Origin of the sequence: Vibrio sp. FF145 (genome assembly GCF_041439075.1) — a bacterium.
Taxonomy (GTDB): domain Bacteria; phylum Pseudomonadota; class Gammaproteobacteria; order Enterobacterales; family Vibrionaceae; genus Vibrio; species Vibrio tasmaniensis_A.
The window spans coordinates 1-57,671 of sequence record NZ_JBGONH010000023.1; the positions used below are offsets into that span (position 1 = coordinate 1).

At 44.6% G+C, this 57,671-nt stretch carries 55 protein-coding genes (1 of these 55 running past the window's edge); 34 read left to right on the forward strand and 21 right to left on the reverse strand.

Features of this window, described 5'->3' with window-relative positions; genetic code table 11:
• Positions 1–99 precede the first annotated feature (99 nt).
• Complete coding sequence (locus ACED42_RS10420; RefSeq protein ID WP_371695422.1) at positions 100–1,815, reverse strand: proline--tRNA ligase; 1,716 nt, start codon at positions 1,813–1,815, stop codon at positions 100–102.
• 101 nt (positions 1,816–1,916) lie between these two features.
• On the reverse strand, positions 1,917–2,612 hold the full coding sequence (tsaA, locus tag ACED42_RS10425) for a tRNA (N6-threonylcarbamoyladenosine(37)-N6)-methyltransferase TrmO (protein ID WP_371702490.1): 696 nt from the start codon (positions 2,610–2,612) through the stop codon (positions 1,917–1,919).
• Between the two features lie 124 nt (positions 2,613–2,736).
• Between tsaA and ACED42_RS10430 the strand changes: the two genes are divergently transcribed.
• From ACED42_RS10430 to ACED42_RS10440, 3 genes are all read left to right on the forward strand, one after another.
• Complete coding sequence (locus tag ACED42_RS10430) at positions 2,737–2,997, forward strand: type B 50S ribosomal protein L31 (protein WP_017103667.1); 261 nt, start codon at positions 2,737–2,739, stop codon at positions 2,995–2,997.
• 1 nt (position 2,998) lies between these two features.
• Positions 2,999–3,124, forward strand: a complete 126-nt coding sequence (gene ykgO / locus ACED42_RS10435; protein ID WP_009847431.1) for a type B 50S ribosomal protein L36 — start codon at positions 2,999–3,001, stop codon at positions 3,122–3,124.
• A 387-nt stretch (positions 3,125–3,511) separates the two neighbouring features.
• Entirely contained in the window at positions 3,512–5,098 is a 1,587-nt protein-coding gene (locus ACED42_RS10440) for an AbgT family transporter (RefSeq protein WP_009847430.1), read from the forward strand.
• Between the two features lie 277 nt (positions 5,099–5,375).
• On the opposite strand, the gene ACED42_RS10445 is transcribed toward ACED42_RS10440, so the two are convergent.
• Both ACED42_RS10445 and ACED42_RS10450 read right to left on the reverse strand, forming a co-directional pair.
• Complete coding sequence (locus tag ACED42_RS10445; protein WP_009847429.1) at positions 5,376–5,819, reverse strand: YaiI/YqxD family protein; 444 nt, start codon at positions 5,817–5,819, stop codon at positions 5,376–5,378.
• Between the two features lie 38 nt (positions 5,820–5,857).
• Positions 5,858–6,145 (reverse strand): hypothetical protein, encoded by a 288-nt coding sequence (locus ACED42_RS10450; RefSeq protein ID WP_009847428.1) that lies wholly within the window; start codon positions 6,143–6,145, stop codon positions 5,858–5,860.
• 768 nt (positions 6,146–6,913) lie between these two features.
• On the opposite strand from ACED42_RS10450, the gene ACED42_RS10455 reads away from it, so the two are divergent.
• Positions 6,914–7,432 carry a GNAT family N-acetyltransferase gene (locus tag ACED42_RS10455; protein WP_009847427.1) on the forward strand — a complete coding sequence of 173 codons (519 nt, stop codon included), beginning with the start codon at positions 6,914–6,916 and terminating at the stop codon, positions 7,430–7,432.
• Here ACED42_RS10455 and ACED42_RS10460 read toward each other — a convergent pair.
• Entirely contained in the window at positions 7,398–7,706 is a 309-nt protein-coding gene (locus ACED42_RS10460; RefSeq protein ID WP_009847426.1) for a DUF3301 domain-containing protein, read from the reverse strand. The two genes, ACED42_RS10455 and ACED42_RS10460, sit on opposite strands and share 35 nt — an antisense overlap.
• An 84-nt stretch (positions 7,707–7,790) precedes the next feature.
• Entirely contained in the window at positions 7,791–8,831 is a 1,041-nt protein-coding gene (locus tag ACED42_RS10465) for a DUF3549 family protein (protein ID WP_017110391.1), read from the reverse strand.
• Positions 8,832–8,918: 87 nt separating this feature from the next.
• Between ACED42_RS10465 and ACED42_RS10470 the strand changes: the two genes are divergently transcribed.
• Together ACED42_RS10470 and truC are read left to right on the forward strand one after the other, a co-directional pair.
• Entirely contained in the window at positions 8,919–9,233 is a 315-nt protein-coding gene (locus ACED42_RS10470; protein WP_135444129.1) for a YqcC family protein, read from the forward strand.
• Positions 9,233–9,982: a tRNA pseudouridine(65) synthase TruC gene (truC, locus tag ACED42_RS10475; RefSeq protein ID WP_029225463.1), complete on the forward strand. Its 750-nt coding sequence runs from the start codon at positions 9,233–9,235 to the stop codon at positions 9,980–9,982. Before ACED42_RS10470 ends, truC begins: the two co-directional genes overlap by 1 nt.
• Before the next feature lie 189 nt (positions 9,983–10,171).
• On the opposite strand, the gene ACED42_RS10480 is transcribed toward truC, so the two are convergent.
• The 3 genes from ACED42_RS10480 to map all read right to left on the reverse strand — a co-directional run bounded on the left by ACED42_RS10480 (position 10,172) and on the right by map (position 14,413).
• Positions 10,172–10,555: a DUF3461 family protein gene (locus ACED42_RS10480; RefSeq protein ID WP_004734354.1), complete on the reverse strand. Its 384-nt coding sequence runs from the start codon at positions 10,553–10,555 to the stop codon at positions 10,172–10,174.
• Positions 10,556–10,773: 218 nt separating this feature from the next.
• Positions 10,774–13,395 carry a bifunctional uridylyltransferase/uridylyl-removing protein GlnD gene (glnD, locus tag ACED42_RS10485; protein ID WP_065679078.1) on the reverse strand — a complete coding sequence of 874 codons (2,622 nt, stop codon included), beginning with the start codon at positions 13,393–13,395 and terminating at the stop codon, positions 10,774–10,776.
• A 139-nt stretch (positions 13,396–13,534) separates the two neighbouring features.
• Positions 13,535–14,413, reverse strand: coding sequence for a type I methionyl aminopeptidase (gene map, locus ACED42_RS10490; RefSeq protein WP_012604605.1), 879 nt, complete (start codon positions 14,411–14,413; stop codon positions 13,535–13,537).
• Positions 14,414–14,870: 457 nt separating this feature from the next.
• On the opposite strand from map, the gene rpsB reads away from it, so the two are divergent.
• From rpsB to ACED42_RS10595, 21 genes are all read left to right on the forward strand, one after another.
• Positions 14,871–15,602, forward strand: a complete 732-nt coding sequence (gene rpsB / locus ACED42_RS10495; protein ID WP_009847420.1) for a 30S ribosomal protein S2 — start codon at positions 14,871–14,873, stop codon at positions 15,600–15,602.
• 137 nt (positions 15,603–15,739) lie between these two features.
• Positions 15,740–16,585: a translation elongation factor Ts gene (gene tsf / locus ACED42_RS10500; protein ID WP_009847419.1), complete on the forward strand. Its 846-nt coding sequence runs from the start codon at positions 15,740–15,742 to the stop codon at positions 16,583–16,585.
• A gap of 156 nt (positions 16,586–16,741) precedes the next feature.
• Positions 16,742–17,473 (forward strand): UMP kinase, encoded by a 732-nt coding sequence (pyrH, locus tag ACED42_RS10505; protein ID WP_009847418.1) that lies wholly within the window; start codon positions 16,742–16,744, stop codon positions 17,471–17,473.
• 98 nt (positions 17,474–17,571) lie between these two features.
• Positions 17,572–18,129 carry a ribosome recycling factor gene (gene frr, locus ACED42_RS10510; protein ID WP_009847417.1) on the forward strand — a complete coding sequence of 186 codons (558 nt, stop codon included), beginning with the start codon at positions 17,572–17,574 and terminating at the stop codon, positions 18,127–18,129.
• Between the two features lie 98 nt (positions 18,130–18,227).
• Positions 18,228–18,980, forward strand: a complete 753-nt coding sequence (locus tag ACED42_RS10515) for an isoprenyl transferase (RefSeq protein ID WP_065679077.1) — start codon at positions 18,228–18,230, stop codon at positions 18,978–18,980.
• Between the two features lie 16 nt (positions 18,981–18,996).
• Positions 18,997–19,839 (forward strand): phosphatidate cytidylyltransferase, encoded by an 843-nt coding sequence (locus ACED42_RS10520; RefSeq protein ID WP_086049912.1) that lies wholly within the window; start codon positions 18,997–18,999, stop codon positions 19,837–19,839.
• A 51-nt stretch (positions 19,840–19,890) separates the two neighbouring features.
• Positions 19,891–21,099, forward strand: coding sequence for a 1-deoxy-D-xylulose-5-phosphate reductoisomerase (ispC, locus tag ACED42_RS10525; protein WP_371702492.1), 1,209 nt, complete (start codon positions 19,891–19,893; stop codon positions 21,097–21,099).
• Positions 21,096–22,454 (forward strand): sigma E protease regulator RseP, encoded by a 1,359-nt coding sequence (gene rseP, locus ACED42_RS10530; protein WP_017103660.1) that lies wholly within the window; start codon positions 21,096–21,098, stop codon positions 22,452–22,454. Before ispC ends, rseP begins: the two co-directional genes overlap by 4 nt.
• A 48-nt stretch (positions 22,455–22,502) precedes the next feature.
• Positions 22,503–24,908: an outer membrane protein assembly factor BamA gene (bamA, locus tag ACED42_RS10535; RefSeq protein ID WP_012604598.1), complete on the forward strand. Its 2,406-nt coding sequence runs from the start codon at positions 22,503–22,505 to the stop codon at positions 24,906–24,908.
• A gap of 27 nt (positions 24,909–24,935) precedes the next feature.
• On the forward strand, positions 24,936–25,436 hold the full coding sequence (locus ACED42_RS10540) for an OmpH family outer membrane protein (RefSeq protein ID WP_009847410.1): 501 nt from the start codon (positions 24,936–24,938) through the stop codon (positions 25,434–25,436).
• Positions 25,437–25,441: 5 nt separating this feature from the next.
• A complete protein-coding gene (gene lpxD, locus ACED42_RS10545) occupies positions 25,442–26,473 on the forward strand; it encodes a UDP-3-O-(3-hydroxymyristoyl)glucosamine N-acyltransferase (RefSeq protein WP_371702494.1) in 1,032 nt (343 codons plus the stop codon).
• 93 nt (positions 26,474–26,566) lie between these two features.
• A complete protein-coding gene (fabZ, locus tag ACED42_RS10550) occupies positions 26,567–27,019 on the forward strand; it encodes a 3-hydroxyacyl-ACP dehydratase FabZ (protein WP_009847408.1) in 453 nt (150 codons plus the stop codon).
• Position 27,020: 1 nt separating this feature from the next.
• Entirely contained in the window at positions 27,021–27,809 is a 789-nt protein-coding gene (gene lpxA, locus ACED42_RS10555) for an acyl-ACP--UDP-N-acetylglucosamine O-acyltransferase (RefSeq protein WP_009847407.1), read from the forward strand.
• A 129-nt stretch (positions 27,810–27,938) separates the two neighbouring features.
• The gene (gene lpxB, locus ACED42_RS10560) at positions 27,939–29,135 is read left to right on the forward strand and encodes a lipid-A-disaccharide synthase (RefSeq protein ID WP_269335651.1); all 1,197 of its coding nucleotides are present in this window, start codon (positions 27,939–27,941) and stop codon (positions 29,133–29,135) included.
• A gap of 48 nt (positions 29,136–29,183) precedes the next feature.
• Entirely contained in the window at positions 29,184–29,804 is a 621-nt protein-coding gene (gene rnhB / locus ACED42_RS10565) for a ribonuclease HII (protein WP_012604594.1), read from the forward strand.
• Between the two features lie 143 nt (positions 29,805–29,947).
• Positions 29,948–33,427, forward strand: coding sequence for a DNA polymerase III subunit alpha (gene dnaE, locus ACED42_RS10570; RefSeq protein WP_017096818.1), 3,480 nt, complete (start codon positions 29,948–29,950; stop codon positions 33,425–33,427).
• 45 nt (positions 33,428–33,472) lie between these two features.
• Complete coding sequence (gene accA, locus ACED42_RS10575; protein WP_009847403.1) at positions 33,473–34,432, forward strand: acetyl-CoA carboxylase carboxyl transferase subunit alpha; 960 nt, start codon at positions 33,473–33,475, stop codon at positions 34,430–34,432.
• Positions 34,433–34,562: 130 nt separating this feature from the next.
• Positions 34,563–35,897, forward strand: a complete 1,335-nt coding sequence (gene tilS / locus ACED42_RS10580; RefSeq protein WP_371702496.1) for a tRNA lysidine(34) synthetase TilS — start codon at positions 34,563–34,565, stop codon at positions 35,895–35,897.
• A 58-nt stretch (positions 35,898–35,955) separates the two neighbouring features.
• A complete protein-coding gene (locus tag ACED42_RS10585) occupies positions 35,956–36,267 on the forward strand; it encodes a cytochrome c (protein ID WP_371702498.1) in 312 nt (103 codons plus the stop codon).
• Between the two features lie 130 nt (positions 36,268–36,397).
• A complete protein-coding gene (glnB, locus tag ACED42_RS10590) occupies positions 36,398–36,736 on the forward strand; it encodes a nitrogen regulatory protein P-II (protein ID WP_017063373.1) in 339 nt (112 codons plus the stop codon).
• A 60-nt stretch (positions 36,737–36,796) separates the two neighbouring features.
• Positions 36,797–37,639 (forward strand): endonuclease/exonuclease/phosphatase family protein, encoded by an 843-nt coding sequence (locus tag ACED42_RS10595; RefSeq protein WP_122046032.1) that lies wholly within the window; start codon positions 36,797–36,799, stop codon positions 37,637–37,639.
• Between the two features lie 130 nt (positions 37,640–37,769).
• Here the strand turns inward: ACED42_RS10595 and ACED42_RS10600 are convergent, their stop codons facing one another.
• From ACED42_RS10600 to gloB, 3 genes are all read right to left on the reverse strand, one after another.
• Positions 37,770–38,456: a YIP1 family protein gene (locus ACED42_RS10600; RefSeq protein WP_371702499.1), complete on the reverse strand. Its 687-nt coding sequence runs from the start codon at positions 38,454–38,456 to the stop codon at positions 37,770–37,772.
• The gene (locus tag ACED42_RS10605; protein WP_017100795.1) at positions 38,453–40,024 is read right to left on the reverse strand and encodes a LysM peptidoglycan-binding domain-containing protein; all 1,572 of its coding nucleotides are present in this window, start codon (positions 40,022–40,024) and stop codon (positions 38,453–38,455) included. The genes ACED42_RS10600 and ACED42_RS10605 overlap by 4 nt, the downstream gene beginning before the upstream one ends.
• A gap of 70 nt (positions 40,025–40,094) precedes the next feature.
• Complete coding sequence (gloB, locus tag ACED42_RS10610; RefSeq protein ID WP_371702501.1) at positions 40,095–40,853, reverse strand: hydroxyacylglutathione hydrolase; 759 nt, start codon at positions 40,851–40,853, stop codon at positions 40,095–40,097.
• Between the two features lie 53 nt (positions 40,854–40,906).
• Between gloB and ACED42_RS10615 the strand changes: the two genes are divergently transcribed.
• Positions 40,907–41,692, forward strand: a complete 786-nt coding sequence (locus ACED42_RS10615) for a class I SAM-dependent methyltransferase (protein ID WP_122046034.1) — start codon at positions 40,907–40,909, stop codon at positions 41,690–41,692.
• A 76-nt stretch (positions 41,693–41,768) separates the two neighbouring features.
• On the opposite strand, the gene rnhA is transcribed toward ACED42_RS10615, so the two are convergent.
• Positions 41,769–42,233: a ribonuclease HI gene (gene rnhA, locus ACED42_RS10620; protein ID WP_009847394.1), complete on the reverse strand. Its 465-nt coding sequence runs from the start codon at positions 42,231–42,233 to the stop codon at positions 41,769–41,771.
• Between the two features lie 56 nt (positions 42,234–42,289).
• On the opposite strand from rnhA, the gene dnaQ reads away from it, so the two are divergent.
• Together dnaQ and ACED42_RS10630 are read left to right on the forward strand one after the other, a co-directional pair.
• A complete protein-coding gene (gene dnaQ / locus ACED42_RS10625) occupies positions 42,290–43,057 on the forward strand; it encodes a DNA polymerase III subunit epsilon (RefSeq protein ID WP_017100798.1) in 768 nt (255 codons plus the stop codon).
• 9 nt (positions 43,058–43,066) lie between these two features.
• On the forward strand, positions 43,067–44,314 hold the full coding sequence (locus tag ACED42_RS10630; protein WP_371702503.1) for a TIGR03503 family protein: 1,248 nt from the start codon (positions 43,067–43,069) through the stop codon (positions 44,312–44,314).
• 190 nt (positions 44,315–44,504) lie between these two features.
• On the opposite strand, the gene fadE is transcribed toward ACED42_RS10630, so the two are convergent.
• Entirely contained in the window at positions 44,505–46,970 is a 2,466-nt protein-coding gene (fadE, locus tag ACED42_RS10635) for an acyl-CoA dehydrogenase FadE (RefSeq protein ID WP_371702504.1), read from the reverse strand.
• A 593-nt stretch (positions 46,971–47,563) separates the two neighbouring features.
• Between fadE and lpcA the strand changes: the two genes are divergently transcribed.
• Both lpcA and ACED42_RS10645 read left to right on the forward strand, forming a co-directional pair.
• Positions 47,564–48,139: a D-sedoheptulose 7-phosphate isomerase gene (gene lpcA / locus ACED42_RS10640; RefSeq protein WP_009847390.1), complete on the forward strand. Its 576-nt coding sequence runs from the start codon at positions 47,564–47,566 to the stop codon at positions 48,137–48,139.
• Between the two features lie 67 nt (positions 48,140–48,206).
• Entirely contained in the window at positions 48,207–49,052 is an 846-nt protein-coding gene (locus ACED42_RS10645) for a class II glutamine amidotransferase (RefSeq protein WP_065679064.1), read from the forward strand.
• A gap of 107 nt (positions 49,053–49,159) precedes the next feature.
• Here ACED42_RS10645 and purN read toward each other — a convergent pair whose 3' ends face one another.
• Complete coding sequence (purN, locus tag ACED42_RS10650; protein WP_371702506.1) at positions 49,160–49,846, reverse strand: phosphoribosylglycinamide formyltransferase; 687 nt, start codon at positions 49,844–49,846, stop codon at positions 49,160–49,162.
• 120 nt (positions 49,847–49,966) lie between these two features.
• Positions 49,967–51,007 (reverse strand): phosphoribosylformylglycinamidine cyclo-ligase, encoded by a 1,041-nt coding sequence (purM, locus tag ACED42_RS10655; protein ID WP_008222945.1) that lies wholly within the window; start codon positions 51,005–51,007, stop codon positions 49,967–49,969.
• A gap of 169 nt (positions 51,008–51,176) precedes the next feature.
• Between purM and upp the strand changes: the two genes are divergently transcribed.
• Positions 51,177–51,803, forward strand: a complete 627-nt coding sequence (gene upp / locus ACED42_RS10660; protein WP_009847387.1) for a uracil phosphoribosyltransferase — start codon at positions 51,177–51,179, stop codon at positions 51,801–51,803.
• 160 nt (positions 51,804–51,963) lie between these two features.
• On the opposite strand, the gene ACED42_RS10665 is transcribed toward upp, so the two are convergent.
• A complete protein-coding gene (locus ACED42_RS10665) occupies positions 51,964–53,202 on the reverse strand; it encodes a uracil-xanthine permease family protein (RefSeq protein ID WP_017100802.1) in 1,239 nt (412 codons plus the stop codon).
• A 277-nt stretch (positions 53,203–53,479) separates the two neighbouring features.
• On the opposite strand from ACED42_RS10665, the gene ACED42_RS10670 reads away from it, so the two are divergent.
• Complete coding sequence (locus tag ACED42_RS10670) at positions 53,480–54,739, forward strand: DUF2066 domain-containing protein (RefSeq protein ID WP_135444113.1); 1,260 nt, start codon at positions 53,480–53,482, stop codon at positions 54,737–54,739.
• Positions 54,740–54,854: 115 nt separating this feature from the next.
• Here ACED42_RS10670 and ACED42_RS10675 read toward each other — a convergent pair whose 3' ends face one another.
• The 4 genes from ACED42_RS10675 to ACED42_RS10690 form a co-directional block, all read right to left on the reverse strand.
• The gene (locus ACED42_RS10675; RefSeq protein WP_009847385.1) at positions 54,855–55,292 is read right to left on the reverse strand and encodes a DUF2069 domain-containing protein; all 438 of its coding nucleotides are present in this window, start codon (positions 55,290–55,292) and stop codon (positions 54,855–54,857) included.
• Entirely contained in the window at positions 55,289–55,882 is a 594-nt protein-coding gene (gene wrbA / locus ACED42_RS10680) for an NAD(P)H:quinone oxidoreductase (RefSeq protein WP_009847384.1), read from the reverse strand. The genes ACED42_RS10675 and wrbA overlap by 4 nt, the downstream gene beginning before the upstream one ends.
• 6 nt (positions 55,883–55,888) lie before the next feature.
• Entirely contained in the window at positions 55,889–56,239 is a 351-nt protein-coding gene (gene arsC / locus ACED42_RS10685) for an arsenate reductase (glutaredoxin) (RefSeq protein ID WP_012604578.1), read from the reverse strand.
• A 123-nt stretch (positions 56,240–56,362) separates the two neighbouring features.
• Positions 56,363–57,671, reverse strand: the 3' portion of a protein-coding gene (locus ACED42_RS10690) for a M48 family metalloprotease (protein ID WP_371702507.1). The gene runs 146 nt beyond the window's last position; 1,309 of the gene's 1,455 nt are visible here — the last part of the coding sequence; its start codon lies beyond the right edge, outside the window; the stop codon is at positions 56,363–56,365.

Consider the following 57,671-nt stretch of genomic DNA (forward strand, 5'->3'; position numbering starts at 1 on the left):
CCATCTGTAGGATCGTTCAACTGATCAGGAAAATGCTTAAATGATCAGTGTTAACCTAATGGTAGCCTTTCAATGTATATCTAGCGAGTAATCGGATTACTAAGCTAGTTGAGCTGTAAGGTGCTCGATAACCGTGTCCATAGCGATTGCTTCTTTATCACCAGTACGACGGTTTTTGTATTCGAAGTTACCTTCGTCCATGCTGCGATCACCGATAACGATAGTGTGAGGGATACCCACTAGCTCGATATCTTTAAACATAACACCTGGGCGCTCTTTACGGTCATCAAATAGCACTTCGATTCCCATAGCCGTTAATTCAGCGTATAGCTTCTCAGCTGCTTCTTTAACGCGCTCAGATTTGTGCATGTTCATTGGTACGATAGCAACCTGGAACGGTGCCAGTGCGTCTGGCCAAGTGATACCGAATTTATCGTGGTTTTGCTCGATAGCAGATGCAACAACACGTGAAACACCGATACCGTAACAACCCATTTCTAGGATTACGCTCTTACCATCAGGACCAAGCACGTTACAGTTCATTGCTTTAGAGTAAGTATTACCTAGTTGGAAGATGTGACCAACTTCTATACCGCGCTTAAGTTGGATGGTACCTTGACCACATGGGCTAAGGTCGCCTTCAACTACGTTACGTAGGTCTTCAACTTGAGCAAGCTCAACGTCACGACCCCAGTTAATACCGAAGTAGTGCTTACCGTCTACGTTTGCACCAGCACCGAAGTCGCTCATTACAGCAACAGAGCGGTCAACGATGAATGGTAGCTCTAGACCAACAGGGCCAAGTGAACCAGGACCTGCACCAACAAGTGCACGGATTTCTTCTTCAGAAGCCATCTCTAGTGGAGAAGCAATCTGTGGAAGGTTCTCTGCTTTCACTTCGTTAAGCTCGTGGTCGCCACGGATGATTAGCGCGATGATATCAGCGTCTACTTCATCAGAAGCTTTAACGAATAGAGTCTTAACTGTCTTCTCGATTGCTAGGCCGTGTTGCTCTACAAGTTCTGCGATTGTTTTTGCATTTGGCGTATCAACCAGTTCCATCTCTTGAGTTGGCGCTGCCGCTTCAGTCGTTGGAGCAAGTGCTTCTGCTTTCTCGATGTTCGCTGCGTAATCAGATTCTGAAGAGAATGCGATTAGGTCTTCGCCGCTTTCAGCAAGAACGTGGAACTCTTGAGATCCGCTGCCGCCGATTGCGCCAGAGTCTGCTAATACTGGACGGTACTCAAGGCCCATGCGGTCGAATGCTTTACAGTAAGCATCATGCATCGCTTGGTAAGACTTTTCTAAGCCTTCTTTATCGATATCAAAGCTGTACGCATCCATCATTGAGAATTCACGTGCACGCATTACGCCAAAACGAGGGCGGCGTTCATCACGGAATTTAGTCTGGATTTGGTACAGGTTTAGAGGTAGCTGTTTGTAAGAGCTGATCTCGTTACGTACTAGGCTCGTCACAACTTCTTCAGCTGTTGGGCTAAGAACAAACGGACGAGAATGACGGTCTGTGAAACGAAGTAGCTCAGGCCCCATCTTTTCAGAACGGCCAGTCTCTTCCCAAAGCTCAAACGGTTGAACTACGGGCATCAAGATTTCAACGGCACCTGCATTATCGATCTCTTGGCGAACGATATTTTCGACTTTACGCAGTACACGTAGACCAGTAGGTAGCCAAGTATATAAACCTGAAGCTAGCTTACGGATCATACCTGCACGTAGCATCAGCTGGTGGCTGATAACTTCTGCGTCGTTTGGAGTCTCTTTCAGAGTAGAAAGAAGGTAGTTACTGGTACGCATTCTATGGTATCCGTTTCATCATTGATAAAAGAAAACTTGCTGTCGTTCGTAACCACAGCAAATCTGATATAGCCGCATATAATATCAGCCTATTTGGGATCTCAAAAGCGTTCAATGTCAGTTACATTGATGAAAAGCGTTTCAACCACGAATTTCACGTTAAGATCGAACAAATTTACCGCATATTCCTTGTTGTCAGGCTTACCTTTCTTATAGGCAGGGCGAGGATCTTGGCCTAATACTTCTTTGATCACCTGAATGATATGGCGTGCTTGTGGGTGGTTTGCGAGCTTACTTTGGGCTTGTTGCGAGAAGTTAACGTCGAGCACTGCTGGTTCATCGGCGGCAAACCCTCCTCGTGCATCGGGAATTGAATCCGAGTAGGGGATATAAGGTTTGATGTCGATGATAGGCGTGCCGTCAACGAGATCAACACTGCCTAAGTCCAACCAAGTTTGTCCCTTTTCTTGAGATACCCCTTTGAGTTCAACTGCAGACATGCCTATTCCATTCGGTCTGAATGTGGCACGAGACGCGAATACACCAATACGTTCGTTCCCGCCAAGGCGAGGTGGCCTCACGGTTGGTTTCCATCCTGCTTCAAGGTTCTTATCGAACAAAAACAACAACCACACATGGCTAAATTGTTCAATATCACGAACAGACTCAAGGCAGTTCGCTGCTTCAACTAGCCTGACTCTTGAGGTAGAAGTGGGTACTAACCTAGGCTGTCTTGGCACAGCGAACTTCTCTTTATAAGGAGACTCAATAAAGCCAACAGGTTCAATGGTGTACATAGCAAGGTGTTCTCTGGTTTCAGTTAAGACGGAAAAATATCATAAAATCACTTGTTTTTCTTTTGATAATAATTATCATTTGATATGTTATAGCATATCAAATTGGCTATTTAAAGGAAATACAATGAAACCGAATATCCACCCTGATTACCGCCCCGTGGTTTTTCATGACACCAGTGTCGATGAGTACTTCTTAATCGGATCAACATTGAAAACAGATCGCACTATCGAATGGGAAGACGGAAATACTTATCCTTACTTCACGATTGAGGTGTCGTCAAAGTCGCATCCTTTCTATACGGGTAAACAGCGAGTACTACATAAAGAGGGACGCGTTGCGAACTTCACTCGTCGTTTTGGTCAATTAAGTAAGGGAGCGAAATAGAATGAAAGTTGTGAAATCACTGAAAAGTGCGAAAAGCCGTCACCCAGATTGCCAAATAGTAAAGCGTAGAGGCCGTCTCTATGTCATCTGTAAATCCAACCCGAGATTCAAAGCGGTTCAAAAATAGTCAGTCAATTTGATGTGACATGAGTGTAAAAACGAGGGGAAAGTCAAACTTCATTCATTTGTCTGTTTTTCTTTTCCTTCGAGAGGAACTTTGCAGGAGAGTATGTGCTCACTTAGCGTACGTTGTTTCTTATTTGTCACTTTATCAATAGCTTACACGAGCAAGTATAAATCGAATGAATGCATCCGTACCAATTATAAACCTAACTTTAATGTTTTAATTAGAGTTATTTGCTAATTTTTTGTTTTTATTAAGTTAAAAAGAATGGTTTGTTACACACTTTGTAACATTTACGATTTCTAAGTGACCCTTTTGTCGAGTAATCTGCGCGGGCAATTTAAACATCTTTGTCACAATTGCACAGGAATCACTACAAGGAGGGAACTGATGAGTTCATCAGCTTCAATAAAAAACAATTCGCCTAAAAAACCTATTTTTACTCGCTTTTTAGATGGCGTTGAATATTTGGGGAACCTATTACCCCACCCAATCACTCTTTTCGCAATCTTCTGCTTAGCAATCCTCGTTACTTCAGGTATTGCTGGTTACTTCGAAGTGTCTGTTATGGACCCTCGACCAGAAGGTGCTAAAGGTCGTGCTGCTGACGGCATGATCCACGTTGTAAGTCTGCTTAACGCAGAAGGTCTACAACTTATTGTGACTAACTTAGTTAAGAACTTTGTTGGTTTTGCTCCACTAGGTACTGTACTTGTTGCTATGCTTGGTGTAGCGATTGCTGAACACTCAGGTCTACTATCTGCTGCAATGCGTGGCATGGTAATGGGTGCTTCTAAGCGCATGGTTACAGTAACGGTTGTGTTTGCAGGTATTATCTCTAACACAGCATCAGAGCTTGGCTATGTGGTACTTATTCCACTAGCAGCAATGCTTTTCCATTCTTTAGGTCGTCACCCTCTTGCTGGTCTTGCTGCGGCATTCGCTGGTGTGTCAGGTGGTTACTCTGCAAACCTACTTATCGGTACGGTTGACCCACTGCTTTCTGGTATTACAGAAACAGCGGCACAGATGATTGACCCGTCTTACACGGTTGGTCCTGAGTCAAACTGGTACTTCATGTTTGTTTCTACTTTCTTCATCGCGATTACAGGTGCATTTGTAACTGAGAAGATTGTTGAACCTAAGTTGGGTAAATACAACGACGAAGAAGCTTCTGAAGATTTATCAAATGATTCGATGGGCAGACTGACGGATGTTGAGAAGAAAGGTCTAAAACTAGCAGGTATTGCTGTATTGGCTGTTTCTGCACTTCTAGCGTGGACTATCGTTCCAGCTGACGGTGTTCTACGTTCAGCGTCTGGTACGGTTTCGGGTTCTCCATTCCTGAAGAGTATTGTTGCGTTTATCTTTGTATTCTTCGCTATTCCTGGTTTTGTTTACGGTAAAGTTACCGGTTCAATGAAGAACGATCGTGACGTGATCAATGCGATGGCAACGTCTATGTCTTCAATGGGCATGTACATTGTTCTTGTATTCTTTGCTGCACAGTTTGTTGCTTTCTTTAAGTGGACTAACTTTGGTCAAGTAATCGCTGTTGGTGGCGCTAGCTTCTTACAAGATATCGGTCTTACTGGCCCAATGTTGTTCTTTGCATTTATCCTAATGTGTGGCTTCATTAACCTAATGATCGGTTCGGCTTCTGCTCAGTGGGCAGTAACAGCACCTATCTTTGTACCTATGCTAATGCTTGTTGGTTACGCACCAGAAACGATTCAAGCAGCTTACCGTATCGGTGATTCAACGACGAACATCATTACACCAATGATGAGCTACTTCGGTCTTATTCTTGCTGTAGCGACGCGTTACATGAAGAACCTTGGTATCGGTACTCTGATTGCTACAATGCTTCCATACTCAATCTGCTTTATGTTCGGTTGGAGCATCTTGTTCTACCTATGGGTGTTCGTATTTGGTCTTCCAGTAGGCCCAGGTGCAGCAACGTTCTACACGCCGTAGTAACGTTAGTACAAGTCATATTGTTAGATTTTAAAGCCTGCCTTGTGCAGGTTTTTTTTGATCGAAATTATGGTGTACCAATCACGGAAAGTGATCTGAAAGAGTGTAGAAAATTGGGATGATTTAAAAAGAAGAGATGGTGGCAAGATGGATCATCAATACTCCGTTAAAGTAACACTTAGTATCAAGTGTTAAGTAACAAGAACGGAGTATGTCGACAAACATATCTACAGGTTCACGGTTATGGCTATGAACGAATATCAATGTTTCTTAATGATTAGCGCTTTGCTAGCAGGCGATCAAGGTGATTCGCGAACTCACGACGATCGGTCTGTGAGAGGGCGCTTGGTCCACCCGTTTGGATGCCGCTTGAACGCATGGTATCCATAAAGTCACGAATGTTCAGGCGCGCTTTGATGGTTTCTTTGGTGTAGAGCTCGCCACGAGAGCTAAGTGCTTGACCACCTTTGGTGATCACTTCATCGGCGAGAGGGATATCGGATGTAATCACGAGATCACCGGGTTCAGTGCGTTTTACGATTTCATCATCTGCAATATCAAATCCGCTTGGGACTTGAATTGAGTGAATGTTATTACGCTTGGGAACGGGAACCAAATGGTTCGCGACAAAGGTACATTCGACCCCTGTGCGCTCAGCTGCGCGTACGATTGTTTCTCGGATAACCTTGGGACAAGCGTCCGCATCAACCCATATTTTCATAGTGTTCTATTTCTCTGTTAGCTTATTGCTCAGTTAACTTATTGTTCCGTTAACTTGGCTTCTAGCGTGGCAACGCGGGTGGTAAGTTCAAGGATTTGCTTTTCCAGTTGGCTAACACGATCGAGTGCTGGCTCTTCTTGTGTCGCGACTTCAACTTTAGGAACGCGATTCGCGCTTTTCCAGCTCTTGATGGTTGTGATTAAAGCGGGCATCGGAACCGATGTACTCATACGAGCTTTAACTAAAGCAACTGTAGGCTCTTTCCCTTGTGCTTGCAGTCCTTCAAGCACTGATTTCAACTCTTCAGACACATCTTTTGTCAGCATGTTGACCTCCATTTTTAGTCTCCAGCCATTTTACTCGCTCTGGTGAGTGATAGCGAATCATAAAACCGCCCATAGCTTGTGAGAGATCTCTTACAAAGGTTGTGAGATAACACGAATACATCGCTAGGGAGATTGAGGTGCATATTATTAAGTGGTTGATTTTTTGTTGTTTTATATAATTAACAACTTTTGTGAATTCAAAGTGTGATGCAAATCTATTGTCCCAAATCGTAAATCGCGTAAATTAAACCTTGTCGGAAGGATTCTGACACGGAACAGGAAAGCACCAAGGATTTGGTTATCTTCAGGATGAAGATTTGGTTACTTAGGATTGAGTAGTCAAGCATGGAGCGTAAGGACATTGTAGGGATACAGTCAGTTAACAGGAAGTTAGCTGCAACGGAATGACAATGGACACCTTTAGGATTTAAAGGGTTGGATTAGCATCAGGACGATGTAAAGGACACCGCTCACGGAACAAGTGATGTGCGCTAACTAGGATTGTTAGCTTTCAGGATGATTGGACACCGCTAGGACGGCGAAGTAAAGGAAAGAGCTGAAGGATTACAGCCACTATTATGGATGATGCATGGAGCATTTATTAGTAGCCGGACTGCTGCGAGTAAGACCCTAGCCCTGACACTTCGGTGTCGGGGCTTTTCTTTATCTGAGACTTTTCTTCTCTCTAGGGGGCTCTTTAATTCAGGAGCTTTTATCTAAGATCGCGACATCTGCTTTTCTGCTAATGGTCAACACAAGGAGTGTTTTATGACGATAGCAACCTCAAGAACGCTGTTGGTACCTTATACCGAACAGCTACAACACGACTTTATCAAGTTGAATTGCTGCCCCGTTAATCGTTCTGAAATGAATGGGCCGCACTCTATTGCCTCTGCGAAGTTCTTATTTCAAGAGATACTGCAAGACAACGTCGGCTTCTGCCGCGCTATCATCCACAACCAAACCCGTGAATATCTTGGGCATGTCTTTATTTCATCAGAAGAGGGTAGGCATGAGCTTGGCTTTATTTTGGATAAAGAGTATTGGAATCGCGGCTTTGCTAGTGAGGTGCTAAAACCATTTTTAAGTTTGGTGTGTTTTGAAGAGCGCCTAACGAATGTTGTTGCGACTGTGAATGTCGGCCACAACCCATCGATTAAGTTATTAGAAAAACTAGGATTTGAATTTAAGGAAACCAAACAAGATTCGTTTGGCCCTTATCATGAATATAGCTATAACGCGCACTGCGACGTTACATTCTATGAGGCTGTAGCTCAAACCGCATAGAGCGGAAGCCGACCATGGTCAGTTTTCCTTGGTATAGGTCATCACCTAATGCCGAAAATTCAAAATGGTACACAGTATGCCAGCGCCAAATGGTCGTGAGTTCATGGCGCATCTTAAGTTTATGACCGTTGAAGGCAACGCTTAATAGCTGCAAGTCGAGCTCTTTACACTTTCTCGCAATGGCAGCTTTCGCAAGCTCGGATTGCCTGCGCTGCTGCCAAAACAGAAAGCAAAAGAAGCACAGCATCAAAATAGCCACTAAGTTATCTATCATTTAGTCCATACTTCCTTTTATCTTTCTATTCCAATTGTGTTTTGAGCTCGTTGTTACGAGCTACTGAGCTGTTCTGTCTAGTTTTTATTGCGACTTAGCCGCTTGTTGTAACTCAATCAATGCGTTTGCGAGTTCTGGTGATGGGTTCGAATTCAACAACGGCAAAAATACCATTCTTAGTGTCGGAATCATCACTAAATCTGCAAATAACTGATTGAACAGGTTTTGGTTGCCTGTTTGTGCGAGGCGCAACAAGAATTGCTCGGCAATCGCTGGATCTTGTAGTGCGTGCCAGCTGCGACCCGCTAAACCAATTAACACCTCTTGGTGGCTTAAGCGTGGACTCGCGAGAACTTGGTTAATGATGTTATTCGCGATCCCTTGTTCTGCACCGGAAAGGGCCCGAACCAAAGCTGACAGTAAGAACAAGTCAGGCTCTTTGCTTGCGATTTCATTCTCTGCAAGCTCTTGTAAGCGTTGCGCGAGTTTGTCATTGATTTGTGTATGCTCAAGCGCACCTAACGTCGCGTATAGCGGTTCTGATGGCAGCTTATTGATGGCTTTGCGAATAGCGACACCGTTTTGCTGACTGCCTAAGCGAGCACACATATCGGTGATGCCTTGTAAGCCAACTGTTTTCCAGTTATCCCAACCAAGCTCACCAGTGAAGTAATGCTGAGCGTGCTCGTAATATTGACTTGTTGCTAGGTCTAAACCTGCTCTTACTTGGCTATGGAACACGGCCATCTTGTCTTCTGAAGGCTTGAAGGTGTATGGGTTGTTAGACAGCTTTTGTTGTTGCTCTTCGCTGATATCACCGTTCAAACGTGTGCCCATCGCTTCGATAACAAACTTAAGAAAATTACCCACATCCCCTTGATGCAGTAAGCCTCTTTCATCGAGTTTGAATTTTAGGAACCAGATCCAAGGTTGCTTGTGTTCGTTCCAGTAGCTGATCGCTAAGTGAGCTTGTTTCTGAAGTGGAAACGGGTATGGCTGTTTCCCCTGCTCAACGTCAGAGAATAGGGTATTGTCGATCTTCTGGATACGACGACCTAGGTCGTAGATATCGTATTGGCAACCGCTATTCTTTAGCAACTGAGTGAGCGTGTGAATCGTTTCCATAGTAATAAAGCTCCTAACTTTCTTTCCTAAATAGATGGTACTCTATGCCCCAATTTCAAGGTCACTAGATAAATAACTTGGTGAAAAATGACAGCAGCCACAAAGTTACCTCTTTTACTTCAACAATTAGAACAACAAATGCGCCAATGTTCTCTATGGAGCGATGTTTCGCCTTCGGATGAAGCTCTGGCGAGCGTTGAGCCTTTTGCGATTGACTCGCTACAGCCAGAAGAGTGGTTGCAGTGGATCTTTATCGTTAAGATCAACGCAATGATGGATGCCCAAATGAGCCTACCGAAAGGCTTTGCGATTCATCCTTATTTTGGTGAAGTGTGGAAAAATGAGACAGACAAAGCGGAATTGCTAGTGACGATTCAGAGCATTGATGAGGTATGCGCGTAATGTTAGAGATCATTTATCAAGATGAGTATTTTGTCGCGGTGAATAAGCCTGCGGGTATGCTAGTGCATCGCTCATGGTTGGATAAACACGAGACTCAGTTTGTGATGCAGACTCTGCGCGACCAAATTGGTCAGCACGTATTTCCTCTGCATCGCTTAGACCGTCCAACGTCTGGCGTATTGGTGTTTGCTCTGTCGAGTGAAGTTGCCTCTGAGGTGATGCCGATGTTCGCCAACCATGAGATGCAAAAGACTTATCATGCGATTGTCCGTGGGTGGATAGAAGAGGGCGATACGCTCGATTATGCACTCAAGGTCGAGTTGGATAAGATCGCCGATAAGTTCGCGAAAGAAGATAAAGAACCACAAGAGGCCGTCACCATTTACGAGCCGTTAGCGAAAGTCGAAGTGCCGTATTCAACAGGCCGTTTTCCTACCAGTCGTTATTGCTTAGTTGAGATGATGCCAAAGACAGGACGTAAACATCAGCTGCGTCGTCACATGGCTCATCTAAGACATCCGATTGTAGGCGATACTTCACATGGTGATGGTAAGCATAACCGACTGTTCCGTGATGATTTAGACTCACACCGTCTGTTGCTGCATGCTTCTGAATTGCGCTTCATTCATCCTTTCACTAAAGAAGAATTGGTGATGAAGGCGAACTTAGATGAAACGTGGTTAAGGTTGTTTGAAACTTTTGAGTGGGATGCCCACTTAATCGATGCTCAAACTTGCTTGTCGAAGTAAGTCACGCGTGTTTAAGCAATCACGAGTCTAATTGAATAGAGAAAATAGAATAAAAACAAAGGGCTGATAGTGATATCAGCCCTTTTTGATGTCTGTGCGACCTTAACGACATAACTAATGTAGGTTAGTTATTAGTTATTAGTTATTAGTTATTAGTTATTAGTTATTAGCTAACAGTTAATCGCGGGATCATTTAAGTTTTTCTAGATCGGCTTCGATCTCTGCGATCTTGCTTGATACCACTTTTTCTAGATGGCGCAAGTCAGTAAGGATCTTCTGCTTCACATCCACCTCCGCCGTTGGCGTCGGTTTGGTGATCTTGTTGAGTTCATCAATCACAAGAGTGAGGTTGCGGTTAATCTCTGTCACTTCTTTGTATTGATTATTGCCGCCGCTAACAAGCACACTTTTTACTTGTCGTGGGTACTTAAACTTAACGCTTTTCGCGAACAGTTCGCCTTTCTGCTTACGAAAGTAAATCTTCAGGATATCTTTGTGCGCTTCTTGGCGAAGGGAGTAACGTTCAATCTGTTTAGGTTCGTGGATACCTAAGCCAGTGAGGTTTGGATACATAAGCGACCTCTAGGTTATGAATGTAATACTTTTATGTAATTGACTTGATCAATGTAGCAGCCTAACGACGAGCTAGATAGTTGATATCTGTGAATTGATTGTAAGTTGTGGGCAAGATCGCTCTCTATCTTTGCCCACACTTATTTGGCTATTAAAGCAGCTCCAAGAGCTAAACTTGTTTCCTAGTCACAACTTACTTCTAGCTCTAAATTAGCTTTCTAAGGTGCGAGTTCTGAAACGTGTTCGGTTAATCTTTCTCTTAAGGCTTGTTCTTGTTCTTCAGACAACCTTCCTCCCGCGTCACTGGTCAGAATAAACAAATCTTCTGCACGTTCGCCGATGGTGGTAATTTTAGCGCCGTGCAAATTGATGTCTAACTCAGCAAAGGTTGCACCGACTTGAGCCAACAACCCCGGTGTATCAAGAGCTCTCAACTCCATCAAGGTGCGCTTCTTGCTCTTAGTTGGTAGGAACTCAACCCGAGTTTTTACCTTGAAATGCTGCAAGTTTCGAGGCGTGCGACGTGTCTTAATCTTGGTTGGACGGCCATCAGCCAGAACATGAGTTAGATGTTTCGCAACGGCTTTGTGTCTTGCTTCATCAATCGCTTCACCATGCTGATCAAGTACGATAAAGGTATCCAAAACGTGACCATCTTTACTGACCATGACCTGTGCGTCGTGAACGTTGAAGTTACGTCTATCAAGCTCAGCTACAACGGTCGCAAAAAGTGCGGCTTGGTCTTTACAGTAAACAAACACCTCAGTACCGCCACGCGTCGCTTTCTTGCTGATCAAAACTAACGGTTGGCTCGGATCTTCTAAGCGAAGTAGGTGCTCACAGTGCCAAGCAATTTGAGTGTGTGTATGACGCAAAAAATAGTCAGCTTTAAAACGCTGCCACAACACTTCAATTTCACGAGCGGAGAAACCTTCTTTACGCAGCAGTGCAGATGCCATTTGTTGATTGTGACGAATACGGTCTCTGACATCGACTGGGTTTTCCAAGCCGCGACGCAGTGCTCGCTGCGTAGAATGGAATAGCTCTGCGAGTAGGGTACGTTTCCAGCTGTTCCATAGCTCTGGGTTGGTTGCACAGATATCAGCGACAGTTAAGCAAACCAGCAGCTCAAGTGACTCTTCATCGCGAACTTTTTTGGCGAATTCGGTAATCACATCCGGATCGTAGATATCACGGCGCTGAGCGGTCACTGACATTAACAGGTGGTTTTGTACTAGCCACGCAACTTGTTTGGCTTCAGGCTTCGATAGCCCATGCTCAATACAGAAAGAGTAAGCTTCAACAGCACCGATCTCGGAGTGGTCTCCACCACGGCCTTTTCCGATGTCGTGGAAGATAGCGGCCAGGATCAGGAGTTCTTTTTTCTGAACTCGAGGGTACACTTCACAACAAATTGGGTGTTTGTCGTGGTTCTCTACTTGGCTAAAGCGGTTGATGTGCTTGAGCAGGCGAATACTGTGTTCGTCCACGGTGTAAACGTGGAACAGATCAAACTGCATTTGGCCGACAATTTGGCTCCATTGCGGTAAGTACGCCGATAGCACGCCCAGTTTATGCATCAAGCTAAAAGCTTTGTGCAGTGCGTTGGGGTGGCGAACTAAATCCATGAACTTGTCACGAGCTTCAGGAATGGTATGCAGGAAACGGTTCAATCGGCGACGCGCCGTTCGCAGTTGTCGTAATGTTGGTGGGCTTACCCCTTCGATCGTCGAGTCATTCGCGATATGGATAAACATATCGAGAATCGTTTCTGGCCGTGCTTGGAATAGGGCTGGCTTACGCGCTTCGATTAATGAACCTCGACGTTGGAAGTCATTGTCGAGAATCTCGGCTTCTTGTGTTTGACCACCGTTAATGATTGCTTGGTCAAACAGCTTAAGCAGCATCTTGTTGAGCTCTGCTACACGACGAAGTGTTCGGTAGAACTCCTTCATCATCATTTCTACGCCGCGATTGCCCTCACCAGTGTAACCAAGGTGTTCGGCTACTTGAGCCTGATGCGCAAAGGTAAGTCGGTTGTCATAACGGCGCAGCTCTATGTGCAGTGCAAAGCGAACGCGCCACAAGAAGTCTTGGCACTCCACGAGTTCACGATATTCGGCATCGGTAAGAAAGCCATACTTGCTCATTTCTAACAAAGAAGTCGCACCGAAGTGGCGACGTGCTACCCAACTCAGAGTGTGGATGTCTCTGAGCCCGCCCGGAGTTGATTTGATATCCGGTTCTAGATTGTAAGTCGTGTCGTGATAACGAGCGTGACGCTCTCTCTGTTCTTGAATCTTCGCCTTGTAGAAGGTCTCACTTGGCCAAAATGAATCGGAGTGAATCTTAAGCTTTAACTCTTGAAAGGTGTCTTCGCTTCCGCATAGTAAACGTGACTCTTGTAAGTTGGTCGCAACGGTTAAATCATCAATGCCGATCTCAAGACACTCGGCAATGGTACGGACTGCGTGGCCGACTTCTAGCTTCAAATCCCACAATAGGGTGATGAATTGACTGACTTTCTCACCTAGTGCTGGTGGCAGAGTTTTTTGCGAGACGATGAGTATATCAATATCGGATAAAGGGTGTAGTTCACCACGGCCATAGCCGCCTACTGCGACCAACGCAATATGAGGCAGTTTGCTAAATCCGAAATGCTCCCATAAACGGTTGAGAAGCAAATCCATGTATTCGGAGCGCAGCAGAACCAAATCGGTAACTGGATGATGATTTAGAAATTCACTCTTTTGATACTGCGTGAAGATTTCGAGCTGATTTTTTAATTCGCAGATTTCAAGTTGTTCGTCATTGAACGTAATAGGGCATTGATAAGGCATAGTCTGCTATCCGTGCAAGCAAATGAGAATAGTAAACAATTTAACAGAAGCTGATGCAAAATCGAAATTGAGCGGATAAAAAAATATCCTCGGCAATGCGAGGATATTTTCAAAAGTCTGAGGTGTTCAGTTTGTTGAACTAAGCGTTCTTCATGATACGTGGAATCGTATCATCGCTGCGTAGTGTTAGTACTTCACAACCTGTATCAGTCACAACTAATGTGTGTTCCCACTGAGCCGAGTTCTTGCTGTCAGCTGTGTATACTGTCCAGCTATCTTCGTCATCTAGACGGCAACCAAATTTACCAGCATTGATCATTGGCTCGATTGTGAAACACATGCCTGCTTTTAGCACTGTGCGATCGCTGTTTTTGTAGTGAACGACTTGTGGATCTTCGTGGAACTCAGAACCAATGCCGTGACCACAGTAATCTTTTACAATAGAGAACTTAGCGCGTGGGTTATTCTTGTTGTTTGTCTTGATGTACTTCTCGATAGCAGTACCAACTTGGCCAAGTTGAACGCCTGGTTTAACCTGACGCATGCCTTCATAAAGTGCTTCTTGAGCAACCATGCATAGACGTTTGTTTGCTGGTGAAACTTCACCCACAAGGAACATTTTAGATGTGTCACCATGGTAACCCTGCGGACGAGTGCTTAGGTCTGCATTTTCGTCATCAGGAACAATCACAGTGATGTCAACGTTTAGAATATCGCCATCTTTCAATACTGCAGGTTTGAATTGACCTGTGCTACCAGTCTCATCTTGTGATGCTGGAATACCATGACACACGATGTGGTTGATAGACGTACAGATAGACTTAGGGAAACCGTGGTAATCAAGTGGTGCTGAGTATGCGCCTCTCTCTAGAGCGTACTCGTGACAGATTTGGTTAAGCTCTTCTGTCGTTGTACCCACTTGGATGTGAGGTTCAATCATCTCTAAAATTTCAGAAGCCAGCTTGCCGGCGACGCGCATTTTTTCAATTTCTTCAGCAGTTTTAATTTTTACAGCCATTGCATATCTCTTAATTTGGTAGCACCTAAGTGTGCATATTGGGGCTATTCTATCAGTGCAGCATTTTAGCGCAACATTCCCATATCCATACAATGCTGGTGGATACTGCTTAACTTAAGCCGATATTGCGCTGTAAGACGATGCTGAATCGATTTGATTAGGCCGCGATTTATCGGTGAAATCCGCTAATAGGCTATAGTATAGCAGTCGCCATTTTTGGATTTTTTTCTAGCCATAGATAGACAAAATATGGTATAAAGCGCGCCGGACATCAGGACTGTTTTCTCCAATTGGCGAAACAAGCTTTGTGTCCACTAACTTATTTCTTTAAATCACACACATTCCGACACATGTTCCGGGGTGCCTCAACAACACAGATAACGGCTGAAAAGTGGTTAGTTGTTAGGGGTCGGATTCATGGGGGATGTGGAGGCCTAACCCCATAGAGGATTTTAAAATGGCAACTGTATCAATGCGCGATATGCTTAAAGCTGGTGTTCACTTCGGTCACCAAACTCGTTACTGGAACCCAAAAATGAAGCCATTCATCTTTGGTGCTCGTAACAAAGTACATATCATCAACCTAGAAAAAACTGTACCAATGTTCAACGACGCTCTAGCTGAAATCGCTAAAGTTGGCGAGAAGAAAGGTAAAGTTCTTTTTGTTGGTACTAAGCGCGCTGCATCTGAAGCTGTTAAAGAAGCTGCTATCAACAGCAACCAGTTCTACGTTAACAACCGCTGGTTAGGCGGTATGCTAACGAACTACAAAACTGTTCGTCAGTCTATCAAGCGTCTGAAAGAACTTGAAGCGCAAGCTCAAGACGGTACTTTCGACAAGCTTACTAAGAAAGAAGCTCTAATGCGCACTCGTGAAATGGAGAAGCTAGAGAAGTCTCTTGGTGGTATCAAGAACATGGGCGGCCTTCCAGACGCTCTATTCGTTATCGATGCTGATCACGAACACATCGCAGTTAAAGAAGCAAACAACCTAGGTATCCCAGTTTACGCTGTAGTTGATACTAACTCTAACCCAGACGGTGTTGACTTCGTTATCCCTGGTAACGATGATGCAATCCGTGCAGTACAGCTTTACCTAAACGCTGCTGCAGACGCGGTTAAAGAAGGTCGTAACAAAGATGTTGCTGCTGTAGCTGCTGAAAAAGACGGTTTTGTAGAAGCTGAATAATAGCGGCTCTGAGCCATATTTAGTTCATATTAAGCGGTCATAATCGATGGCTTAAGAACTGAATACAGTCAATATCAGGGGCCAATTAATTAGGCCCCTGTTTTTTATCTTTTTTAGAATTTACTGAGGAATAGAGAATGGCAACTGTAACTGCAGCTCTAGTTAAAGAACTTCGTGAACGCACAGCTGCGGGCATGATGGAATGTAAAAAAGCGCTTGTTGCTGCTGAAGGCGACATCGAGCTAGCAATTGAAAACATGCGTAAATCTGGCGCAGCGAAAGCAGCTAAAAAAGCTGGTAACGTTGCTGCTGAAGGCGCAATCATCATTAAAGAAGAAGCTGGCGTTGCTGCTCTTCTTGAAGTGAACTGCCAAACTGATTTCGTAGCTAAAGATGCAGGTTTCCTTGCATTCGCTAACGAAGTTGCTGAAGTTGCTCTAGCTGAACGTCTAGACATCGTTGCACTTCAAGCTAAGTTTGAAGACGCACGTATCGCTCTAGTAACTAAGATCGGTGAGAACATCAGCATCCGTCGTGTTGAGCTTGTTGAAGGTGTTGCACTAGCTTCTTACCGTCACGGCGAGAAAATCGGTGTTGTTGTTGCTGGTGAAGGCGAAGCTGAAACGCTTAAGCACATCGCTATGCACGTTGCTGCTTCTAAGCCTGAGTACGTTAACCCATCTGACGTACCTGCTGACGTAGTAGAAAAAGAAAAAGCTGTTCAAGTTGAAATCGCTATGAACGAAGGCAAACCACAAGAGATCGCTGAGAAAATGGTTATCGGCCGTATGAAGAAATTCACGGGCGAAGTATCTCTTACTGGTCAAGCTTTCATCATGGAACCTAAGAAAACTGTTGCTGACATTCTTAAAGAGAAAGGCGCATCAGTTACTACCTTCGTTCGTTTAGAAGTTGGTGAAGGTATCGAGAAAGCAGCTGAAATGAGCTTCGCAGACGAAGTTGCAGCGGTACAAAAAGGTTAATCCTTAGCGTATTGTTTGAAAAGAGACCGTGGCAAATGCTGCGGTCTTTTTATGAATAATGAATTATTTCCGGCTTTTAGCTGTTATGAATGCAAACTGAGCTCTTCAGTTTTTATCCATGACTGTTAATCATCAACTCTTTGGAAGGTAAGCTCCATGACTACGAACCCTAAACCAGCGTATCAACGTATTCTGTTAAAACTTAGCGGTGAAGCGCTACAAGGCGAAGAAGGTTTTGGTATTGACCCAACGATCCTTGATCGTATGGCTCAAGAAGTAAAAGAATTAGTTGAACTAGGCGTTCAAGTTGGTGTTGTTATCGGTGGTGGTAACCTTTTCCGTGGCGCAGGCCTAGCAGAAGCGGGTATGAACCGTGTTGTTGGTGACCATATGGGGATGCTTGCAACGGTAATGAACGGCCTTGCTATGCGTGACGCACTACACCGTGCTTACGTAAACGCACGTGTAATGTCAGCAATTCCTCTTAAAGGTGTATGTGACGACTACAACTGGGCAGATGCAATCAGCCAACTACGTCAAGGTCGTGTTGTGATCTTCTCTGCTGGTACTGGTAACCCATTCTTTACTACAGACTCTGCTGCATGTTTACGCGGTATCGAAATCGAAGCTGACGTAGTTCTAAAAGCAACAAAAGTAGATGGTGTATTTACTGCTGACCCAGTAGCAAACCCAGACGCAGAGTTGTATGATACGTTGTCTTACAACACAATTCTTGAGAAAGAATTGAAAGTAATGGACTTGGCCGCATTTACGCTAGCACGTGACCACAAAATGCCAATCCGTGTATTTAACATGAATAAGCCAGGCGCACTACGTCGCGTGGTTATGGGTGAAACTGAAGGTACATTAATCAGCGACGCTGACTAATTTTTCGGGCTTACTGAAGTATAATGCTTCGGTAAGCTTATCCTTATCACTCCAAATAAAAAGCTTTCTTGAAGAAAGAACATAATCAAGGTGAAATTGTGATTAACGAAATCAAAAAAGACGCTCAAGAGCGCATGGTAAAAAGTGTTGATGCACTAAAAAACAGCCTACAAAAAATCCGTACAGGCCGTGCTCACCCGAGCCTACTTTCTGGTCTTACTGTTGAGTACTACGGTGCACCAACGCCTTTGACTCAAGTAGCTAACGTTATTGCTGAAGACGCACGTACACTAGCAATTACAGTGTTTGATAAAACACTGACTCCTCTTGTTGAAAAAGCAATCATGACTTCTGACCTAGGCTTAAACCCTATGTCTGCAGGTACGGTTATTCGCGTTCCACTTCCACCGCTTACGGAAGAGCGTCGTAAAGACCTAGTTAAAATCGTTCGTGGCGAAGCTGAAGGTGGCCGTGTTGCTATTCGTAACATCCGTCGTGACGCGAATGGCGATCTAAAAGCGCTTCTTAAAGACAAAGAAATTTCAGAAGACGAAGATCGTAAAGCACAAGACGAAATTCAAAAGCTAACTGACGCTGCGGTTAAGAACGTAGACGAAGTTCTAGCAGTTAAAGAAAAAGAGTTGATGGAAGTTTAATTTTCCATATTCTTTTCTTTCAGGAAAAACGCTGTACTCACGGTGCAGCGTTTTTTTATGCTATTCTGTTCGACTATTAGAATTTGATTCACTCTTTTATGCATAATTCTCAAGCGTTCACAGACTCTCTTCCTAAACACATTGCTATCATTATGGATGGTAATGGTCGCTGGGCAAAAGCTCAGGGTAAGCCTCGTGTATTTGGTCATAAAAATGGCGTTCAAGCCGTTCGAAAAACCATATCTTCAGCAGCTAGACTTGGCATTAAAGCCGTAACTCTTTTTGCTTTTAGTAGTGAAAATTGGCGTCGTCCTGAAGAAGAAGTGGGTCTCTTGATGGAACTGTTTATTTCAGTGCTGTCGAGTGAAGTAAAAAAGCTTCATAAAAATAATCTTCAACTTCGTGTTATTGGTGATAAAAGTCGTTTTAATGCGCGACTACAAAAGAAAATAGAAGAAGCGGAAGCTTTGACTAGCACCAATACGGGTATGGTTATTAATATTGCGGCTAACTACGGCGGTAAGTGGGATATCCAGCAAGCGATGACTTCGATTGCTCAACAGGTTAAGTCTGGCGATATTAATGTAGAAGACATTGATGAAGCTATGATTACACAGCACCTGACGATGGCAGATATTCCAGAAGTCGATCTACTTATCCGCACCAGTGGCGAGTGCCGCATTAGTAACTTTATGCTTTGGCAATTAGCTTACGCCGAAATGTATTTCACTGAACAATTCTGGCCAGACTTTAATGAAGACAGCTTAGTAGAAGCTGTGACTTGGTTTGTAAATCGCGAGCGTCGTTTTGGATGCACCGGTGAGCAAATTAAAGCTCTGATGGACAGTTAATAAGGATTTTTTTGGTTTGAAACAACGAATTATTACGGCGTTGATTTTAGCTCCCCTAGTTATTCTAGGTATTTTCGAGTTATCACTTCCCACGTTTATTCTTTCACTAGCGGTAATCTCGCTACTGGGTTTTTGGGAGTGGACTCAGTTTGTTGAAAGCAAATCGCGTTATTTAGCGTTGATTCCAACAGTTGTGGTAAGTGCTGCCAGTTTTGCTTTTATACCTTTTGATGCATTTAGCCTTAATAACTTATCGAGTGCTCACTATGCCATTCTGACGATTGGTTCAATTTGGTGGGTAATCGCAAGTGGTATGGCAGTGACTTATCCTAAGTCTATGCCAGCATGGAAAGACTCATCAATTCTTCGTCACGCATTTGGCGTGCTGACTTTGCTACCATTCTTCTGGAGTGTGGTTATCCTGCGCGCTAACGGTATCGATGTTGATCCTTACCACGGCGCAAAATTGGTGATGTTCGTTTGCTTGCTTGTTTGGGCTGCGGACAGTGGTGCTTACTTTTCAGGAAAGAGCTTTGGCAAGCGAAAAATGGCCCCTGCGGTGAGTCCTAATAAAACGATTGAAGGTCTTATTGGTGGCATTATTACAGCAGTGATCGTGGCCTGGATCTTTGCTGACTTGTTTGATATCCAATTCACAAGTCCTCTCCACATGATTGTTATTACTCTTGTGACCGTCGTTATTTCTGTTCTTGGTGATCTTGTTGAAAGCATGTTTAAACGTGTTTCTGGGGTGAAAGACAGCAGTAATCTGATTCCTGGTCATGGTGGTATACTTGATAGAATAGATAGCTTAACGGCTGCATTCCCTGTCTTTGCTCTGCTTTATTTAGCATTCTAATAAAAAAGGGCAGTGATTCTGCCCTTTATTACATTTCTACGGTCATATGTGATGCGAAATCTAACTATTCTTGGCGCTACCGGCTCAATTGGTGCAAGTACACTAAAAGTCGTTGAACAAAACCCAGAACTCTATTCGGTCGTAGCAATGGCTGCAGGCTCGAATGTTGAAAAGATGCTGGCGTTAGTTGAAAAGTGGCAACCAAGCTATGTTGCTATGGCTTGCCCTGATGCAGCATCTAAGCTAACTGAAGTGTTGTCTACGAATTACCCAAACATCAAAGTTCTTTCTGGTTCTGAAGGCATGTGTCAGGTCGCTTCTCTAGATGAAGTGGACACGGTAATGGCTGCTATTGTGGGTGCGGCAGGTTTGCTTCCTACTATGTCAGGAGTTAAAGCGGGCAAGCGTATCTTATTGGCTAATAAAGAAGCCTTAGTGATGTCAGGGCAGTTATTTATCGACGCCGTAGAGAAGTACGGCGCTGAACTACTTCCTGTTGATAGTGAACACAATGCTATCTTTCAATGCTTGCCTCAAAACGTACAAACTAACCTAGGCCGTTGTGATTTAGAAGAGAACGGTATCAACCATATTCTTTTGACTGGTTCGGGTGGTCCTTTCCGTTATACGGACGTTGCAGAGCTAGAGTCGGTAACACCAGAACGAGCTATCGCACACCCAAACTGGTCAATGGGCCCTAAGATCTCTGTCGATTCAGCAACTATGATGAATAAAGGCTTAGAGTACATTGAGGCGAAATGGCTATTTAATGCCTCTCAAGAGCAACTCAAAGTTATTATCCACCCTCAGTCTGTGATTCATTCTATGGTTCAGTACAAGGATGGCTCGGTGCTCGCTCAAATGGGCGAACCCGATATGGCAACGCCAATCGCTTTGACGATGTCTTATCCTGAACGCACAGAAGCGGGTGTTAAGCCTCTGGATTTCACCAAAGTGGGCGAGCTTACCTTCTTAGAGCCCGATTTAACTCGTTACCCATGTTTGAGATTAGCCATTGAGGCGTGCTATTTGGGTCAGCATGCAACAACAGCGATTAATGCGGCAAACGAAATTGCAGTCGATGCTTTCTTGAACAATCAAGTGAAGTTTACCGATATTGCTATCATTAACGAGTATGTTATGAACAAAGTATGTGAACAACATAACTCTGAGGGCTTAGATAGCTTGGAAAGCCTTCTTGAGCTCGATAATATGTCTCGTCAAATAGCCATTCAATTTATAAAAGAGCAGCTAGCATGAGTGGAATTCTGTGGAACTTCGCATCCTTTATTGTAGCGCTTGGTATTCTGGTCGCTGTTCATGAGTTTGGACACTTCTGGGTTGCTCGTCGCTGCGGTGTGAAAGTAGAAAAATTCTCGATTGGTTTTGGTAAATCGATCTGGAGTAAAGTTGGCCGCGATGGCACAGAGTACAGCTTGTCTGTCATTCCATTGGGCGGCTACGTTAAGATGCTTGATGGTCGTGTTGATGATCTTTCTGAAGACGAACAGCAATACGCTTTTGATAAGAAACCGTTGTGGAAACGAACGGCGATTGTGGGGGCAGGTCCAGCATTCAACTTTATCTTTGCCGTGTTCGCATATTGGCTGGTTTTTTTGATTGGTGTTCCAGCGGTTAAGCCTGTGATTGGAGAAGTCACTCCTCAATCTATCGTGGCACAAGCCGGAATTGAAACTGGAATGGAACTTAAATCTATTTCAGGAATCAAAACCGCAGATTGGGAATCAGTAAACTTGGGTTTGATATCACATATTGGTGATGAGTCCATGACTGTAACGGTTTCTTCTCAAGACGACATCGGCTTTGAACAACAGATAACATTGGATATTTCTGACTGGTCGTTCAACCCAGAAACTGAGTCAGCAATGACAACGCTTGGTTTTAGACCGTATTCTCCAGAGATATCGACAGTGCTCGCTCAAGTTATTGATGACGGTGCTGCCTATTCTGCAGGGCTAGAATCTGGCGACAAAATCGTCGAAATTAATGGTCAGCCTATTGAGCAGTGGAAGTCGGTTGTTGAATTAATCCGTTCACACCCAATGATGCCCTTGGACCTTGTCGTATTACGAAATGGTGTTGAGCGGTCATTGGTTATGACGCCGAATAGTCGCGAATTTTCTGATGGTTCTACAATCGGCTATGCGGGTATTGCTCCCGAAGTCGCAGAATGGCCAGAAGATTATCGCTTTGAGTTACAATTTGGTGTAATTGAGTCTGTAGGAAAAGCATTTGATAAAACAGGTCAAATCATAGGTTTGACGCTAACAATGCTTAAGAAGCTCATCGTTGGTGATGTTGGCTTAAATAACTTGAGTGGCCCAATTTCAATTGCTAAAGGCGCAGGGGCAACCGCCGATTACGGTTTAGTTTACTTCTTAGGTTTTTTAGCTCTGATTAGTGTTAACTTGGGTATTATTAATTTGGTTCCGCTGCCTATGCTTGATGGCGGACATTTGCTCTTTTTCGCTATTGAGGCCGTTACTCGTAAACCTGTACCTGAAAAAGTTCAAGAAATGGGATACAGAGTGGGAGGCGCAATCCTCTTCTCTTTGATGGCTCTGGCAATATTTAATGATTTTACTCGTCTGTGAATGGTTTCTCACAGGCATTGGTAGTAGCAAGGAATAATTAGAATAAGTATGGCGATTAAGCAAATTCTGTTCGCAAGTCTATTGGCCACTAGTGTGGCTGCGAACGGAGCACAAAACTTTGTAGTTCAAGATATCAAGATCGAAGGTTTACAGCGTGTTGCACTTGGTGCAGCTCTACTGAAAATGCCAGTACGTATTGGCGATGAAGTGGATGACGGCGATGTATCTGAGATCATTCGTGCACTGTATGCTTCAGGCAACTTTGAGGACGTTAAAGTCCTTCGCGATGATGATGTTTTAGTTGTTCAAGTCAAAGAACGACCGACCATCGCAAGCATCTCATTCTCAGGTAACAAGGCGATCAAAGAAGAACAACTTCAGCAGAACCTAGATGCATCTGGTGTTCGTGAAGGTGAAGCCCTTGATCGTACTACACTGAGTAACATTGAGAAGGGCCTTGAAGATTTTTACTACAGTGTTGGTAAATACAACGCGACAGTAAAAGCCGTAGTGACGCCTCTGCCTCGTAACCGTTCTGACCTTAAGTTTGTGTTTACTGAGGGCGTGTCCGCTAAGATTCAGCAAATTAACTTTATCGGTAACGAAGTTTTCTCTGACGCTGATCTACTTAGTCGTTTCAACTTGAACGTTGATGTTGCATGGTGGAATTTCCTCGCGGATGAAAAATACCAGAAGCAAGTACTAGCCGGTGACATCGAAGCGTTGAAATCTTACTACCTTGACCGTGGTTACCTTAAGTTTAAGGTAGATTCGACTCAGGTTGCGATCTCTCCTGATAAGAAAGGTGTTTACATCACGCTAGGCCTAGACGAAGGTGAAGCCTACACCGTTAAAGATGTCTCTTTCCGTGGTGAGCTTATCGGCCGCGAGGCTGACTTCGAAGCGTTAGTGCCATTCGAAGATGGCGATACATATAACGGCTCTTCTGTAACGTCTTTAGAAGAGAGCGTGAAACGAATTCTAGGCGAATCTGGCTATGCGTACCCACAAGTTCGTACGATTCCTGAATTTGACGATGAGACCAAAGAAGTGTCGTTGGTTATCAATGTAGAAGCGGGCAGTCGTATCTACGTTCGTGATATTCGATTCACGGGTAACAACTCAACGAAAGATGAAGTACTGCGTCGTGAAATGCGTCAAATGGAAGGCAGCTGGCTGAACTCCAAGTCGATTGATACAGGTAAGAGCCGTCTTAACCGTTTAGGCTTTTTTGAAACGGTCGATGTGCAAACGGTACGTGTTCCTGGCAGTGAAGACCAAGTGGATCTGGTTTACAACGTTAAGGAAGCTAACTCGGGTAGCGTCAACTTCGGTGTTGGCTACGGTACTGAATCGGGTGTCAGCTTCCAGGTTGGTTTACAGCAAGATAACTTTGCAGGTTCTGGTAACCGTGTTGGCGTAAGCGCCATGATGAACGATTACCAAAAGAATGTGAGCTTAGACTACCGCGACCCATACTGGAACCTTGATGGCGTGAGTATGGGCGGCAAAATCTTCTACAACGAATTTGAAGCCTCTGAAGCGGGTATTGTCGATTATACCAACCAAAGTTATGGTACGAGCTTAACATGGGGTTTCCCTATGGATGAGCTGAACCGTCTCGAGTTTGGTTTTGGTTATACGCACAACAAGATCGGTAACGTTCCTACCTATATTCAAGTTGAACAGTTTGCGAGAAGTATTGACCAATACGGTGATGAGCATATCTTAACCGATGACTTCGATATCAATATCTCTTGGACGCGCAACAACCTTAACCGTGGCTTCTTCCCTACTGAAGGTAACCACCAACGTGCTTTCGCGAAAATGACAGTACCCGGTTCGGATGCTAAATACTTCAAAGCGCAATACGATGTAAAACATTACATTCCGTTGACTAAAAAGCATGAGTTTACACTATTGATGCGTGGTCGATTAGGCTATGGTAACGGTTATGGCCAAACGGATGGTAATGATAACTTGTTCCCATTCTACGAAAACTACTACGCGGGTGGTTTTACAACACTACGTGGTTTTGGTTCTAACTCAGCTGGTCCAAAAGCTGTTTACGGAAATAGCACGGGCAACAACCCGACGTACAATTCTGCGACCGATGATTCGGTTGGTGGTAATGCGGTTGCTTTGGCTAGCGTAGAGTTAATCGTACCAACACCGTTTGCTTCTGATGAAGCGCGCAGTCAGATTCGAACTAGCGTGTTCTTCGATATGGCAAGTGTATGGGATACCGAATTCGTAGACCGTGGCGCACCGAATAGCGGTCAACAGTACTACTACGATTACTCTGACCCAACAAATTACCGTTCATCTTATGGTGCCGCTCTTCAGTGGATGTCACCGATGGGACCATTGGTTTTCTCTCTAGCGAAACCAATCAAAATCTACGAAGGCGATGACGAAGAATTCTTCACATTCACCATTGGTAGAACTTTCTAATCTTTAAAGGACAATATTTTGAAAAATATGATTAAAGCAGCAGGTTTAGGCCTTGTAGTTCTTAGCTCTTCTTTCTTTGCAACAGCGGCTGAAGCTGCGCAAAAAGTGGGCTATGTAAATACTGCACAAGTATTCCAGGCTCTACCTCAGCGTGAAGTTGTTCTTCAAAAAATGCAGGAAGAGTTCAAAGATAAAGCTGCTGAGCTTCAAAGTATCCAAGCTGAAGCTAAGACTAAGATTGAAAAGCTTAAGCGTGATGGTGAGCTATTAGGGCCTGATGAAGTAGAGAAACTTCGTATTGAAGTCGGCCAACTAGACAGCAAATACAAAATCAAAGCTCAAGCACTAGAAAAAGCAAGCCAACGTCGTGAAGCACAAGAGAAGCAGAAGCTATTCAAAGTAATTCAAGATGCTGTAACTAAAGTTGCAGAGAAAGAAGGCTACGACATGATCGTTGATATTCAAGCTCTGCAGTACGGTAAGCCAGAATACAACATCTCTGAAAAAGTAATTAAATCACTGAAATAAGTTTTATGAAGAATCTGACCTTAGCCGAATTGGCAACGATTACCGGTGGAGAGCTACACGGAGACGGTGCAGTTACCGTTTCAGCAGTCGCTCCTATGGATAAAGCGCAAGAAGGAAATATTACGTTCCTTTCGAACGTGAAGTACAGCAAGCACCTTGGTGACTGTAAAGCATCCGCTATTATGGTTAAAGAGAGCGAGCGTGAACTGTGTAAGACCAACGTTATTGTGGTCAACGACCCTTATGTTGCTTTTGCTAAGGTTGCTCAAGCGCTTGATACCACGCCAGCGCCAGCTGCGGGTATTGCTGATTCTGCTTCAATTTCAGGCGACGCGACCATTGGACAAAATGTGTCTATTGGTGCCAATGCTGTGATTGAAACTGGCGTAGTGCTTGGTGATGACGTCGTTATCGGTGCTGGTTGCTTTATTGGTCAAAATGCAAAAATTGGCGCAGGTACTAAGCTTTGGGCTAACGTAAGTGTTTACCATGAAGTGGTGATCGGCGAAGCATGTTTGATTCAATCTAGTACAGTGATTGGATCCGATGGTTTTGGTTATGCGAATGAGAAAGGCGAGTGGGTTAAGATCCCGCAAGTCGGTTCAGTTCGTGTTGGTAACCGCGTAGAAATCGGCGCGTGTACTACCGTTGACCGTGGTGCATTAGATGACACTATTATTGAAGATAACGTTATCTTAGATAACCAACTTCAGATAGCTCATAATGTTCACATCGGATATGGTTCTGCTATTGCAGGTGGTACTATCATTGCCGGCAGCACAACGATAGGTAAGTACTGTATTATTGGTGGCGGTTGTGTGATTAATGGTCATATAGAAATCGTTGACGGCGTTACAATCACCGGTATGGGGATGGTAATGCGCAGTATCACCGAAAAAGGCATGTACTCTTCAGGTATTCCTTTGCAGCCAAATAAAGATTGGCGTAAAACAGCAACGCGAGTTCATCGTATTGATGAAATGAACAAGCGTTTGAAAACCGTTGAAAAACTTATCGAGAACAGCGCGGAATCATAATTCCAGCATTTCTAATAAAAGGCTCGCGTACAGCGAGTCTTTTTCGTTTATAATCCTTCTCATTAAATAAAGAATATACATAGGAATACGACTTTGACTACTGAACAGACAACGATGAACATTACTGAAATTCAGGAACTATTACCTCATCGCTACCCATTCTTAATGGTTGATCGTGTGACTAGCTTTGAAAAAGAAAAAACACTGACTGCGATTAAGAATGTTTCTGTTAACGAACCTCAGTTCACAGGCCACTTCCCACAACTTCCTGTATTCCCAGGTGTGTTGATCTTAGAAGCAATGGCGCAAGCAACAGGTCTTCTAGCATTTAAATCTTTTGGTGCTCCTTCTGGTAATGAGCTTTACTACTTTGCTAGCGTAGATAAAGCGAAGTTCCGCAAGCCAGTAGTGCCAGGTGACCAATTGGTTATCGAAGTTGAGTTCTTAAAAGAACGTCGTGGCATTGCATCGTTCAACGGTGTAGCGAAAGTTGACGGCGTAGTTGTATGTTCAGCTGAACTTAAATGTGCTCGTAGAGAGTTTTAATATGATTCATGAAACAGCGAAAATTCACCCGGCAGCAGTAATCGAAGGTGATGTAACTATCGGTGCTAACGTGACGGTTGGTCCTTTCACTTACATTGCTGGTAACGTGACAATTGGTGACGACACTGAAGTGATGTCGCATGTTGTGATCAAAGGTCACACGACAATTGGTAAGCAAAACCGAATCTTCCCACACGCTGTGATTGGAGAAGAAAACCAAGATAAGAAATACGGTGGTGAAGACACGACTGTTGTGATCGGTGACCGTAATGTGATTCGTGAAGCAGTTCAGATCCACCGTGGTACAACTCAAGACAAAGCTACCACTGTGATTGGTGACGACAACTTACTTTGTGTAAATGCTCACGTAGCGCATGATGTTATTGTTGGTAACCATACTCACATTGGTAACAATGCTATTCTTGGTGGCCACGTAACCGTTGGCGATTATGCGGGTGTTATGGCGCTTTCTGCTATTCACCCATTTTGTTCTATTGGTGCTTACGCTTACATTGGTGGCTGTTCTGCGGTTGTTCAAGATGTACTGCCGTACGTGCTTGCACAGGGTAATCATGCCGCTCCATTCGGCCTCAACCTAGTGGGCTTGAAGCGTAACGGATTTGAGAAACCAGAAATTCGAGCATTACAGAAAGCGTACAAAGAGTTATACCGTTCAGGCAAAACACTTGAAGAAGCGAAAGCCGCTTTAGTTGAAATGGCGAAAGAGTTTGCTTCGGTAACTCCTATGTTAGAAATGCTAGAGAGCTCTGAGCGCGGTATTATTCGTTAATACTTGATGTGGTTATGTACCAATCAACATGAGTATGACAATAGTTACCTCGTTAGATTGGTATAACAAAAAGATCGCTACTCGTTAGGCGATCTTTTTTGTTTTAGGCAAGAAGGGAATTAGAAAACTATGGCACAGCAAGAAGCAGCAACCAATAGCTTGGACTTTGTTTCGAATGAACCTCTGCGTGTAGGTATCGTTGTCGGAGAACTCTCTGGTGACACGCTTGGCGAAGGCTTTATTAAAGCGATCAAATCACAATATCCGAATGCTGAATTCGTGGGTATTGGCGGACCAAAAATGAAGGCGCTTGGTTGTGAGTCTCTTTTCGAAATGGAAGAGCTTGCCGTGATGGGGCTTGTAGAAGTGCTTGGTCGTTTACCTCGCTTGCTAAAAGTGAAAGCGGAGCTAGTTAAGTATTTTACTCAAAACCCGCCAGATGTCTTCGTCGGTATCGATGCGCCAGACTTTAATCTAAGACTTGAATTAGATCTTAAGAACGCGGGCATTAAGACTGTTCATTATGTCAGCCCTTCAGTCTGGGCATGGCGTCCAAAGCGTATCTTTAAAATCGACAAAGCAACCGATTTGGTACTGGCTTTCTTACCATTCGAAAAAGCGTTTTATGATAAATATAACGTTGCTTGTGAATTCGTTGGCCACACGTTGGCTGATACCATTCCACTGGAGCCGAATAAGAAAGAGGCTCGCGATCTTTTAGGTTTAGATCAAGATAAGCCGTGGTTAGCGGTATTGCCAGGTAGCCGTGGTGGTGAAATGAGTTTGATTGCTCAACCATTTATCGAAACTTGTCAGCGCATTAAGCAAAAGTACCCTGATATCAATTTTGTTGTTGCATTGGTTAATGAACAGCGCAAGAAACAGTTTACAGAGATCTGGCAATCGACGGCACCTGAACTTGAATTTACCTTAGTAGAAGATACGGCTACCAATGTGATTACTGCTGCTGATTCTGTTTTGTTAGCTTCTGGTACTGTTGCTCTTGAGTGTATGTTGCTGAAACGACCGATGGTCGTTGGCTACAAGGTCAACAAGCTCACTGGCTATATCGTTAAGAAATTGTCGATCACAGAATTTGTCTCGTTACCGAATATCCTAGCGGGTGAAGAAATCGTAAAAGAACACATTCTTGAAGAGTGTCACCCAGATTACCTTTTCCCATCGGTCGATAAGATGCTTTCAACCGACAACGCGCCACTTATTGAACGCTTTACTGAAATGCATCACTGGATTCGTAAAGATGCTGACAAACAGGCGGCTAACGCAGTTCTGAAATTGATCGGTCGAGAGTTTGTTGAATCATAAAGTGCTTCTTTCAAAAGCATTTGCTTAAAAGTTACAAAGAGAATTGTCATGGCAGTAAAAGAGAAAAAAGAATTTCCTCCTTTTGAGTATCCTCAAGGCTACCAGTTATTCGCTGGTGTTGATGAAGTGGGGCGTGGGCCGTTAGTTGGTGATGTAGTTACCGCCGCGGTTATCCTCGATCCGAATAACCCAATCGAAGGCTTGAACGATTCAAAAAAACTGTCTGAGAAAAAGCGCCTTGCTCTGCTTCCTGAAATTAAAGAGAAAGCCTTGGCATGGTCTGTGGGTCGTTGTTCCCCACAAGAAATTGATGAGTTGAATATCTTACAAGCGACTATGGTAGCTATGCAGCGTGCTATTGCCGGGCTGAGTGTTCAACCTGATATGGCGCTAATAGATGGAAACCGAGTCCCTGAGCTACCGATGGCCGGTCTGGCTATTGTGAAAGGGGATTTACGGGTGGCTGAAATCAGCGCAGCGTCTATCATCGCTAAAGTGGTTCGTGACCAAGAGATGGAAGAACTTGATAAGCTTCATCCAGAGTTTGGTTTTGCTAAACATAAAGGTTACCCGACAAAAGCGCATTTTGAAGCGATTGAAAAACATGGCGTAACCGAGCATTACCGTAAAAGCTTTAAGCCAGTAAAACGTATTCTTGGCATAGATTAGAGCGAATTGAATAAGCTCTATATAGATTAGAGCTTTACGTAAACTAGAGCTTAGCATCGAATAAAGTTGCTTAGTGGCGCTAGAAAAAAATAGAATACACACAGTTGTAATCCTAGGCTCAAACCTAGAACTCAGGAAAAATAATGTCAGATCCAAAATTTGTTCACCTACGCGTACACAGTGACTTTTCGATGGTGGATGGCCTATCCAAGGTGCCACCATTAGTTAAAAAAGTCGCTGAAATGGGTATGCCTGCTCTAGCATTGACCGACTTTACCAACCTGTGCGGTTTGGTGAAATTCTACGGTACTGCTCATGGGTGTGGGGTTAAACCAATTATTGGTTCTGACTTCTTGATGCAGTCTCCTGATTTTGGCGATGAATTGACAAAACTCACCGTTATTGCAACGAGTAATAAAGGCTACAACAACCTAACGTTATTAATATCAAAAGCTTACCTTCGTGGCCATGTGCAGCATCAGCCTGTTATTGATAAAGAGTGGCTGATTGAACATGCGGAAGGCCTGATTCTTTTATCGGGTGCAAAAGAAGGTGAGATTGGTAAAGCGTTGCTGAAAGGCAATAGAGAGTTGGTTGCAAGCAGCGTTGAGTTTTACAAAACACATTTCGCAGACCGTTTTTATCTGGAGCTCATTCGAACTGGACGTACGGACGAAGAGTCTTATCTGCACTTTGCGCTGGAATTAGCCGAGCAAGAAGACCTGCCTGTTGTCGCGACTAATGAAGTGGTCTTCATTTCCGAAGACTTGTTTGACGCTCATGAAATCCGTGTGGCGATTCACGACGGCTTTACCATGGTTGATCCACGTCGACCGAAAAACTACAGTCCACAACAGTACCTCCGTAGCGAAGAAGAGATGTGTGAGTTGTTCTCAGATATCCCTGAAGCATTAGAGAACAGCGTTGAGATCGCCAAGCGTTGTAACGTGACTGTGCGTTTAGGGGAGTACTTCTTACCTAACTTCCCAACGGAAGGCTTAGCGATTGAAGACTTCTTGATCAAAAAATCAGAAGAAGGTCTTGAGCGACGTTTAGCATTCTTGTTTCCTGATGAAAAAGTCAGAGCTGAACGCAGGCCTGAATACGATGAGCGACTTAAAATCGAGCTAGAAGTAGTTAATAACATGGGTTTCCCAGGTTACTTCTTGATCGTAATGGAGTTCATCCAGTGGTCAAAAGATAACGATGTACCAGTAGGCCCAGGTCGTGGTTCTGGTGCCGGTTCTTTGGTGGCTTACGCGCTTGATATCACCGATCTTGATCCACTTGAATATGACTTGCTGTTCGAACGTTTCTTGAACCCAGAACGTGTATCGATGCCCGATTTCGATATCGATTTCTGTATGGATAAACGTGACCAAGTTATTGACCACGTAGCTGAAATGTACGGCCGTGATGCCGTTTCTCAGATCATCACCTTCGGTACTATGGCGGCAAAAGCGGTAATCCGCGACGTTGGCCGTGTATTAGGCCACCCATTTGGCTTCGTTGACCGTATTTCTAAGCTAGTTCCGCCTGATCCGGGTATGACGCTAGAGAAAGCATTCCTCGCTGAGCCTGCATTGCCTGAACTCTACGACGGCGATGAAGAAGTTCGTGAGCTGATTGATAAATGTCGAATTCTAGAAGGTTGTACGCGAAACGCAGGTAAACACGCAGGTGGTGTTGTAATCTCACCGACCACGATTACTGATTTTGCACCTATCTATGCCGATGCGGAAGGTAACTTCCCAGTAACGCAATTCGATAAGAATGACGTAGAAACTGCTGGCTTGGTTAAGTTTGACTTCTTGGGGCTGCGTACACTGACGATCATTGACTGGGCACTAGGCCTAGTAAACCCTCGCTTAGCGAAAGAGGGGAAAGATCCGGTTCGTATCGAGTCGATTCCTTTGGATGATCAAGCGTCATTTAACCTATTACAGAATTCAGAAACGACGGCGGTATTCCAACTGGAATCTCGTGGTATGAAAGACCTGATCAAGCGTCTGCAACCCGACTGTTTTGAAGATATCATCGCATTGGTGGCCTTGTTCCGTCCGGGCCCTCTGCAATCAGGCATGGTAGATAACTTTATCGACCGTAAACACGGACGAGAGGCGGTATCTTACCCTGATGAAACGTGGCAACACGAATCGCTTAAAGAAACACTAGAACCGACTTACGGCATTATCTTGTATCAAGAACAGGTAATGCAAATCGCTCAGATCCTTGCGGGTTATACGCTTGGTGGAGCCGATATGCTACGTCGTGCGATGGGTAAGAAAAAGCCTGAAGAGATGGCAAAGCAGCGCGGTACCTTTAAAGAAGGTGCTGAAGCCAATGGTGTTGATGGCGAACTGTCCATGAAGATCTTTGACTTGGTAGAGAAGTTTGCGGGCTACGGCTTTAACAAATCTCACTCGGCTGCATACGCACTGGTTTCTTATCAAACACTGTGGTTGAAAACACACTACCCTGCGGAATTCATGGCGGCAGTAATGACCGCGGATATGGATAACACCGAGAAGGTTATTGGCCTTGTCGATGAGTGTTTCCGTATGAAGCTCAAGCTCCTTCCACCTGACATCAACTCGGGCCTCTACCGCTTTAATGTGGATGAAGATGGCGCAATTGTTTATGGCATCGGTGCAATTAAAGGGGTTGGTGAAGGCCCAATTGAAGCCATCATCGAAGCGCGTAACAAAGGTGGTTACTTTAAAGACTTATTCGACTTCTGTGCACGTCTTGATCTGAAGAAGGTCAACAAACGTGTTATCGAAAAGTTGATTCTATCCGGAGCCTTAGATAGATTAGGTCCTCACCGAGCGGCGATGATGGCATCTTTGAAAGATGCGGTTAAGGCAGCAAGCCAACATCACCATGCTGAGTCGTTCGGTCAATCTGATATGTTTGGTGTGTTGACCGACGCTCCGGAAGAGGTTGAACACAAGTATACTCAAGTGCCTAAATGGCCTGAAAAGGTTTGGCTAGAAGGTGAACGCGAAACGCTTGGTTTGTATTTAACGGGTCACCCGGTGAATGCTTACATTAAAGAACTTGCGAAATACACCAGCTGTCGCTTGAAAGATGCGACGCCGACTCGTCGTGACCAATCCTTGACGATTGCAGGTTTGGTCATTGCGGCTAGGGTCATGACCACGAAGCGCGGTACTCGAATCGGTTTGATGACTCTTGATGACCGATCGGGTCGGATGGAAGTGATGTTGTTCTCTGATGCGCTCGATCGCTACGCAGAATTGCTCGAAAAAGACAAAATTGTGGTTGTTTCTGGACAGGTCAGCTTTGATGATTTCAATGGTGGGCTTAAAATGTCCGCGCGCGAGGTCATGGACTTAGGAAGCGCCCGTGAGAAATATGCTCGTGGGGTGTCGATATCTATCGAGCAATCCCAAATTAACGGTCAATTTTTTGAACGCTTTGGTCAAATCTTAGAACCTTATAGAGCCGGAACGGTCCCAGTCAATGTATACTACCAACGTGCCGACGCTAGAGCGCGGTTAACATTGGGCACAGAATGGCGTGTGACGCCAAGTGATACATTACTAGACGAATTAAAACAGCTGCTTGGAAATAGCCAAGTAGAACTCGAATTTAACTAAAATTTAGCTCCGTAACTGCGGAGCTGAATCAACAAGGATTCATAGATGAGCCTGAACTTTCTAGAATTTGAAAAGCCTATCGCTGAACTTGAAGCAAAAATCGAAGCGCTACGTGACGTTTCGCGTCACGGTGGTGACACAGCGGTAGATCTAGACAAAGAAATTGAACAACTAGAGAAAAAAAGCTTAGAGCTTAAACAGAAAATCTTTAGTGACTTGGGTGCATGGCAGGTAGCTCAACTTGCTCGTCACCCTCAACGTCCTTACACCAAAGATTACCTGGAGCATGCCTTTACAGAGTTTGAAGAGATGGCGGGCGATCGCGCTTACGCTGACGACAAAGCAATTGTGGGTGGTATGGCTCGTCTAAATGGTCGTCCTGTTATGGTTATTGGTCACCAGAAAGGTCGTGAGACTAAAGAGAAAGTGATCCGTAACTTTGGTATGCCAAAGCCAGAAGGTTACCGTAAGGCACTTCGCCTAATGGAAACGGCTGAGCGTTTCAACATGCCAATCATTACTTTCATCGACACAGCGGGTGCATACCCAGGTGTTGGTGCAGAAGAGCGTGGTCAATCTGAAGCTATCGCTAAGAACCTAAAAGTGATGGCCGGCCTTTCAGTTCCGGTTATCTGTAACGTTGTAGGTGAAGGCGGTTCTGGTGGTGCACTAGCGATTGGTGTTGGTGATTACGTGAACATGCTTCAGTACTCTACGTACTCAGTAATCTCTCCAGAAGGTTGTGCTTCAATCTTATGGCGTGATTCAGATAAAGCGCCACAAGCTGCTGAAGCGATGGGCCTAGTAGCTCCTCGCCTTAAAGAGCTTGAACTTATCGATGAAATCATCCCTGAGCCTCTAGGTGGCGCGCACCGCGATCCAATACAGACAGCTCAGAACATGAAAGACATGTTAGTTAAGCAGTTAGAAGAGCTAGAGCAATTTGATAACGAAGCACTTCTAGAGCGTCGTTACCAGCGTCTAATGAGCTACGGTTACTGCTGATAAGCGACCTTAGCAAGGTATAAGACCTGCTTTCCGTAACAAGTTGATGAAAGGGTTGGACTCAGTGCCAACCCTTTTTTATTATTAAAACATTCTCCTTTCTCATTAGTACACACGGCTCACTAACCCCATGACTCACTTAATCGAAACTTTTACCTCTGCATTTCAACAAAGCGATCTCAAACCTCGTCGGTTAGTCGTTGCTTTCAGTGGTGGTGTCGATTCGCGAGTGTTATTGGAATTGGCTGCGCAATACGCTAAGTCCCATCACATTGAGTGCTGTGCGGTGCACGTTCATCACGGTCTCAGTAAGAATGCTGATCTTTGGGCTGAGCAATGCCAAACATGGTGTGATGCTTTGTCGGTTTCGTTAGCAGTAGAAAGGGTCTCGTTGGATATCAACTGTGGTGGGAGCGTTGAAAAGCTTGCTCGAGATGCTCGATACCAAGCTTTTCAGCAGCACATCAGACAGGGCGATGTGCTTGTTACGGGTCAACACATTGACGATCAACTTGAAACCTTCTTGTTGGCGTTAAAACGTGGCAGTGGTCCGAAAGGACTCTCTTCAATGGCGAAAGTGATGTCGTTTGGCGAAGCGTTTATTGTGAGGCCTTTGCTGTCTGTGACTCGATCAGACATCGAAGCATCGGCTCACGACATGGGGTTAACTTGGGTCGAAGATGAGAGTAATCAGGATCTGCGTTTTGACCGTAACTTTATTCGCCATCAAGTAACGCCAACGCTGACTGAGCGTTGGCCTAGTTTTCGCGAGTCGGTAAGCCGCAGTGCTCAGCTTTGCGCAGAGCAAGAGTTACTGCTCGATGAGTTGCTTGAATCACACTTCCAGCAAGCTTTGGGAGATAGCCAGAGTTTAAGCATTGAGGCGTTATTCCAACATTCAGACTTGTTACGAGCACGACTGATAAGAATGTGGCTTAGCCACTGTAAGCAACCGATGCCAAGCCAAAAGCAGCTAAAACTTATTTGGGATGAAGTGGCTTGTGCTCAGGCAGATGCCAATCCTAAGCTGGTGTTGAATGATGTTGAGATTAGGCGCTTTAACAATCAGCTCTATTTGGTACAAGACACCAAAGATTTGTCGAACTGGGAAAGTGAAATCTTGATTGATGAGAATTTATTATTGCCTGATGGTTTAGGTGAGATCCATTTGAAAGCGGTGTCGAGTGGTAGTGCATCTCATAACCGAGACGTACAACGTTTTTCCCTTACTAAAGCCAACGGAGCCTTGCGAGTGATCTTTAACCCTGAAGGAGTGTCGGCTCACCCAGTTGGACGCGGCCACAGTAGAAAACTCAAGAAGCTTTTTCAGGAATACCAAGTACCCAGCTGGTTAAGACGTCGAACGCCGATATTAATGGATGGCGATCGAGTGATCGCTGTTTTAGGCTTATTCGTAGATAAAAACTACGAAGGTCAAGATTGTGAAGCGCTTTGGAGCAAGTAGAAAAAGTTTGTGTCACAATTCACCGTCACTTTAATAAAAATAATTAATGGAATATGCAATGAAGAAAATTACACTAGGATTAGTTCTTGGATTTGGACTATTGAGTGGTAACGCTCTGGCGGGTGATGTTGCTGCGGGTCAAGCTAAATCGGCAATCTGTGCGGCTTGTCATGGCGCAGACGGTATCGCAATGATCCCAGGATATCCAAACCTTAAAGGCCAAAACGAGCAATACATCGCTTCATCAATTAAGGCATATAAGAACGGCCAGCGCACCGGCGGTTTGGCGGCTGTCATGCAGGCTCAGGCCTCAATGCTGAGTGATGAAGATATTGCTAATCTAGCTGCTTACTACTCAAGCCTTAAGTAAAACCTTCTTAAAGCGCTGATTAAACAAGATGATAAATTTCGAGCCAGAGCTTTAATGCTCTGGCTTTTTTCATTGAATGTTTACTATAGCTAACCGATAATGAGCTATTCGCACAGTTTAAGGGATGAACATGAAAAAGATTGAAGCCATTATCAAGCCATTCAAACTTGATGATGTACGTGAAGCACTTGCAGAAGTGGGTATTACGGGTATGACAGTATCTGAAGTTAAAGGCTTTGGACGTCAAAAAGGTCATACTGAGCTATACCGTGGCGCAGAGTACATGGTCGATTTTTTACCTAAAGTGAAATTGGAAATTGTTGTGACCGACGAAGTGGCTGACCAATGTGTTGATACCATTATCGAAACGGCTCAAACAGGTAAAATTGGTGACGGTAAGATCTTCATTACTGAAGTTGAACGTGTGGTACGTATTCGTACTGGCGAAGAAGACGAAGACGCCGTATAAAAAACTATTACCTTAAAAGGAGCGTTTATCGCTCCTTTTTCATTTCTGGTAGGGTGCTGTATGTTTAAGAAAACCATCATTGTTATCACGTTATTGATAACGCTTGCTGTTGTTAGCTTTCATATTATCTTCGTGATCCCGAATAAACCCAATTTGATCACTTCTTCTCAAAATACTAGCAACGATATCTATAGCTGCTACCAAAATTCAGCCCCGAAAGCGATTGATGTGTCTGATGGCCTAGACATTACCGTGTGGAATATCTATAAGCAAAACCGAAATAATTGGCAAAGTGAGTTAAATAAGCTGTCAGCCGGTAGCGATTTAGTTTTGCTGCAAGAAGCGAGTATGACAGAAGGGCTTCGCCAATGGGTAACGAGTGGTCAATGGGGAAGCACTCGAGTGAATGCATTTGAAGCCTTTGAGAAAAGTGCTGGTGTACTTAACTTAGCGACGCATCTACCGATTGAAGCTTGTGCTTATACTCATGAAGAACCTTGGCTTCAATTACCCAAATCGGCACTCTGGTCTCGCTATCTGCTAAGTAATGGCGAAGAACTGGCTGTGATTAATATCCATGCGGTGAACTTTACCTTTGGTACGGAAGATTATGAGGCTCAGCTCAAGAGCTTAACCGACAATCTCCAAAAGTATCGTGGGCCTGTTATTTTTGCTGGGGATTTTAACAGTTGGAGTGAAGCTCGCTTTGCTGTATTGAAAGATGCGTTGGAACAGGTAGGTTTGACGGAAGTTGCTTTTGAACCAGATAACCGTACACAGTTTATGACAGGGTTGGTGCTCGATCATGTGTTCTATCGAGGGTTAGAAGTAGACAAAGCAAAGGCGCCCATTACGGACGCCTCTGATCATAACCCTATGCGAGTGACCTTTAAGGTTAAATAGTAATAAGCTATTAGCTTATTAGTCATTGGATCTTAGCTATTCACCATTCACACCGTGGTTACTTTGGGTAATAAGCAGGGGAATAAATAGGCTAGTGAATTTTCGCTAGCCTTGTTTTTATCTATTCAGCTTAAAAGATTAAAATGTAGAGAGCCCAGATTAGGTAATAGCCAACCCATGGCAAACCAGAGATGACCAGAGCCTGACCACGCTCAAACTCCGTCCAAGTTAATACTGCTGCATAACCCAATACAATGTACCAAGGCAACAAGAGTGGTAATGAGCTGGCAAATTGCGACCAATCATTGGTTAGTGGCAACTTGATTAAGCCGTTTAAGCTGTTCAAGTCGGCCGCGTAGCTCATCACATGCCCGTGCTTGAGTATCAGGCTTGCGTAGCTTGCTACATCGCCTAGAACGGCAGGGAATATCACTACCGATGCGGCTGCAAACCATCGCCAAAAGCTATGTTGGTGTTGGCTTGGCTTTGTTGCTAGGTTAAACCAAAATGCCAACAGAATGATGGTTAACGTACGGCCGAATACATCACTGATGATTTCACTCGCGAGTAGAGTATTACTGTCAAGTAACGCCAATTGGTCAGGGTTTGTTTGAGCCAGTTGCTGTGACAACTCAGCGCTTAACCATGCAAAATCTACATTCGAAAAATAGGCTCCCCAAAATAAGAATGGGCTGAGCACTAATACGACGTAGGGTTGCCATCCCCAAGCACTTCTTTGATAAAGCGCTAAGAAACAAGCTGTTGGTGAACGGAATATATCCAACAGCATGACGAGTGGGTTACTTGACGGGTTCATACACTTACCTTAGTTACATCAACATACAGCTTCAGTTTTTGTCCTGGCTGTAGGTATTTCTTGTTCTGCAAAGCGTTCCATTTTACAACATCTGCGCTTTTTACTTTGAACTTTGATGCAATACCGCTGACTGTGTCACCTGATCTTACGTTATAAAAGACAGTACGGATGATGGCACCGTCTGAACTATTCTTCCAAATGACCAGTTCTTGACCAATTCTAAGTGTGTCACGTGGTCCCATGCCATTCCACTTAGCCAGTGATTGGTGAGAGACCTTATTTGCGCGCGCAATCGTCCATAGGCTATCACCACTTTTTACGGTATGGCTAAGCTTATATTGACCACGACTCTTTGACTGTGTGCTTGCTAGGCGATTTGAAGCGCTTAGTGCGTATGTCTTATCGTCTTTGGTTGATGTTGGAATAAATAGGTGCTGACCAACACGAATATTATTGTTGCTCAAACCGTTTGCAGAGCGGATCACTTTGCTGGTGGTGTTGTATTTACTCGCCAGTACGCTGATGCTATCGCCAGATTGCACTTTATAGCGCACCAACTTCATGCCTTTGCCTTTATTGGCTGCCACTTCTTTGTTGAACTTCTCAACAGAGCTTAGAGGAAGCAATAATTGTTGGTGTTTCTCTGGTGCCGTTGCCCACTGGTTATAAGCCGGGTTGTAGCCTTGCAGCTCTTTGACAGGAATGTCGGCGTAGCTTGCGGCAATGGCTAAATCAAGTTGTTCGTCTGGGTTAACCAGAGTCAGTACTGCCTTGTTCGGGATCGCAGGGATATCGATGCCATACTTTTCTTGGTTGGCAATCACGTCGGCCAGTGCAAGTAGCTTAGGTACATAGCTGCTGGTCTCTTTTGGTAAGTCTAGAGAGAAGAAGTCGATTGGCTTACCCAGCTTCTTGTTCTTACGGATTGCGCTGTTCACGCGACCACCGCCACTGTTGTAGGCAGCGATTGCGTGTTGCCAGTTCCCATCAAAACGTTTGTTCAGGTCGGTTAAGAAATCCAATGCAGCGTCGGTTGAAGCGGCTACGTCACGGCGGCCATCGTACCAGAAGTTTTGTTCTAGTCCGTAAGCTTTGCCAGTACCCGAAATGAACTGCCATAGTCCAGCAGCGCTACCGTGAGAATAAGCAAATGCATCAAACGAGCTTTCAACGACGGGCAACAGGGCCAGCTCTAAAGGCAAGTCTCTTTCTTCAATCTTAGTTGTGATTAAGTAAAGGAAAGGTTCAGCGCGTTTTGATACAGTTTTTAGATGACCAGGGTGCTTGAGGTACCAAGTGCGGTAGTAGTCGACTTTCTTTTGGTCCGGCACTTCCATTTCAAGTTGCATCGCAATACGTTTCCAAACATCTTGCTGTGTTTGTGGAGTAACGACGGGTGTTTCAACTTTTGGTTGTTCTTGGATCGCTCCCGATGAAACGTTCGCTTGAGAAACTTCTTTAGTAGGGGAGGTGTTGGTTTGCTCGGAAGCTTGGTCTGGATTCTCTGACTGAGTTAATTGGCAACCAGAAAGTAGTAGTACCAAAGCCCAGCTGTACTTAACTCGCATGTTACAGCCTTTTTAATAAACGGCCGATGATAATACTTGCCACTCCCTATGAGTGACAAGCCTGTATTTGTTAAAATTCGTTCTTCCACGCACGTAAAGCGGTAAAAACCGATAGAGGATCGGTCTGCTCGGTACGATTAGATACTGATTTCACTACACTTGGTTCTGTATAGCGTAAGAAGGGGTTAACAAACTTTTCTTGTCTTAAATTTGTGGGGATGGTCGACTTATTTTGAGCTCGAAGCCGATTCACTTGGTCGCGGTATTGTTGCAAATGTTGGTTGTCAGGCTCAACAGCCAGTGCAAAAGCGATATTGGCTGCCGTGTATTCATGAGCACAGTAAACCTCGGTTTCTTGTGGGAGTGCTGTGATCTTGTTCAATGCATCAAACATCTGCTGTGGTGTGCCTTCCATGATTCGCCCACAACCGGCTGAAAACAGTACATCGCCACAAAACAGTTTGGCATCACCCACATAACCAATGTGCCCAGCGGTGTGCCCACTGAGCCCTAGCACGAGGAATACTTCGCCAAACAGCTCTAATTGGTCACCGTCATCAACGGGATGCGTTAAGGTCGGGATAGGTTCATTTTTGGGGCCAACGACATCCACGCTAGGGAATTGTCTTACCAACTCTGGCACGCCACCAATGTGATCGTGGTGGTGGTGCGTAATCAAGATTGCATCTAAAGTTAGCTCATGGTGTGCTAAGTACTCTAATACTGGAGCTGCATCACCAGGGTCGACGACAGCACAACGGCGATCGCTATTTTGAATCAGCCAGATGTAATTGTCGTTAAATGCAGGTATGCTTTTGATATGTAACATTATTGGTTCTCCAGTCACTTTTAGTGAGACAGAATAAGTGAGACAGATTATTGATGAAGCCAGCACGTAGCAGAAAGAAGTTTGAGCGTCCTTATACTTGGGCACAATTGCACAATGGGGACTGGTTGAGAGAATCTATTCAAACTCGACTCGATGAGTGGTGCCCAAAACTATTTGGTTACCATATGCTCAAACTCGGTGGCCTCAGCAGTGAGATTTCTAGCTGCACATGCAACATTCAACATCAAGTAAACCTAGATATCCAGAACCCATTACATAATGTGATAGCAGATGGTTATAATTTACCCTTTTTAGAGAAAAGCTTTGATGTTGTGGTGCTGAGTCATCAGTTAGATTATAGCAACGACCCACACCGGCTATTGAGAGAAGTAGACCGAGTAATGATGGACGATGGCTATATTATCATCACCGGCTTTAACCCTTTTAGTGTGACTGGGCTTGCCAGTTTGATGCCTTGGCGAAAGAACAGCTTGCCATGGAGTGGACGTATGTATACGCCAAACCGAATTAAAGATTGGCTAGGCGTACTTAATTATGAAGTGATTCATTGTGACACCTACGCGCTGTTCCCGATGAGTAAATACCAAGCGATGTGGACGTGGTTGGAGAACAGCTTAGGCAGTTGCGCATCGTTCGCTGGTAGCCAATACTTTATTGTTGCCCGTAAACGTACTTATCCACTTAAGCCTATCAAGCCACATTGGCACCTTAAGCGACGCTTCTCTCCTGTAGGAGCCAGTTTTAGAACCAATACGCGTCGCACCTTGGACTCCGCTAAAACTTCGTATCCGTTAAAAACTGAAAAAGCCGACTCATAGTCGGCTTTTCATCTATCTATCAGTTTCAGAAACTATAAATCTGTTTCTGAAATCTACATCTCATTTACAAAGGTGATCAGCTTGGTTGATAGCCCGTATCTTCTTGGGTCGGGTTTTCTGCTGCACTTCGTGCTAAATCATCACACATTTCATTTTCTCGGTGCCCCGCGTGCCCCTTAACCCAGCGCCAATCAACGCTATGGCGCGCCGTCTCTTTATCTAGCCTTTGCCACAGGTCTGCGTTTTTAACAGGCTTTTTATCGGCTGTTTTCCAATCGCGCTTTTTCCAGTTGTGAATCCACTGGGTGATACCTTGACGCACGTATTGGCTATCTGTGGTCAGAATGACAGAGCAAGGCTCTTTGAGGGCTTGGAGAGCCACAACAGCGGCGAGCATTTCCATGCGGTTATTGGTGGTTAAGGTGAAACCTTCGGCTAACGTCTTCTCTACTTTTTTGTAGCGAAGTACGATGCCGTAGCCGCCAGGACCTGGGTTGCCTAAACAAGAACCATCAGTGAAAATTTCAACTTGTTTCGTCATGATTTGATACTATTACCTCAAGCACATTATCGGCATAGTCTGACACAGTTATCCTTATGAATACCAGTAGCACTCCAGAACAAAGCACGAACGAAAAAAACAGTTCGAATGAAAACAAACGCATCGTTGTACTCGATACCGAAACCACCGGTATGAATACCGAGGGTGGCCCCCACTATATGGGACATCGCATCGTTGAAATTGGTGCAGTAGAGATCATCAACCGTAGGCTGACTGGGCGTCACTTTCACGTCTATATCAAGCCCGATCGTGCGATTCAAGAAGAGGCAATTGGCGTTCACGGTATTACCGATGAATTCTTGATTGATAAACCAGAATACCAAGACATACATAAAGAGTTTCTCGACTTTATTAAAGGTGCGGAGCTGGTGGCTCATAACGCGCCCTTCGATACGGGCTTTATGGATTATGAGTTTGAGAAACTTAACCCTGCGATAGGTAAAACGGATGACTACTGTAAAGTTACCGATACCTTGGCGATGGCGAAGAAGATATTCCCAGGGAAAAGAAACAATCTAGATATCTTATGTGACCGTTATGGTATTGATAACTCACACCGTACTCTTCACGGCGCATTGCTCGATGCGGAGATTCTAGCTGACGTCTACTTATTGATGACAGGTGGGCAAACTTCGCTGCAATTTAGCGCTGGCCAACAAGAAGGCGAAGGCGAAAGCATACGAAGAGCAGAAAGTGGTCGAAAATCCCTAAAGGTTTTGCGAGCTACGGCCGATGAAGTAGAAGCGCATCAAAGTCGTTTAGACCTCGTCGAGAAAAGCGGAAGCTGCCTCTGGCGTCAGTAGGGAGAAAGTATGTTAAGGGTATTGGCTACCGGTTGTTTATTGCTCTTGAGCTTTGGCTTACACGCAGCAACAGAATCTGTAATGAGTTTATTGGATAATCGCTTTCGAGTTGATCCCAGTATCGAGCAAGTTACTTTTGTGATCTATCGAGCCGATAATTCTAAACCCGTCGTCTTGGTTCGTCCTGATGGCAAGAAGTATCATGCTTTGCGTCACGGTGATAATGTCCGTTGGTACCAAGAATCGTCAATGGATATTATCTCTATCGACAATCCGATGCCGGGTCCTTGGCAAGCTGTAGGTAAAGTCTCACCTAAAAATAATATCAAACTTTTATCTCATCTGGTTTTAGACGCCAATGAATTTCCAGACAAGTTGTACCAAACCGAACACATTAAGTTTACCGCTCGTTTGACATCCGATGGCAAGCCGCTTGTACTGCGTGATTTTCTTGACCGTGTGAAGCTTAAAGTAACATTCACTAAGTTCGTCGAAAACGAAGAGTCCTTAGTGAGAGAAGCGCGGCCAATTCCGGTTGTCATGGGGGAATTTGCCGATGATGGCGTTGATCTTGACGAAAAAGCTGGAGATGGTGTGTTCACCGTGTCGTTACCAATGGACATTGAGCCTGGTAAATATCGAGCTCGAATTACTTCTGGTAATGGTGTGTTCCTGCGAGCACAAGAGCAAGAAGTATTGGTCTACCCAACGCCAATCACAACCACCTTCATTCAGTCTCGCAAAGAAGGTTTATCTCATACTGTAGTGGCTTCTGGCGAGCCAGGTATGATTGCACCAAGTTCTTTAGCAGCTCATATTGAGTATAAAGCTCCTGATGGGTATGTGATGTATAAGCAAGGGCAAGCAGAAGCTGATGCGATGAAAGTATCTTTATCGTTGCCTTATAATGATGATTTGGGAATTTACACTTGGTCGGGGATGGTTTATGCCACCGATGCGTCAAGCCAGCGTCCACTGATCTTCCCGATTACCGAGCAGTCGTACAGCGTTGTTCAAGAGATAGATCTAGCAGAATCTCGACGTCTTCAAGAAGAAGCACTTGCTGAGCAGAAGCGTATTGCTGAAAAATTAATGATTCTTCAAAAAAGAGAAGATGACAGGCAGCGCAGCATAATGATTATAGCGGTAGGTAATGTGGCTGCGATTTTATTGGGCTTACTGATTTGGTTTGTAATACGTAAAATCACAGCGAAGAAGAGAGCGCTACCTGAGATGCAGCTCAAGGCGCCTAAGTAACTCGTCTGCATCCCTAGAGTTGTCTTGAGATTGTTGTCTTGAGTGAGTAGACGTCGGGGCAACAAACCTCGAGAGACTAAACTTAGATAGAACAAGCCTCGATAGAGCAAGCCTTAAAATTTGTGACAATGAAGTGATGAATAAAAAAACGGGACTCATAGGAGTCCCGTTTTTGTTTGTTTCTCTGACCTTAAGCGACGTTATCAATCGATTGGTCTGGGTACTGAGTCTTTGCTGCAAGCTCCTCTGGTGAGAAGTCATCAACGTTAATTGTGTACAGTCTATGTTCCTCAGCGCTAATCAGAAGATTTGCTTCTTCTTGCGTTAAGATACCTTTCTCAAGTCCCAACTGAGCGACAAGGTCGAGTCGTAAGAAAGCACGTTTTTGATGTGTTTCTTTACAAACCTTATCAAACAGAGGTTCAGCTTGAAGAATCACTTCTAGCGCTTTTTCAATCTTGCCTACAGGGTTGTATTCCGTTGCTTCCAAGTATTGGCCACGGCCGATACGAGAGCGTGTTTCGCTTGGTGTTTGTAGGATGTGCGCGACTTGGCTATCCAGTTTGTCGTTTGGTGCACGACGGATACGACCAAATGGCATTAACACAACGCGAAGTAGTCGACCAATCACAGGGTTAGGGAAGTTCGCCAAGAACTCATCAATCGCGACTTCAGTTTGACGCAAGCTGTCTTGCATACCCCAATGGACTAATGGGAGATCTTCAGCATGGCTACCTTCGCTTTCAAAGCGCTTAAGTGTTGCTGAACCTAGGTAGAGTTGACTCAGGATATCCCCCAGTCTTGCTGACAGGCGCTCTCTGCGTTTCAGTGAACCGCCTAATACAGCCATTGAAATATCAGACAGTAGCGCTAGGTTAGCACTGTAGCGGTTCAGCTGTTGGTAGTAACGCTGTGTTTGCTTATCCGTTTTATTGGATGGTGTTGGAGCATCTGAACCACGACCGTCGGTTAAACCAAACCACAAGCTGCGGACTAGGTTACTCATGGTAAAGCTAACGTGTCCTGCTAATGCTGAATCAAACTTATCAAGTGCATCGCTGCTTTCCGAATAAGCCGCTTCCATTTCGTTCAGAACATAAGGGTGGCAGCGAATCGCGCCTTGACCATAGATGATCATTGAACGAGTCAGGATGTTTGCGCCTTCAACCGTAATTGCAATTGGTGAGCCTTGATAACCACGAGCGAGGAAGTTCGATGGGCCTAAGCAAATGCCTTTACCGCCGACGATATCCATCGCATCGATGATGCTGCGTTGGCCACGGTGAGTACAGTGGTACTTCACGATTGCTGAGATAACCGAAGGCTTTTCACCAAGATCGATACCCGCAACCGTCAGGTTACTTGCTGCATCCATTACATAGGCGTTACCAGCTAGACGTGCCAGTGGCTCTTCAACCCCTTCCATGCGACCAATGGGTTGTTTGAATTGACGACGAATACGAGCGTAAGCACCGGTTGCTAATGCTGCAGATTTAATACCACCGGTTGAGTTTGAAGGCAGTGTGATACCACGACCAACCGACAGACATTCAACCAACATACGCCAGCCTTGTCCTGCCATTTTCTGGCCGCCGATGATGAAATCGATAGGCACGAAGATGTCATCACCTTGAGTCGGACCATTTTGGAAAGGTACGTTGAGCGGGAAGTGACGGTTACCAATCTCTACGCCTTTTAAATCGGTAGGGATAAGGGCACAGGTGATGCCAAGATCTTGTTTGTCACCAAGCAGACCTTCTGGGTCTCTCAGTTTAAAGGCTAAGCCTAAAACGGTCGCGACAGGCGCTAGAGTGATGTAACGTTTGTTCCAAGTTAGGCGCATGCCCAATACTTCTTCGCCTTGCCATTCACCCTTACACACCACGCCGTAATCTGGGATTGAGCCAGCATCTGAGCCGGCTTCTGGACTGGTCAGTGCGAAACAAGGGATCTCTTTACCTTCAGCTAGGCGTGGCAGGTAATGGTTTCTTTGATCTTCTGTGCCGTAGTGCTGCAATAGCTCACCAGGACCTAGTGAGTTAGGTACGCCAACGGTTGAGGATAATACGCTCGAAACACCCGTTAGTTTCTGTAGAACTAAAGACTGAGCGTAAGCTGAGAATTCTAAACCGCCGTATTTTTTCTTGATGATCATGGCGAAGAATTTATGGTCTTTCAGGTACTGCCAAACTTCTGGTGGCAAATCGGCAAGTTCATGTGTCACTTGATAATCGTTGACCATCTCACATACTGTATTTACTGGGCCATCTAAAAACGCTTGTTCCGCCTCAGAAAGTTTTGGATCCGCAATGTTTTGAAGCTTCTTCCACTCAGGCTTGCCTTTGAACAGCTCTGCTTCCCACCATACAGTGCCTGCTTCTAATGCCTCTTTTTCCGTCTGAGACATTGCTGGTAGAACCTTCTTAAACAAAGAAAGTGCTTTTTGACTAATGAGGGTCTGGCGAATTGCTGGTACAGCAAAGATCGCTATGGCCAATAGATAACAAAGCCAACCAGTGACTGCCACGCTGCCAAACAGGGTTAATGCGACCATTGCGCCGGTTAACACAATTAACGCACGGACCAGACTAACTCTATGGTAAAGACAGACGCCTAAGATGGCTGTCATGCCGAGTAGGGAGAGCAATATGTTCATGATCGATTTCCTTTTCAGAGATCACTTATTGTTATTAAGTTTAGGTAAGAGGTCTAACCAGTCAAGTGTAAACAAAATATTAAATATTTGTAAAACTCCAAAGTGAATAAAAAGTGATCTCAATAGAGTTAAAGTTCTAATTGTGAGAGGTTGGTGGTGAATATTTGGACGGATCGGCAATGAGAGGTTAGGGGCTGTTGATCTTCGTGGTTCAATTTTGTTCGAGATAAAATCGTTTTAGGCGCGGCGAAGAGTATGTAGCCTAGTCATTCTAAGCAATTATTCTTCAACAAAGCATAAAACGATTTTAGCCGAACCCTTCGGGCAGCCTTTGTGGTTCATTTCTACTGCGTTATTGGCTTTTCATGTAGGCTAGCTACACGTCAAAGCCTCTGCCTTGTATAAATTTCCCACAAAGATCTGCAAAAATCAGCTCGAAAGGTCAACAGACCCTAATAAAGGTGGCAATCTTTGGGCTTAAGTGTCGACACTATTTCATGTTTGTGGGTAAACTCAGTGATAAAGAGGGGAAAACTCTCAATTCTCATTTCACGCACTTTAAGTTGCGTCAAAAAACATAAGAGATAAGCCAAATGTACCAAGACCTAATCAAAAGTGAATTGAACGAAGCTGCTGACGTTCTGAACAAGTTCTTGAGTGATGACCATAACATTGCTCAAATTGAAGCTGCTGCAAAAATGATTGCAGATTCATTCAAGCAAGAAGGCAAAGTGCTTTCTTGTGGTAACGGTGGTTCACACTGTGATGCAATGCATTTCGCGGAAGAGCTAACAGGCCGATACCGTGAAAATCGTCCAGGTTTTGCTGGTATTGCGATTTCAGATCCGAGTCACCTGTCTTGCGTGAGTAACGACTTTGGCTACGACCACGTATTTTCTCGTTATGTAGAAGCCGTGGGTCGTAAAGGCGATGTGTTGTTTGGTTTGTCGACTTCAGGTAACTCTGGCAACATCCTAAAAGCGATTGAAGCTGCTCAAGCTAAAGGGATGAAAACCATTGCGCTGACCGGTAAAGATGGCGGTAAAATGGCAGGTTGTGCTGATATCGAAATCCGAGTCCCGCACTTTGGCTACGCTGATCGCATCCAAGAGATTCACATTAAGATCATCCACATTGTGATTCAGCTTGTTGAAAAAGAAATGGAATAATAGTTTTACAGATATTTGGAGCCTAGGTTTGTGGCTCCATTGGTTTAAATAGGGAGTAGATTAAACCATGTGTGAATTGCTCGGTATGAGCGCGAATGTGCCAACTGATATTTGTTTTAGCTTTACTGGTCTTATGCAGCGTGGAGGCAACACTGGTCCACATCGTGATGGCTGGGGTATTACTTTCTATGAGGGAAAGGGTTTTCGTACATTTAAAGACCCTAATCCTAGTTGTGAATCTAAGATCGCTGAGCTGGTTCAAAACTACCCAATTAAGAGCCAAGCTGTTGTCAGTCATATCCGTCAAGCTAATCGCGGTGGCGTTAATCTAGAAAATACTCACCCTTTCACTCGTGAGCTTTGGGGACGATACTGGACTTTTGCTCACAATGGTCAACTAACGGATTATGATGATCTGATTAGTGGTCGATTCAGACCTGTTGGTGAGACGGACAGCGAACTCTCTTTCTGCTGGTTGTTGAAACAACTTGAAGACCGTTTTCCTGAACCTCCTCAAGATATGGAAGGTATGTTTCGCTTTGTCGCTGAGTGCTGTGACCAGTTACGAGAGAAAGGTGTTTTCAATATGTTGCTCAGTGACGGTGAGTACGTGATGAACTATTGTACGAACCATTTATACTGGATAACAAGACGCGCTCCTTTTGGTAACGCGAGCCTGATTGATGAAGATGTTGAGATTAACTTCCAAGAAGAAACTACGCCCAATGATGTGGTAACCGTCGTTGCAACTCAGCCTCTAACAGACAATGAAGAGTGGTTTAGAATGAAGCCGGGTGAATACGCGCTGTTTCATTTTGGTGAGCTGATCGGCAATAATCATAAAGCGTTGGAAGATGTCGCTTACGCACCTAAAAAGGTGGCAAGCCAAGCGCCTACTGAGCCATTGAGCTAAGTATTCCGAATAGTATTAATTTGAAACGTATAAAAGAAAGGCCGCTTACTGAACTAATGAATCAGTAAGCGGCCTTTTTGTTTTTTATTTGGTTTAGTTTTAACGAATTACTCTTCTGCGTAACCGTGTGTACCTAATGTTTCACCGTCTAAGACAGCCTTCCCGTTTACCATCGATAAACGATCTTCAGCAAACCATTTACAAACCATCGGGTAAATACAGTGCTCTTGAGTCAGTACTCGGCTTGCTAACATGTCAGCATCATCATCTTCAAATACCGGCACCTTGGCTTGCAAGATTACAGGGCCACCATCAAGTTCTTCGGTAACAAAGTGGACGCTTGTGCCGTGCTCTTTATCTTGTGCATCAATGGCACGCTGGTGGGTGTGTAGGCCTGGGTATTTAGGTAACAGGGAAGGGTGGATGTTGACCATTTTACCGGCATAGTGACGAACAAATTCTGAACTCAAGATACGCATGTATCCCGCAAGTACGATTAAATCGGGTTGGTAAGCATCGATCTGAATCATCAATTCATGATCGAACTCTTCACGTGAACCATAGTTTTTTGGGTTCACAGAATGTGCGTCAACACCCGCGGTTTTCGCTCGCTCTAAACCAAAAGCTTCTGCTTTATTTGAGAAGACAGCTTTAACTGAAGCATCAATCATATTGCTCTCGCAGGCGTCCAAAATTGCTTGCAAGTTACTTCCGCTTCCTGAGACTAAAACGACGATGTTTTTCTTAGTGTGACTGTTATTCATAGAATGGCTGTTTTTCATAGAGTGGGTCATGCGATTGATTAACTGAACTGTTTACAATGTACCTACATAAACTAAGGTTTTCTGTGGGCTTAATAGCAAAATGAGGACCATAAGGTCCTCATCTATTAACTAAATAAGCGAATGTATCACTTATTTGATTTCAACTTGCTCTTCGCCAGCTTCAGCGTTTGCGATCTCACCGATAACCCAAGCGTTTTCGCCTTCGGCTTTCAGCAGTTCAACAGCAGCGTCTGCTTGATCTTTAGGTAGAGCAACAACTAGGCCTACACCACAGTTGAAAGTGCGGTACATTTCAAATGTCTCCACGTTACCTTTCTCTTGTAGCCAGTTGAAGATAGCAGGCCATTCCCAGCTCTTGCCATCAATCACTGCTTTAGTACCTTCAGGAAGTACGCGTGGGATGTTTTCCCAGAAACCACCACCTGTGATGTGCGAGATAGCATGAATGTCATGCTCTGCAATCATCTTAAGTGCCGATTTGATGTAAATCTTAGTCGGTTCTAGTAGGTGTTCACCGATAGTGCGACCTTCTAGCTCTTCACTCTTATCAGCACCAGAAACTTCTAGAACTTTACGAATCAAAGAGTAACCATTTGAGTGTGGACCACTTGAGCCAACAGCGATAAGTGCGTCGCCTGCAGCTACTTTAGTACCGTCGATGATGTCAGCTTTTTCTACAACACCAACACAGAAGCCGGCTACATCGTAGTCGTCGCCTTCGTACATACCTGGCATTTCAGCAGTTTCACCGCCGATGAGTGCACAACCTGCTTGAACACAGCCTTCAGCAATACCAGAAACAACATCTGCTGCTGTATCTACATCTAGCTTACCTGTTGCGTAGTAGTCTAGGAAGAATAGCGGCTCACCACCTTGAACGATTAAGTCGTTCACACACATTGCCACTAGGTCGATACCAATGGTGTCGTGTTTTTTCAGATCCAAAGCAAGGCGAAGTTTAGTACCAACACCATCAGTACCTGAAACAAGTACCGGCTCTTTGTATTTCGTTGGAAGTTCACATAGGGCGCCAAAGCCACCAATACCGCCCATTACTTCAGGGCGACGAGTGCGTTTAACAGCACCTTTAATACGGTCTACTAGTGCATTACCTGCATCGATATCAACACCAGCGTCTTTGTAGCTTAGAGAAGAAGTATTACCACTCACGGGATAGTCCTCGAACTTAAGTTGGATGTGAAAACGGCGCTATTCTAACAGGGCTTGATCACGAAGAGCAAACGTTTGCGCGGTTTTTTTTATTAGAATAAAGATTCTGAAATAACCCCACAGTTCGTGTATAATCTACAGGTTTGTTTAAATATTGCCGGAGTTGGAAATGAAAGTTGTTGAAGTGAAACACCCGCTAGTAAAACATAAAATTGGCCTGATGCGTGAAGGTGACATTAGTACTAAGCGTTTTCGTGAGCTAGCGACAGAAGTGGGTAGCCTTCTAACATACGAAGCGACATCAGACTTTGAAACTGAACGTGTAACTATTGATGGTTGGAACGGCCCAGTAGAAGTTGACCAAATTAAAGGTAAAAAGGTAACAGTAGTGCCAATCCTACGTGCAGGTCTAGGCATGATGGATGGTGTTTTAGAGCATATGCCAAGTGCTCGAATCAGTGTCGTGGGTATCTACCGTGACGAAGAAACATTAGAGCCTGTACCATACTTCAACAAGCTAGCATCTAACATTGATGAGCGTATTGCTCTAGTGGTTGATCCAATGTTAGCAACTGGCGGTTCTATGATTGCAACTCTTGACCTTCTAAAAGAGCAAGGCTGTAAAGTATTTAAAGTACTGGTACTTGTTGCTGCCCCTGAAGGTATCGCTGCACTAGAAAAAGCGCACCCAGATGTTGAGCTTTACACTGCTGCAATCGATGAGAAGCTAAACGACAAGGGCTACATTGTTCCTGGTCTTGGCGATGCTGGTGATAAGATCTTCGGTACTAAGTAATTCGGTTTCAGCTTAAGTTACGCTAAACCGTTTCTTAACTCGCTGAATTAGCCGTATTAATAAAAAGGGAGAGCATTCGATGCTCTCCCTTTTTTGATCTTGCTAGCTTGTGATGCTCTTAATTGAGCCTCACAAGTCTCTACAGTTTGTTGACTTGCAGTTAGTCGATTTGGGCCTTGTCTACTACGGTGTTGTCGCCTAGCTCTTCAGGAAGGACTAGGTTCAGTAGAATAGCAACGATACCGCATAAGCTTACGCCTTGCAGGCTAAAGTCGCCGATGCCAAATGCCATGCCGCCAATACCGAAGACCAAAGTAATGCCGACAATCACAAGGTTGCGTGATTTGTGTAGGTCAACTTTGTTCTGAATTAGAGTATTCAAGCCTACCGTTGCGATTGAACCAAACAGTAGAATCATGATGCCGCCCATCACAGGAACTGGGATCGTTTGTAATAGAGCGCCTAGCTTACCTACTAATGCTAGAACAATCGCTGTTACTGCAGCCCAAGTCATGATCACTGGATTGAATGCTTTGGTCAGCATTACAGCCCCCGTTACTTCACTGTAGGTTGTATTTGGTGGAGCACCCAACATAGAAGCAGCAATCGTTGCCACGCCGTCACCAGTTATTGTGCGGTGTAAACCTGGCTTCTTAAGGTAGTCTTTACCGGTTACATTCGAAATAGCAAGCATGTCGCCAACGTGTTCAACAGCAGGTGCAATTGCTACAAATACCATAAAGAAGATAGCGTTGATGTTGAACTCTGGCGCTGTGAAGTTAGGTAGAGCTAACCAAGCGGCCTGAGCGACAGGGGTAAAATCAACGACGCCGTATACTAAGCTCGTAATATAACCCGCAACAATACCGCCGAAGATCGGCAGCAGTTTAAGAAAGCCTTTCGAGAAAACACTGATGACAATCGTTACTAACAATGAAATAGATGAAATCCACAATGCTGCGTCTGCATCGATAAGCTGAACTGCACCATCGCCTGTTTTACCTAGCGCCATGTTTACCGCAACAGGCGCAAGACCTAAGCCGATCACCATGATTACAGGGCCAACTACGACGGGTGGAAGCAGTTTGTGGATAAAGGCTACACCACGTACCTTAATTAAGGCACCCATTAAGACATACACAACACCTGCTGCCATAAGGCCGCCCATGGTTGCACCTACACCCCAAGTTTGAATACCAAACATGATAGGCGCGATGAATGCAAAAGAAGACGCAAGGAAAATAGGTACTGAACGGCGTGTAATAAGTTGGAATAAAAGGGTACCGATACCTGCACCAAAGAGCGCTACGTTGGGATCAAGGCCTGTCAGTAGGGGCACCAGTACAAGTGCACCAAAAGCGACAAATAGCATTTGCGCACCTTGCAGAGCATTTTTCATGTTATGTCCTTAAAAATGGTCGTTATATGAAAAGCGAAAAATAAAATTCGCGGGATTCTATCACTTGGCAATCGGTTGCTATGTCAGATAGATCAAATTTATTTATATTAGTTATGTTTATCTCTATCAAAATAAGAAAAATTCAGTTTACAAGTGAACGATTTATCATGGTCAGGTGATATTTTGTGGTTATTAAACACAGTGGGTGCTAACGACCTTGCCCCTCAATCCATAGTTGCTTATCATCAAGGCACAAGCTTTGAATATTAGGATCAATATGCGCTACATAGCATTGTTGTTGATGGGACTATTAGCCTCTCCGAGTTATGCCTTAACTCAAGTAGATATCTTTAGTGCTGAAGTTGCGATTAACGCCGAAGACAAACAACCAGAACAAGTGGCAAGAAATACTGGCATGGAGCAGGTATTGATACGTGCGACTGGCCAAACTGATGTCGCGTCGAATGAGACGATTCAAAAGGCGATGCGTAAGAGTGCGCAGTACATGTCTCAAATGAGTTTTGGCGAAAGCAATGACCAATCAACATTGCGTATGCGTTTTAACGGTGCTCAAATTCGTTCACTACTGACTCAAGCGCAATTACCGTATTGGCCTGATACTCGCTCAAATATTCTTGTTTGGCTGGTAGAAGAGAGTAACTACGACAAGAACATTGTCTGGGAACACTCCAACTCACTGTTAGCTGCAGGCTTACAAGCCAATGCAAAAGAGCGCGGTTTGCCTTTGATGTTTCCTGTTGGTGATTTTGATGATGTTACGGGAGTGGCCACCTCGGATTTGTGGGGCAGCTTTGTCACACCGATTAGCAACGCGAGTCAACGTTACCCTGTTGATGCTGTTTTGGTGATTAAGGCACAGTCTTCTGGATTACGCTGGACTTTGTATGATCAAAAACCAAACCAACTGACGAGCGCGCCAAAATCGCCTGTGAGTGGTTCGGTATCGGGCAACAGCGCGACGACTTCTAAGAAGCTTGTTGACCAAATCAGTAACTACTACGCGAGTAAGAGTGCAGTAACGGTTGCGAGTGAATCTTCGGAATCAATCTTAACGCAGTTTATCAGCCTGAATAACGCGCAAGACTTCTTCCAATTGGAGAATGCACTGAAGCGTCTAAACTCGGTGGCAAGCTTAGATATTCTACAAATTCAAAACAATGAAGTGACGTTCCGAATTCATTTGTTATCGACCCAACAAGAGTTTGAACAAGAAGTTGAAAGCATTCGCCAAGTCGCGAAGGTTGAAGAGTCTTATATCGAACCTGAAGTGAGCCCAGAATTTGAAGCGCAAGATAACATTATGTCTGTAGGCGATGACTCTGCTGTTGTTACTGATGCGATGGGCAATGAAACTACCCCAAGCGTTCAAGTGATGAAAGGCAGTGAGTTATCTACAGGTGCTGAGCTAACAAATACAACTGAGGTGACGCTAGGTGAATCTGATGAGGAAGCGCTACCAGTCACAGCGCCAGTGCACGCTAAGCCAAGCTTAGTATACGAATGGGTTCGCTCGTAATCGTCTACCGACATGACAGATTGATATGAAATCACGAAAAAAGCCCTGCAAGAGAAATCTCGCAGGGCTTTTTGTTTATCTGTTGCCATGTCAGATCTAGAGCATCGAATCAATATTATTGCTCGAATTTAGCTTTCTCTTTCTTTTCTACTTCGGAAAGGCGCTTCAACTTGATGCCTAACTCTTTGGCTCTAAAACGGGTAAATAATATATTGCCTGCGAAGCCTAGAGTCGTCAAAAGCAGTTCTACAGCGGCTAACAAGCGCTCTCCACCGTCTACATACATAATAGTTAACGCGTGTAGGAAGTAGAGCATTAAGACGAAATTCGCCCAAGCATGCGTATAAGGTTTGCCCGATAATATTCCCGGTAATGGTAGTAACAGCGGTATAGCCCAAGCAATCGCCAGTGTTACATTACTGAGGTGAGGGTGCGGTGAAAGTGTCATCTGCCAAGCAACCACCCAGAATAAAAGCGACAAATTGCCCGTTAAAGCAAGGTAGCGAAATAGCTTGGTTTTGGGAGACATCGGTCTCTCTGACATATACATCATTGAGGCATTCCCTTCTGGTTAATAGCGATGCGCGCTACGCGTTTGCCTAGGTTTTTCGCCAACTCAATTTCTTCTTTGCTTAATGAAGCGCTCTCTCCAGTGCTGCTTGCACCGTAAGGTGTGCCACCGGTTTGAGTGGTGTGCAGCGCAGGTTCTGAATAGGGGATGCCCACGACTAACATGCCATGATGAAGTAGAGGCAGCATCATGCTTTGCTGTGTCGTCTCTTGACCACCGTGTAGTGATGAAGAGGAAGTAAATACACAAGCTGGTTTATCGATGAGATCGCCATTAATCCATAACGATGTTGTGCTATCCCAAAAGTGCTTCATTGGCCCAGCCATATTGCCAAACCATACTGGGCTGCCGAGTGCTAAACCGTCGCAAGAACGGAGATCTTGTAAGGTCGCAATAGGATCTGTTGGCTGATAGCGCGAATCCGGCTGCTCTTCTACCGTATACACGTTGTTCACCGTTCTTAGCATGGCTTCGCAGTTCGGGATGGATTCCACCCCACGAGCGATTTGCCTTGCTAGCGCTTGGGTGTTGCCGTGTCGACTATAGTAGAGAACAAGAATGTTGATGCTCATATTGGATTACAGAATCTCTAGTACTTGTTCTGGTGGACGACCAATTTTTGCTTTGTTGTTCGCGACAACCACTGGACGTTCAAACAGTTTTGGATTCGTTGCCATTGCAGCGAAAAGATCTTCATCAGCCACTGATGCGTCACCAAGGTTCGCTTCTTTATAATCCGCTTCTTTGGTACGCATCATGTCGCGAACACTCTCAAAACCAAGCTGAGTGAAAAGCACTTTCAGCTGTTCAATAGTCAAAGGCGTATCTAGGTATTTGATCACCTCTGGCTGTACGCCGTTTGCTTCAAGCAGTTCGAGAGTTTGACGGCTCTTTGAGCAGCGTGGGTTATGATAAATCACGACAGACATGGTTCTTCCTCGTTATTATTTTTGATTTAATAGTTCAGTCGAAGCCAACTGAGTGGCTTCTTATTGTGTAACGTTGAGCTTTCTTTGTATTTTGGCAACGAGCTTTGCTGCCAGTCAATATACTTATTGCAACGATAAGAAGCGTTCGCGCTGTATCATTAGTTGATCAATTCGAGCGTCATAACGTGCTTGTTTTAGGCTGCCTAGTTCTGCGATTTGGCTCGCCTGCGTGTAGTACTGAATCGCTTTGTTCCAGTTGGCTTGCAGTGCCAAGATCTCTGCCCTAGCAGACAGTTCTTCATCGCTGTTACCAAGGTTTGTATTTGCCTTTGAAAGCAGGTACCACCCATTGGTGTCGTTCGGGTTATCGTGCGTGTAACGTTGCAACACGCGAACGGCTTCCTGTAGGTCTTCATTTTCGATCAGTGCATTGGCGTAGTTTATGGTTAGAACTGAGTTGTTTGGTTGACGCTCAAGTGCTGACTTAAGTTCTTTAATCGCAATCTCAGGCTTTTTCTGTTCAATGTGCAGATCTGAAATAGCATCCAGATAGAACAAGTTGGTTGGGTCGCTATTCATCAGCTTGGTCAGAATCGGTTCTGCTTTATCTAGTTTTTTTGAATCTAGGTAAACCAGTGCTTGTCCATACTCTAATGATGGAACCAAGGCTTTCGGGGCTTTCTTCAGCTTACGTTCAAACCAATCTAGAGCAGCATCATTATTAATGCCCGCATAGCGCGCGACAATGCGAGCTCTTGCTAGATGGTAGTCCAGTGATGGGGCCAGTTTTAGTGGCGGATAGCTGCGAGCGCGAGCGCGTGAATCGGTGATTCGATCTTCTGGTAATGGGTGAGTCAGCAGCATTGGGGGGGGGGTGCTGGCATAACGGTATTCATCAGCCAAACGACCGAAGAAACGCGGCATCGCATTCACATCGAACCCTGCTTTCGCCAGTGTATTGATACCAAAGCGGTCAGCTTCTTTTTCATTACTACGGGTGTAGTTGATCTGGCTTTGCATGTTACCAGCGGTTGTGGCAGTTAGAGCTGCGATACCTGCTTCAGGTGCTGCAATGGCCAATAATACAGAGGCTGCTAGCGCTGCGATGGTTGCTGGAGAACGACGCGCTTGATCTTCCATACTACGCGCTAAGTGACGTTGGGTAACGTGCGCGATTTCGTGCGCCAATACTGAAGCCAACTCACTTTCAGATTGTGCATGCAGGAACAGACCTGAGTGCAAAGCAACATAACCACCAAAGAATGCAAAGGCGTTGATGTTGCGGTCTCGGATCATAAAGAACTGGAAAGGTGTCTTTACATCATTCGCGCTTGCGACAAGACGATGGCCAAGCGTATCAATGTACTGGTTGAGAACCGGGTCGTTTACGATAGGCTGGCTGCTTCTGATGATGCGCATGTAGGCATCACCA

Excerpts from the sequence above, each read along its gene's own strand:
- wrbA (WP_009847384.1), bottom strand. The coding sequence starts at position 55,882 with ATGAGCATCAACATTCTTGTTCTCTACTATAGTCGACACGGCAACACC.
- map (WP_012604605.1), bottom strand. The coding sequence starts at position 14,413 with ATGGCTGTAAAAATTAAAACTGCTGAAGAAATTGAAAAAATGCGCGTC.
- ACED42_RS10675 (WP_009847385.1), bottom strand. The coding sequence starts at position 55,292 with ATGATGTATATGTCAGAGAGACCGATGTCTCCCAAAACCAAGCTATTT.
- fadE (WP_371702504.1), bottom strand. The coding sequence starts at position 46,970 with ATGAACATATTGCTCTCCCTACTCGGCATGACAGCCATCTTAGGCGTC.
- tilS (WP_371702496.1), top strand. The coding sequence starts at position 34,563 with ATGACTCACTTAATCGAAACTTTTACCTCTGCATTTCAACAAAGCGAT.
- dnaE (WP_017096818.1), top strand. The coding sequence starts at position 29,948 with ATGTCAGATCCAAAATTTGTTCACCTACGCGTACACAGTGACTTTTCG.
- ACED42_RS10420 (WP_371695422.1), bottom strand. The coding sequence starts at position 1,815 with ATGCGTACCAGTAACTACCTTCTTTCTACTCTGAAAGAGACTCCAAAC.
- lpcA (WP_009847390.1), top strand. The coding sequence starts at position 47,564 with ATGTACCAAGACCTAATCAAAAGTGAATTGAACGAAGCTGCTGACGTT.
- gloB (WP_371702501.1), bottom strand. The coding sequence starts at position 40,853 with ATGTTACATATCAAAAGCATACCTGCATTTAACGACAATTACATCTGG.
- ACED42_RS10460 (WP_009847426.1), bottom strand. The coding sequence starts at position 7,706 with ATGATAGATAACTTAGTGGCTATTTTGATGCTGTGCTTCTTTTGCTTT.
- glnD (WP_065679078.1), bottom strand. The coding sequence starts at position 13,395 with ATGCCTTATCAATGCCCTATTACGTTCAATGACGAACAACTTGAAATC.
- ACED42_RS10430 (WP_017103667.1), top strand. The coding sequence starts at position 2,737 with ATGAAACCGAATATCCACCCTGATTACCGCCCCGTGGTTTTTCATGAC.
- ACED42_RS10585 (WP_371702498.1), top strand. The coding sequence starts at position 35,956 with ATGAAGAAAATTACACTAGGATTAGTTCTTGGATTTGGACTATTGAGT.
- ACED42_RS10455 (WP_009847427.1), top strand. The coding sequence starts at position 6,914 with ATGACGATAGCAACCTCAAGAACGCTGTTGGTACCTTATACCGAACAG.
- ACED42_RS10595 (WP_122046032.1), top strand. The coding sequence starts at position 36,797 with ATGTTTAAGAAAACCATCATTGTTATCACGTTATTGATAACGCTTGCT.
- pyrH (WP_009847418.1), top strand. The coding sequence starts at position 16,742 with ATGACTACGAACCCTAAACCAGCGTATCAACGTATTCTGTTAAAACTT.
- rpsB (WP_009847420.1), top strand. The coding sequence starts at position 14,871 with ATGGCAACTGTATCAATGCGCGATATGCTTAAAGCTGGTGTTCACTTC.
- tsf (WP_009847419.1), top strand. The coding sequence starts at position 15,740 with ATGGCAACTGTAACTGCAGCTCTAGTTAAAGAACTTCGTGAACGCACA.
- ykgO (WP_009847431.1), top strand. The coding sequence starts at position 2,999 with ATGAAAGTTGTGAAATCACTGAAAAGTGCGAAAAGCCGTCACCCAGAT.
- ACED42_RS10465 (WP_017110391.1), bottom strand. The coding sequence starts at position 8,831 with ATGGAAACGATTCACACGCTCACTCAGTTGCTAAAGAATAGCGGTTGC.
- ispC (WP_371702492.1), top strand. The coding sequence starts at position 19,891 with ATGCGAAATCTAACTATTCTTGGCGCTACCGGCTCAATTGGTGCAAGT.
- ACED42_RS10445 (WP_009847429.1), bottom strand. The coding sequence starts at position 5,819 with ATGAAAATATGGGTTGATGCGGACGCTTGTCCCAAGGTTATCCGAGAA.
- purN (WP_371702506.1), bottom strand. The coding sequence starts at position 49,846 with ATGACCCACTCTATGAAAAACAGCCATTCTATGAATAACAGTCACACT.
- ACED42_RS10480 (WP_004734354.1), bottom strand. The coding sequence starts at position 10,555 with ATGTATCCAAACCTCACTGGCTTAGGTATCCACGAACCTAAACAGATT.
- ACED42_RS10630 (WP_371702503.1), top strand. The coding sequence starts at position 43,067 with ATGTTAAGGGTATTGGCTACCGGTTGTTTATTGCTCTTGAGCTTTGGC.
- ACED42_RS10450 (WP_009847428.1), bottom strand. The coding sequence starts at position 6,145 with ATGCTGACAAAAGATGTGTCTGAAGAGTTGAAATCAGTGCTTGAAGGA.
- ACED42_RS10605 (WP_017100795.1), bottom strand. The coding sequence starts at position 40,024 with ATGCGAGTTAAGTACAGCTGGGCTTTGGTACTACTACTTTCTGGTTGC.
- ACED42_RS10665 (WP_017100802.1), bottom strand. The coding sequence starts at position 53,202 with ATGAAAAATGCTCTGCAAGGTGCGCAAATGCTATTTGTCGCTTTTGGT.
- upp (WP_009847387.1), top strand. The coding sequence starts at position 51,177 with ATGAAAGTTGTTGAAGTGAAACACCCGCTAGTAAAACATAAAATTGGC.
- rseP (WP_017103660.1), top strand. The coding sequence starts at position 21,096 with ATGAGTGGAATTCTGTGGAACTTCGCATCCTTTATTGTAGCGCTTGGT.
- ACED42_RS10440 (WP_009847430.1), top strand. The coding sequence starts at position 3,512 with ATGAGTTCATCAGCTTCAATAAAAAACAATTCGCCTAAAAAACCTATT.
- dnaQ (WP_017100798.1), top strand. The coding sequence starts at position 42,290 with ATGAATACCAGTAGCACTCCAGAACAAAGCACGAACGAAAAAAACAGT.
- ACED42_RS10540 (WP_009847410.1), top strand. The coding sequence starts at position 24,936 with ATGATTAAAGCAGCAGGTTTAGGCCTTGTAGTTCTTAGCTCTTCTTTC.
- ACED42_RS10515 (WP_065679077.1), top strand. The coding sequence starts at position 18,228 with ATGCATAATTCTCAAGCGTTCACAGACTCTCTTCCTAAACACATTGCT.
- ACED42_RS10600 (WP_371702499.1), bottom strand. The coding sequence starts at position 38,456 with ATGAACCCGTCAAGTAACCCACTCGTCATGCTGTTGGATATATTCCGT.
- rnhA (WP_009847394.1), bottom strand. The coding sequence starts at position 42,233 with ATGACGAAACAAGTTGAAATTTTCACTGATGGTTCTTGTTTAGGCAAC.
- glnB (WP_017063373.1), top strand. The coding sequence starts at position 36,398 with ATGAAAAAGATTGAAGCCATTATCAAGCCATTCAAACTTGATGATGTA.
- lpxB (WP_269335651.1), top strand. The coding sequence starts at position 27,939 with ATGGCACAGCAAGAAGCAGCAACCAATAGCTTGGACTTTGTTTCGAAT.
- ACED42_RS10615 (WP_122046034.1), top strand. The coding sequence starts at position 40,907 with ATGAAGCCAGCACGTAGCAGAAAGAAGTTTGAGCGTCCTTATACTTGG.
- bamA (WP_012604598.1), top strand. The coding sequence starts at position 22,503 with ATGGCGATTAAGCAAATTCTGTTCGCAAGTCTATTGGCCACTAGTGTG.
- tsaA (WP_371702490.1), bottom strand. The coding sequence starts at position 2,612 with ATGTACACCATTGAACCTGTTGGCTTTATTGAGTCTCCTTATAAAGAG.
- ACED42_RS10470 (WP_135444129.1), top strand. The coding sequence starts at position 8,919 with ATGACAGCAGCCACAAAGTTACCTCTTTTACTTCAACAATTAGAACAA.
- truC (WP_029225463.1), top strand. The coding sequence starts at position 9,233 with ATGTTAGAGATCATTTATCAAGATGAGTATTTTGTCGCGGTGAATAAG.
- lpxD (WP_371702494.1), top strand. The coding sequence starts at position 25,442 with ATGAAGAATCTGACCTTAGCCGAATTGGCAACGATTACCGGTGGAGAG.
- lpxA (WP_009847407.1), top strand. The coding sequence starts at position 27,021 with ATGATTCATGAAACAGCGAAAATTCACCCGGCAGCAGTAATCGAAGGT.
- accA (WP_009847403.1), top strand. The coding sequence starts at position 33,473 with ATGAGCCTGAACTTTCTAGAATTTGAAAAGCCTATCGCTGAACTTGAA.
- ACED42_RS10645 (WP_065679064.1), top strand. The coding sequence starts at position 48,207 with ATGTGTGAATTGCTCGGTATGAGCGCGAATGTGCCAACTGATATTTGT.
- rnhB (WP_012604594.1), top strand. The coding sequence starts at position 29,184 with ATGGCAGTAAAAGAGAAAAAAGAATTTCCTCCTTTTGAGTATCCTCAA.
- arsC (WP_012604578.1), bottom strand. The coding sequence starts at position 56,239 with ATGTCTGTCGTGATTTATCATAACCCACGCTGCTCAAAGAGCCGTCAA.
- ACED42_RS10670 (WP_135444113.1), top strand. The coding sequence starts at position 53,480 with ATGCGCTACATAGCATTGTTGTTGATGGGACTATTAGCCTCTCCGAGT.